Origin of the sequence: Pseudonocardia sp. CA-142604, assembly GCF_050948475.1 — a bacterium.
In the GTDB taxonomy this organism is placed as follows: Bacteria; Actinomycetota; Actinomycetes; order Mycobacteriales; family Pseudonocardiaceae; genus Pseudonocardia; species Pseudonocardia alaniniphila.
This window is the reverse complement of the sequence record NZ_CP192045.1, coordinates 3,341,980-3,398,717: the sequence shown is the minus strand read 5'-3', so window position 1 is coordinate 3,398,717 and position 56,738 is coordinate 3,341,980. Positions and strand designations below refer to the sequence as shown.

55 protein-coding genes and 2 pseudogenes (2 of these 57 only partly in view) are annotated in these 56,738 nt (G+C 68.9%); 28 read left to right on the top strand and 29 right to left on the bottom strand.

Annotated elements, in window-relative coordinates; translation table 11 throughout:
• From ACQPZQ_RS15565 to ACQPZQ_RS15535, 7 genes are all read left to right on the top strand, one after another.
• Positions 1-688 carry the 3' portion of an SDR family oxidoreductase gene (locus ACQPZQ_RS15565; RefSeq protein WP_433299726.1) on the top strand. The gene continues 167 nt to the left of window position 1, outside the view, so the window shows 688 of its 855 coding nt (coding positions 168-855); its start codon lies beyond the left edge, outside the window; the stop codon is at positions 686-688.
• A gap of 205 nt (positions 689-893) precedes the next feature.
• Positions 894-1,286, top strand: a complete 393-nt coding sequence (locus tag ACQPZQ_RS15560; protein WP_241042702.1) for an ester cyclase — start codon at positions 894-896, stop codon at positions 1,284-1,286.
• 54 nt (positions 1,287-1,340) lie between these two features.
• A complete protein-coding gene (locus ACQPZQ_RS15555) occupies positions 1,341-2,165 on the top strand; it encodes an SDR family NAD(P)-dependent oxidoreductase (RefSeq protein WP_433296239.1) in 825 nt (274 codons plus the stop codon).
• Between the two features lie 141 nt (positions 2,166-2,306).
• The gene (locus ACQPZQ_RS15550; RefSeq protein WP_433296237.1) at positions 2,307-2,492 is read left to right on the top strand and encodes a DUF4177 domain-containing protein; all 186 of its coding nucleotides are present in this window, start codon (positions 2,307-2,309) and stop codon (positions 2,490-2,492) included.
• Between the two features lie 72 nt (positions 2,493-2,564).
• Positions 2,565-3,791, top strand: coding sequence for a DUF418 domain-containing protein (locus ACQPZQ_RS15545; protein WP_433296235.1), 1,227 nt, complete (start codon positions 2,565-2,567; stop codon positions 3,789-3,791).
• Positions 3,792-3,793: 2 nt separating this feature from the next.
• Positions 3,794-4,099, top strand: coding sequence for a hypothetical protein (locus ACQPZQ_RS15540; protein ID WP_433296233.1), 306 nt, complete (start codon positions 3,794-3,796; stop codon positions 4,097-4,099).
• Positions 4,100-4,377: 278 nt separating this feature from the next.
• Positions 4,378-5,136, top strand: a complete 759-nt coding sequence (locus tag ACQPZQ_RS15535; protein ID WP_433296231.1) for a MerR family transcriptional regulator — start codon at positions 4,378-4,380, stop codon at positions 5,134-5,136.
• Positions 5,137-5,283: 147 nt separating this feature from the next.
• On the opposite strand, the gene ACQPZQ_RS15530 is transcribed toward ACQPZQ_RS15535, so the two are convergent.
• A complete protein-coding gene (locus tag ACQPZQ_RS15530) occupies positions 5,284-5,409 on the bottom strand; it encodes a hypothetical protein (protein ID WP_433296229.1) in 126 nt (41 codons plus the stop codon).
• 341 nt (positions 5,410-5,750) lie between these two features.
• Complete coding sequence (locus ACQPZQ_RS15525; protein ID WP_433296227.1) at positions 5,751-6,416, bottom strand: DUF3159 domain-containing protein; 666 nt, start codon at positions 6,414-6,416, stop codon at positions 5,751-5,753.
• A gap of 898 nt (positions 6,417-7,314) precedes the next feature.
• Between ACQPZQ_RS15525 and ACQPZQ_RS15520 the strand changes: the two genes are divergently transcribed.
• The 6 genes from ACQPZQ_RS15520 to ACQPZQ_RS15495 all read left to right on the top strand — a co-directional run bounded on the left by ACQPZQ_RS15520 (position 7,315) and on the right by ACQPZQ_RS15495 (position 14,603).
• Complete coding sequence (locus tag ACQPZQ_RS15520; protein ID WP_433296225.1) at positions 7,315-7,908, top strand: TetR/AcrR family transcriptional regulator; 594 nt, start codon at positions 7,315-7,317, stop codon at positions 7,906-7,908.
• Positions 7,909-8,586: 678 nt separating this feature from the next.
• Positions 8,587-9,999: an MFS transporter gene (locus ACQPZQ_RS15515; protein WP_433296223.1), complete on the top strand. Its 1,413-nt coding sequence runs from the start codon at positions 8,587-8,589 to the stop codon at positions 9,997-9,999.
• 33 nt (positions 10,000-10,032) lie between these two features.
• The gene (locus ACQPZQ_RS15510; protein WP_433296221.1) at positions 10,033-10,791 is read left to right on the top strand and encodes an SDR family NAD(P)-dependent oxidoreductase; all 759 of its coding nucleotides are present in this window, start codon (positions 10,033-10,035) and stop codon (positions 10,789-10,791) included.
• 166 nt (positions 10,792-10,957) lie between these two features.
• Positions 10,958-11,866: an alpha/beta fold hydrolase gene (locus tag ACQPZQ_RS15505; RefSeq protein WP_433296219.1), complete on the top strand. Its 909-nt coding sequence runs from the start codon at positions 10,958-10,960 to the stop codon at positions 11,864-11,866.
• Positions 11,867-12,215: 349 nt separating this feature from the next.
• Positions 12,216-13,682 carry an amidohydrolase family protein gene (locus tag ACQPZQ_RS15500; protein WP_433296217.1) on the top strand — a complete coding sequence of 489 codons (1,467 nt, stop codon included), beginning with the start codon at positions 12,216-12,218 and terminating at the stop codon, positions 13,680-13,682.
• An 81-nt stretch (positions 13,683-13,763) separates the two neighbouring features.
• Positions 13,764-14,603 (top strand): LuxR C-terminal-related transcriptional regulator, encoded by an 840-nt coding sequence (locus ACQPZQ_RS15495; protein ID WP_433296216.1) that lies wholly within the window; start codon positions 13,764-13,766, stop codon positions 14,601-14,603.
• A gap of 94 nt (positions 14,604-14,697) precedes the next feature.
• On the opposite strand, the gene ACQPZQ_RS15490 is transcribed toward ACQPZQ_RS15495, so the two are convergent.
• A complete protein-coding gene (locus ACQPZQ_RS15490; RefSeq protein WP_433296214.1) occupies positions 14,698-15,828 on the bottom strand; it encodes an LLM class flavin-dependent oxidoreductase in 1,131 nt (376 codons plus the stop codon).
• A gap of 255 nt (positions 15,829-16,083) precedes the next feature.
• Here ACQPZQ_RS15490 and ACQPZQ_RS15485 point away from each other — a divergent pair, with 255 nt between their 5' ends.
• From ACQPZQ_RS15485 to nbaC, 3 genes are all read left to right on the top strand, one after another.
• Entirely contained in the window at positions 16,084-16,602 is a 519-nt protein-coding gene (locus ACQPZQ_RS15485; protein ID WP_433296212.1) for an NADPH-dependent FMN reductase, read from the top strand.
• Positions 16,599-17,117 (top strand): flavin reductase family protein, encoded by a 519-nt coding sequence (locus ACQPZQ_RS15480; protein ID WP_433296210.1) that lies wholly within the window; start codon positions 16,599-16,601, stop codon positions 17,115-17,117. The genes ACQPZQ_RS15485 and ACQPZQ_RS15480 overlap by 4 nt, the downstream gene beginning before the upstream one ends.
• Positions 17,118-17,262: 145 nt before the next feature.
• A complete protein-coding gene (gene nbaC, locus ACQPZQ_RS15475) occupies positions 17,263-17,817 on the top strand; it encodes a 3-hydroxyanthranilate 3,4-dioxygenase (protein ID WP_433296208.1) in 555 nt (184 codons plus the stop codon).
• 1,080 nt (positions 17,818-18,897) lie between these two features.
• Here nbaC and ACQPZQ_RS15470 read toward each other — a convergent pair.
• On the bottom strand, positions 18,898-20,211 hold the full coding sequence (locus tag ACQPZQ_RS15470; protein WP_433296205.1) for an alpha/beta fold hydrolase: 1,314 nt from the start codon (positions 20,209-20,211) through the stop codon (positions 18,898-18,900).
• A gap of 113 nt (positions 20,212-20,324) precedes the next feature.
• Here ACQPZQ_RS15470 and ACQPZQ_RS15465 point away from each other — a divergent pair, with 113 nt between their 5' ends.
• On the top strand, positions 20,325-20,711 hold the full coding sequence (locus tag ACQPZQ_RS15465; protein WP_433296203.1) for a MerR family transcriptional regulator: 387 nt from the start codon (positions 20,325-20,327) through the stop codon (positions 20,709-20,711).
• A 740-nt stretch (positions 20,712-21,451) separates the two neighbouring features.
• Here the strand turns inward: ACQPZQ_RS15465 and ACQPZQ_RS15460 are convergent.
• Complete coding sequence (locus ACQPZQ_RS15460; protein ID WP_433296201.1) at positions 21,452-22,738, bottom strand: MFS transporter; 1,287 nt, start codon at positions 22,736-22,738, stop codon at positions 21,452-21,454.
• 223 nt (positions 22,739-22,961) lie between these two features.
• On the opposite strand from ACQPZQ_RS15460, the gene ACQPZQ_RS15455 reads away from it, so the two are divergent.
• Both ACQPZQ_RS15455 and ACQPZQ_RS15450 read left to right on the top strand, forming a co-directional pair.
• Positions 22,962-23,996, top strand: coding sequence for an amidohydrolase family protein (locus ACQPZQ_RS15455; protein WP_433296199.1), 1,035 nt, complete (start codon positions 22,962-22,964; stop codon positions 23,994-23,996).
• 20 nt (positions 23,997-24,016) lie between these two features.
• Positions 24,017-24,991, top strand: a complete 975-nt coding sequence (locus ACQPZQ_RS15450; protein ID WP_433296197.1) for a fumarylacetoacetate hydrolase family protein — start codon at positions 24,017-24,019, stop codon at positions 24,989-24,991.
• A gap of 406 nt (positions 24,992-25,397) precedes the next feature.
• Here the strand turns inward: ACQPZQ_RS15450 and ACQPZQ_RS15445 are convergent, their stop codons facing one another.
• The 6 genes from ACQPZQ_RS15445 to ACQPZQ_RS15420 are packed head-to-tail and all read right to left on the bottom strand — an operon-like array spanning position 25,398 to position 32,153.
• The gene (locus ACQPZQ_RS15445) at positions 25,398-26,480 is read right to left on the bottom strand and encodes an aminopeptidase (protein WP_433296195.1); all 1,083 of its coding nucleotides are present in this window, start codon (positions 26,478-26,480) and stop codon (positions 25,398-25,400) included.
• On the bottom strand, positions 26,477-27,358 hold the full coding sequence (locus ACQPZQ_RS15440; protein WP_433296193.1) for a BtpA/SgcQ family protein: 882 nt from the start codon (positions 27,356-27,358) through the stop codon (positions 26,477-26,479). Before ACQPZQ_RS15440 ends, ACQPZQ_RS15445 begins: the two co-directional genes overlap by 4 nt.
• A 46-nt stretch (positions 27,359-27,404) precedes the next feature.
• Positions 27,405-28,508: an ABC transporter permease gene (locus ACQPZQ_RS15435; RefSeq protein WP_433296191.1), complete on the bottom strand. Its 1,104-nt coding sequence runs from the start codon at positions 28,506-28,508 to the stop codon at positions 27,405-27,407.
• Positions 28,505-29,578 (bottom strand): ABC transporter permease, encoded by a 1,074-nt coding sequence (locus ACQPZQ_RS15430; RefSeq protein ID WP_433296189.1) that lies wholly within the window; start codon positions 29,576-29,578, stop codon positions 28,505-28,507. Before ACQPZQ_RS15430 ends, ACQPZQ_RS15435 begins: the two co-directional genes overlap by 4 nt.
• Entirely contained in the window at positions 29,575-31,068 is a 1,494-nt protein-coding gene (locus ACQPZQ_RS15425) for a sugar ABC transporter ATP-binding protein (protein ID WP_433299231.1), read from the bottom strand. Before ACQPZQ_RS15425 ends, ACQPZQ_RS15430 begins: the two co-directional genes overlap by 4 nt.
• A 50-nt stretch (positions 31,069-31,118) precedes the next feature.
• The gene (locus ACQPZQ_RS15420) at positions 31,119-32,153 is read right to left on the bottom strand and encodes an autoinducer 2 ABC transporter substrate-binding protein (protein WP_433296187.1); all 1,035 of its coding nucleotides are present in this window, start codon (positions 32,151-32,153) and stop codon (positions 31,119-31,121) included.
• 193 nt (positions 32,154-32,346) lie between these two features.
• On the opposite strand from ACQPZQ_RS15420, the gene ACQPZQ_RS15415 reads away from it, so the two are divergent.
• Together ACQPZQ_RS15415 and ACQPZQ_RS15410 are read left to right on the top strand one after the other, a co-directional pair.
• Positions 32,347-33,219, top strand: a complete 873-nt coding sequence (locus ACQPZQ_RS15415; RefSeq protein ID WP_433296185.1) for a DeoR/GlpR family DNA-binding transcription regulator — start codon at positions 32,347-32,349, stop codon at positions 33,217-33,219.
• A complete protein-coding gene (locus ACQPZQ_RS15410; RefSeq protein WP_433296183.1) occupies positions 33,216-34,676 on the top strand; it encodes an FGGY-family carbohydrate kinase in 1,461 nt (486 codons plus the stop codon). The genes ACQPZQ_RS15415 and ACQPZQ_RS15410 overlap by 4 nt, the downstream gene beginning before the upstream one ends.
• A gap of 506 nt (positions 34,677-35,182) precedes the next feature.
• Here the strand turns inward: ACQPZQ_RS15410 and ACQPZQ_RS15405 are convergent.
• Complete coding sequence (locus ACQPZQ_RS15405) at positions 35,183-35,605, bottom strand: transposase (RefSeq protein WP_433296181.1); 423 nt, start codon at positions 35,603-35,605, stop codon at positions 35,183-35,185.
• Positions 35,606-35,760: 155 nt separating this feature from the next.
• Here ACQPZQ_RS15405 and ACQPZQ_RS15400 point away from each other — a divergent pair, with 155 nt between their 5' ends.
• The 3 genes from ACQPZQ_RS15400 to ACQPZQ_RS15390 all read left to right on the top strand — a co-directional run bounded on the left by ACQPZQ_RS15400 (position 35,761) and on the right by ACQPZQ_RS15390 (position 39,052).
• Positions 35,761-36,801: a LacI family DNA-binding transcriptional regulator gene (locus ACQPZQ_RS15400; protein WP_433296179.1), complete on the top strand. Its 1,041-nt coding sequence runs from the start codon at positions 35,761-35,763 to the stop codon at positions 36,799-36,801.
• Between the two features lie 332 nt (positions 36,802-37,133).
• Positions 37,134-37,895, top strand: a complete 762-nt coding sequence (locus ACQPZQ_RS15395) for a ribonuclease activity regulator RraA (RefSeq protein ID WP_433296177.1) — start codon at positions 37,134-37,136, stop codon at positions 37,893-37,895.
• Positions 37,895-39,052, top strand: coding sequence for a mandelate racemase/muconate lactonizing enzyme family protein (locus ACQPZQ_RS15390; RefSeq protein ID WP_433296174.1), 1,158 nt, complete (start codon positions 37,895-37,897; stop codon positions 39,050-39,052). Before ACQPZQ_RS15395 ends, ACQPZQ_RS15390 begins: the two co-directional genes overlap by 1 nt.
• An 80-nt stretch (positions 39,053-39,132) precedes the next feature.
• On the opposite strand, the gene ACQPZQ_RS15385 is transcribed toward ACQPZQ_RS15390, so the two are convergent.
• The 6 genes and pseudogenes from ACQPZQ_RS15385 to ACQPZQ_RS15360 all read right to left on the bottom strand — a co-directional run.
• Positions 39,133-39,699, bottom strand: a complete 567-nt coding sequence (locus ACQPZQ_RS15385; RefSeq protein ID WP_433296171.1) for an RraA family protein — start codon at positions 39,697-39,699, stop codon at positions 39,133-39,135.
• A gap of 90 nt (positions 39,700-39,789) precedes the next feature.
• The gene (locus ACQPZQ_RS15380) at positions 39,790-40,260 is read right to left on the bottom strand and encodes an enolase C-terminal domain-like protein (RefSeq protein ID WP_433296169.1); all 471 of its coding nucleotides are present in this window, start codon (positions 40,258-40,260) and stop codon (positions 39,790-39,792) included.
• 169 nt (positions 40,261-40,429) lie between these two features.
• Positions 40,430-40,567, bottom strand: coding sequence for a hypothetical protein (locus tag ACQPZQ_RS15375; RefSeq protein WP_433296167.1), 138 nt, complete (start codon positions 40,565-40,567; stop codon positions 40,430-40,432).
• Positions 40,568-40,886: 319 nt separating this feature from the next.
• A complete protein-coding gene (locus ACQPZQ_RS15370) occupies positions 40,887-41,741 on the bottom strand; it encodes an NAD-dependent epimerase/dehydratase family protein (protein WP_433296165.1) in 855 nt (284 codons plus the stop codon).
• A 103-nt stretch (positions 41,742-41,844) separates the two neighbouring features.
• Positions 41,845-42,009 carry a hypothetical protein gene (locus ACQPZQ_RS15365; RefSeq protein ID WP_433296163.1) on the bottom strand — a complete coding sequence of 55 codons (165 nt, stop codon included), beginning with the start codon at positions 42,007-42,009 and terminating at the stop codon, positions 41,845-41,847.
• A 210-nt stretch (positions 42,010-42,219) separates the two neighbouring features.
• Positions 42,220-42,558: pseudogene (locus tag ACQPZQ_RS15360) on the bottom strand (transposase); the annotation flags it as partial.
• 265 nt (positions 42,559-42,823) lie between these two features.
• Between ACQPZQ_RS15360 and ACQPZQ_RS15355 the strand changes: the two are divergent.
• A complete protein-coding gene (locus ACQPZQ_RS15355; protein ID WP_433296161.1) occupies positions 42,824-43,546 on the top strand; it encodes an IS701 family transposase in 723 nt (240 codons plus the stop codon).
• Positions 43,547-43,619: 73 nt separating this feature from the next.
• On the opposite strand, the gene ACQPZQ_RS15350 is transcribed toward ACQPZQ_RS15355, so the two are convergent.
• Complete coding sequence (locus ACQPZQ_RS15350; protein WP_433296159.1) at positions 43,620-44,195, bottom strand: hypothetical protein; 576 nt, start codon at positions 44,193-44,195, stop codon at positions 43,620-43,622.
• Positions 44,196-44,391: 196 nt separating this feature from the next.
• On the opposite strand from ACQPZQ_RS15350, the gene ACQPZQ_RS15345 reads away from it, so the two are divergent.
• Positions 44,392-44,691, top strand: a complete 300-nt coding sequence (locus ACQPZQ_RS15345; protein ID WP_433296157.1) for a hypothetical protein — start codon at positions 44,392-44,394, stop codon at positions 44,689-44,691.
• Between the two features lie 161 nt (positions 44,692-44,852).
• Here ACQPZQ_RS15345 and ACQPZQ_RS15340 read toward each other — a convergent pair whose 3' ends face one another.
• The 7 genes from ACQPZQ_RS15340 to ACQPZQ_RS15310 all read right to left on the bottom strand — a co-directional run bounded on the left by ACQPZQ_RS15340 (position 44,853) and on the right by ACQPZQ_RS15310 (position 53,397).
• Entirely contained in the window at positions 44,853-45,845 is a 993-nt protein-coding gene (locus ACQPZQ_RS15340; protein WP_433296155.1) for an ABC transporter permease subunit, read from the bottom strand.
• A complete protein-coding gene (locus ACQPZQ_RS15335; RefSeq protein ID WP_433296153.1) occupies positions 45,842-47,374 on the bottom strand; it encodes a sugar ABC transporter ATP-binding protein in 1,533 nt (510 codons plus the stop codon). The genes ACQPZQ_RS15340 and ACQPZQ_RS15335 overlap by 4 nt, the downstream gene beginning before the upstream one ends.
• Positions 47,375-47,379: 5 nt before the next feature.
• A complete protein-coding gene (locus ACQPZQ_RS15330; RefSeq protein ID WP_433296151.1) occupies positions 47,380-48,345 on the bottom strand; it encodes an ABC transporter substrate-binding protein in 966 nt (321 codons plus the stop codon).
• A 502-nt stretch (positions 48,346-48,847) separates the two neighbouring features.
• Positions 48,848-49,843: a galactofuranose ABC transporter, permease protein YjfF gene (gene yjfF / locus ACQPZQ_RS15325; RefSeq protein WP_433296149.1), complete on the bottom strand. Its 996-nt coding sequence runs from the start codon at positions 49,841-49,843 to the stop codon at positions 48,848-48,850.
• The gene (locus ACQPZQ_RS15320; protein ID WP_433299229.1) at positions 49,840-50,877 is read right to left on the bottom strand and encodes an ABC transporter permease; all 1,038 of its coding nucleotides are present in this window, start codon (positions 50,875-50,877) and stop codon (positions 49,840-49,842) included. Before ACQPZQ_RS15320 ends, yjfF begins: the two co-directional genes overlap by 4 nt.
• Before the next feature lies 1 nt (position 50,878).
• Complete coding sequence (locus tag ACQPZQ_RS15315) at positions 50,879-52,399, bottom strand: sugar ABC transporter ATP-binding protein (protein WP_433296147.1); 1,521 nt, start codon at positions 52,397-52,399, stop codon at positions 50,879-50,881.
• Positions 52,399-53,397, bottom strand: a complete 999-nt coding sequence (locus ACQPZQ_RS15310) for an ABC transporter substrate-binding protein (protein ID WP_433299227.1) — start codon at positions 53,395-53,397, stop codon at positions 52,399-52,401. Before ACQPZQ_RS15310 ends, ACQPZQ_RS15315 begins: the two co-directional genes overlap by 1 nt.
• A gap of 203 nt (positions 53,398-53,600) precedes the next feature.
• Between ACQPZQ_RS15310 and ACQPZQ_RS15305 the strand changes: the two genes are divergently transcribed.
• Complete coding sequence (locus ACQPZQ_RS15305; protein WP_433296145.1) at positions 53,601-54,098, top strand: tyrosine-type recombinase/integrase; 498 nt, start codon at positions 53,601-53,603, stop codon at positions 54,096-54,098.
• A 976-nt stretch (positions 54,099-55,074) separates the two neighbouring features.
• Positions 55,075-55,311, top strand: coding sequence for a hypothetical protein (locus ACQPZQ_RS15300; protein ID WP_433296143.1), 237 nt, complete (start codon positions 55,075-55,077; stop codon positions 55,309-55,311).
• A 233-nt stretch (positions 55,312-55,544) separates the two neighbouring features.
• Here ACQPZQ_RS15300 and ACQPZQ_RS15295 read toward each other — a convergent pair.
• The 3 genes and pseudogenes from ACQPZQ_RS15295 to ACQPZQ_RS15285 form a co-directional block, all read right to left on the bottom strand.
• A pseudogene (locus tag ACQPZQ_RS15295) lies at positions 55,545-55,892 on the bottom strand (DDE-type integrase/transposase/recombinase); the annotation flags it as partial.
• A 21-nt stretch (positions 55,893-55,913) separates the two neighbouring features.
• Positions 55,914-56,381 (bottom strand): hypothetical protein, encoded by a 468-nt coding sequence (locus ACQPZQ_RS15290; RefSeq protein WP_433299225.1) that lies wholly within the window; start codon positions 56,379-56,381, stop codon positions 55,914-55,916.
• 179 nt (positions 56,382-56,560) lie between these two features.
• Positions 56,561-56,738 carry the 3' portion of an IS5 family transposase gene (locus tag ACQPZQ_RS15285; RefSeq protein WP_433296141.1) on the bottom strand. It continues 659 nt past the right edge of the window, so 178 of the gene's 837 nt are visible here — the last part of the coding sequence; its start codon lies off the right edge, out of view; it ends in the stop codon at positions 56,561-56,563.

The window sequence follows — 56,738 nt, the reverse complement described above, 5'->3', positions numbered from 1 at the left end:
CGGGCGCTCCGGTGGCGTGCTCGACGGCGCCGTCCTCGCCGCCGGGATCGGCCCCTCCCCCGGACCCTACCGCCCACGGAAGATCGCGCAGGTCAACCAGCTGGGCACGGTCGAGCTGCTGACCGCCCTGCGACCGGCGTTCGCGGCGAGCGGCGACGCCCGGGCCGTGGTTCTCGGCAGCAACTCGGCAACCGTCACCCCTGGAGTGCCGCGGCGGGTGCTCCGCGCCCTGCGCACGGGTGAGGTCGACCGCGGTGCGGACGCTGCGACTGTTCGGGCCGGTCGCCCCGAACATCGCCTACGCGGCGTCGAAGATCGCGGTGACCGACTGGGCGCGCCGAGCGGCCGTGCCCCGGCGTGGGCCGGCGCCGGGATCCGCCTCAACGTGCTCGCCCCGGGACCGGTGCAGACCCCGCTGCTCGACGAGGACCTCGCGAACCCGGTCGCGGCGAGAGCGGTCCGCGCGTTCCCCGTCCCGGTCGGTGGCGTGGGCGGATCCCGGGCACCTCGGCGACTGGGTGATGATGCTGCTCTCGCCTGCGGCGGCGTTCCTGCGTGGCAGCGTCATCGTCGTCGACGGCGGCTCCGAGGCGTGGCTCCGCCCCGGCGAGTGGCCCCGGCCCGTCGCCCTCCGGCAGGTGCCCCGCTACCTGTCGCGCTGCCGCGCCTTCGCCCCGTCCTCTCGTAGCCCGCTGTCACAAGCCCTGCTGACACTGCTGCGGCGCCGCACCCCCGCAGCGCGACATGCCAACTTCTGTACCCATCGGGATAGAAGTCGCGGACCCGAGGCTCTCCCGCGATCGACGGTGGCCGCCACGACGAGAGCGTGGAAGGGCACCGCCATTCATGAACACACGAGTACAGCCCCGACACGGGGCGACAAGGAGGTCATCATGTCCGACTCCGACGTGCGCGAGGTCTTCGAGCGCTACATCGACGCGCTCAACGATCATGATTTCGACCGCATGACCGAGTTCATCCACGACGAGCTCGTCGAGAACGGCCGGCCGGTCACGCGTGACGACGTCATCGCCGAGCTCAAGGGCCACGGCGCTGCGGTGCCGGACTTCACCTGGCGGGTCCAGGACATCGCCATCGACGGTGACCGCGTGGCAGCCCGCCTGTTCAACAAGGGCACGCACACGAAGGAGTGGCTCGGTGTCGCCCCCACCGGCGCCACGCTGGAGTTCGCCGAGTACGCCTTCCACAAGGTCCGCGACGGACGCTTCTACGAGATGAACTACCTGATCGACGCCCAGGCGGTGCAGCGACAGCTGGGCTCCTGACGCCCGGGGTCGGCCCTCGTCGGCATCTCAGGACATCAACTCGAGGAGGACGTCTTGGAGAACACGACATCTCTGCAGGGCCGCGTCGCTCTCGTCACCGGCGCTGGTCAGGAACGAGGTATCGGCGCTGCGGCTGCGGAGCACCTGGCCCGTGCCGGCGCCTCGGTGGTGGTGAGCGATCTCGTACCGACCGGGGCGGGCGGCGAGGAGGCGCAGGCCGGCCTCGAGGCGACCGTCGCGCGGGTCCGCGCGGCCGGTGGCCGCGCCACGGAAGTAGCGCTCGACGTCACCGATACCGCCCAGATCGAGGCGGCGGTCGAGGCCGCCGTGAGCACGTTCGGCGGCCTCGACGTGCTGGTCAACAACGCGGGAACAGGCATCGGTGTGGGTGAGTTCACCGAGGTCACCGACGACCGGTGGGAACTGTCCTGGCTGATCAACGTGATGGGCCCGATGCGACTGAGCCGGGCCGCGCTCCCGCACCTGGAGAAACAAGGCGGCAGCATCGTCAACGTCGCCTCCACGGCGGGGGTGGCCGCCGAAGCCGGTTACGGGGCCTACACCGTGACCAAGCATGCGGCCGTCGGGCTCACCCGGCTCCTGGCAGCCGAGCTCGGGCCACGCGGGATCCGCGTGAACGCCGTTGCACCAGGGATGATCCACACCGACCTGGGCGCGGCCGAGCTGGAGCTGGTCGCCGCCTCGACCGGGGCGACCATCGAGGACGCCACCCGGTCGGTCGTGGAGAGCATCCCAGTCCGACGGCTCGGCACGCCCGACGACGTCGCCACCGCGATCACCTGGCTCGCGCAGCCGGGCTCCTACGTGTCCGGCGCGGTCGTGCCAGTCACCGGAGCCATGGTCGCCGGACTCAACTGAGCCGCGCCTGGTCCTGGTCGCAGGCCTCAGTGGCCGGATCCCGTCGCCGGAAGCACTCCCTGATCAGCCGCCCGACGCTGAGCGGCAGGACACGCGGGTCGAGCTTGAGCATGCCGCAGCGGCACGGTGTCGACTGAGGACATGACCAAGGTTGTCGAGCACAAGATCGTCAAGTTCGGGCTCGGCTGGAAGGGGTTCGACCACGACGAGATGGAGCGTCAGCTCAACGACCTGGGCCGCCAGGGGTGGGAGGCCGTGAGCAGCCTGCAGCCCAGCGTCGGCGCGGCGGCCACCGACATCCTGGTGCTCCTCAAGCGAGCCCGGTGACGGGCGCGATCCCCCGCCCGATCCGACGGTGGCGAGCCGCTGGCCATCATCACCTGTGCCAGGAGGCATGCCGTGTCCACTCCCATCCGAAACGCCCCGCCAGCAGGCCGCGATCCAGCCCTCACCGCGGCGCCGACGCCAGTGGCCGAACGGGCCCTGGCCCCCGACCTGGCCCGCGGGATGATGCTGCTGCTCATCGCGCTCGCCCACGTCCCGTGGTTCCTCTGGACCTCCGAGACCGGCTCCACCCTGCTGCACCCGGCCGAGGGTGGCATCGCCGACCGGATCGCGCAGGCCGTGACGATCGTGTTCGTCGACGGGCGGGCCTGGACCCTGTTCGGGTTGCTGTTCGCCTACGGCATCGGCCAGCTCCACGCCCGGCGGATCGCCGCCGGGAGCCCGGAGCGCGACGTCCACCGTCTCCTGCGCATCCGCCACTGGTGGCTGCTCGCGATCGGCTTCGTCCACGCCGCGCTGCTGTGGCAGGGCGACATACTCGGCACCTACGGAGTTCTCGGGCTGCTGCTCGTCCCGCTGTTCCTGCACCGCAGCGACCGCACCCTGAGGATCTGGATCGGGGGTCTGCTCGGCGTCGCCGCGCTCGGCAACCTCGCCCTCGCCGCCCTCGGCCAGCTCGTTCCTGCGGGGGCTGGGGCGATGGCCCTGCAGCAGCAGGCGGCCGCCGAGCCGAGCTACCTCGTCTCGGTCCTGCTCCGGCTGGCGCTGTGGGTGCCCACCCCGATCTCCTCGCTGACCGGGCTCGTCATGCCCGCCGCGTTCCTCATCGGGATCCTCGCCGCCCGCCACCGCGTCCTCGACGAACCCGGCCGGCACCTGCCGCTGCTGCGCCGCACCGCCGTGCTCGGCCTCGCGGTCGGCTGGGGCGCCGGCACGGTCCAGGCGCTGCTCCACCTCGGCGTGCTCGTCGTGCCCAACCCGTCGGCGTTCGTGTCCCTGCACCTGTTCACCGGCATCTTCGCCGGCGTTGGCGTCGCCGCGGTGTTCGGGCTGATCACGCACCGGATCAGCGGCGCGACCCCGCCGCTCCCCGCCCGCGCGCTCGTCGCACTGGGCCGCCGGTCGCTGTCGGGTTACCTGGCGCAGTCGCTGATCTTCGTACCCGTGCTGGCGGCGTGGGGCCTCGGGCTCGGCGCGCACCTGTCGAGCGCCACCGCGATGCTCGTCGGGATCGGGGTGTGGCTGCTGACCGTCGTCGTCGCCCACCGGCTCGACGTCGCGGGCATCCGCGGCCCGGCGGAGGTGCTGCTGCGGCGCCTCACCTACCGGCCCCGGGCCTGACCGTGCCCGAGGCGGCGCTGGTCGTCGACGACCTCCTGCTCGTGCTGCTCGACGGGGACGAGGTCCCGGCCGGGGTCGGCACCCTCTACCACCCCCTGGGCGGCGCGCTCCTCGTCGACCTCGCCCTGGCCGGCCGGATCGCGCCGAAGCGTGGGGCGGCTGCGCCACGAGACCGGTTGTCGTCGCCCGCGGCGACGGCCCGCTGCCCGACCCGCTCCGGCAGGAGGCGTTCGATACCAACGCCCAGCAGCCCGGCTCGCGCGCGGACCCTGATGCTGCGGATCGGATCCACGCTGTGGGCCCAGTGACCGACCGGCTCGTGCGCCGCGGACTGGTGCCACGCGACCGGACGCACCGATTCGGGCCCGTGCGCACGACCCGCTACCCGCCGAACGCCGCGTACTTGCTCGTGCGGGTGATGCCCATGGCTGCGGCCAGGTCCGACAGGCTGGGCGCTCGTCGCCGTGCTCCCGGAACACCCGCATCGCGCGCTCCAGCACGACGTCCGCGCCGAACCCCGCGGCCGCCCGATCGTCGCCCTTCCGGTGCCCGTCACCGCCCTGAGCATGATCGCGTACCGTTCGGTATGGGAGCAGTGTCGGTGGAGGAAGGTGCGGTCGTGGGCTGGAGCACCCGGGAGATCGCCGAACTCGCCGGGACCAGCCTCCGGGCAGTGCGGCACTACCACGACGTCGGGCTGCTGCCCGAGCCGGAGCGACGCTCCAACGGATACAAGCAGTACGGGGTCGCCCACCTGGTCCGGCTGCTGCGGATCAAGCGCCTGGTCGATCTCGGGTTGTCGCTCCCGCAGATCGCCGAGCTGGGTGAGTCCGACGACCACCCCGCCGAGGCCCTCCGCGCCCTCGACGCCGACCTGGCCGCCGCCATCGACCGGCTGCAACGAGCCCGCGCCGAGCTCCGCGACATCCTCGAGCAGGCCGCGCCGACCGATCTGCCTCCCGAGTTCGTGCCCGCCGCCCGCGTCGAGCTGTCCGACGCCGACCGCTCGTTCGTCACGGTGCTCGGCCGCGTGCTCGGCCCGGAGCGTCGGCAGGTCTGGGCGGACATGCTGCAGGACCTCCCCGACGACCCCGTGGCCGCGGAGTTCGACGGCCTTTCCGACGACGCCGACGAGGCGACCCGGCGGGGCGTGGCCGAGCGGATGGTCCCCTACATCCGCGCGCTGCGCGCCCGGCACCCGAACATGGAGGGACCGTTCTCCGACGCCCCCCGCGGCCCGCGCTTCGTCCAACGGACCGTGAGCAAGGCCCTGCAGGACCTCTACAACCCCGCCCAGCTCGACGTGCTGCAGCGCGCCGAGGCCCTGATCCACGAGGGGCGCTGATCCGCGGAGGCCCGCTGATCCGCGAGGATGCCGGCTCGAGCGGCCGCCCTCGCGACGACGGCCGCCTCCCCATCGCCGTTCACCGGCTCCCGCTCGCCGGTACGCCACGCAGGGCCGGGAGCGCGCCGCTCGCCCAGAGCAGCGCGATCACCGCCACGGTGCGGGCGTCGGGCCGGTCACGTGCTCCAGCACGGCGCGGAGGTGGGCCCACAGCGCGGCCTCGTGGTGAAGGTCGACAGCCGACCGGGTGGTGACGGGGCGCGGGCCCAGCATGCGCCCGCGCTCGCGGCGGGGCGCACGCGCTCGACGAGGCGGTCGACGCCGGCGCCCACAAGGTCGGCCCCCAGATCGGGGACGGGCGAGCGGATCCTGCGGAGCCGACGCGCGACCCTCGCACGGGCGGAACGCGGCAAGGGATCGGCCGGCCGGGCCGCCGCCGAGAGCGACGAGCGTGGGCCCGTCGACGCCGACCCAGCCCTGGCGGCGAGGTCGACGGGCACCGCACCGCCGAGGCTGTGGAGCAGGGTGGCGGTGGTCGCCGGCGGGGCGGACCTCGTTGTGCAGGAGCAGCAGCATGACGTCCTCCACGATCAGCCGGGGTGCGGTGCGGCCCGTCAGGCCGGCGTGAGCAGCCGCGTGCTGCGCCGGAACGCCCAGACGACGACCAGCGCGGCCAGGATGGTCAGCGGCCAACCCATCGCGATCCGGGCGATGCCCAGCCAGCCGGTTTCGTCGCTGACGTAGAGCCACTGCTGCACGCCGAAGCGAGCTCCGAACACCGCCGCCGCGGCCAGCGTGGCGACGTCGTGGGCGCGCAGCAGCCGACGGTCGGCCCGCCAGGCATGCGTGCCCCCGTGCACGAGGTTCCACACCACGCCGCTCAGCGGCCGCCGGGCCAGGACCGAGCCGAGCGTGACCACGAACCCGGCCAGGTAGGCCCAGATCCCGATGACGAAGAAGTCGCGCGCCGACCCGGTCAGAGTGACGATGCCGATCGCGACGGCGAGTCCGAGCAGCCCGCCGGCCGCCAGGCTGAGGCGCTCCCCGCGCATCAGTCGGTAGCCGGTGACGGCCAGCCCCACGGCGATCGACACGATGATCGTCGCCGGCAAGGACAGAAAGGAGTTGGCCGCCACGAAGACGACGACGGGGACGGCGGAGTAGACGAACCCCATCGGGCCACCCATCTGGTCGAGCAGCGTCGGCTGCCGCTCGGTGACGGGCGCCGGGACGACCGGCTCCTCGCCAGCCGGGCCGCGGTTGCGCACGGTCGTGTTCATGTGTCCTCCTAGGTCACGTTCGTCGGGTACATCCAGGAAAGACCGTGCCGTAGCGGCACACTCAACCCGCTGTGGCGGGGACCACGTCGGGCCCGTCAGCCGGTGTGATCGAGGTCCGCGTCATGCACGAGCACGGCGACCTGCACCCGGTCGTTGAGGCCGAGTTTCGTGAGGATCGCCGAGACATGGGTCTTGACCGTGGGCCAGGCTGATGTGGTGAGCCGGCGGCGATCTCGGCGTTGGAGGAAGCGGCGCCGACGGCGAACGCGACGGTGAGCTCGCGGTCGGCGAGCAGGCCGAGCCGGCGGCGGGCGGTGTCGCAGCGCGTGTCCTGCCCGGACTCAGTGACCCGGTCGATGAGACGGCGCGTCGCCTCCGGTGAGAGGACCGGCCGTCCATAGGCGGCGAGACGGATCGCGCCCACGAGCGCGTCGGGCGGGGTGTCCTTGAGCAGAAGCCCGGCGGGTCCGGCCCGCACAGCCCGCAGCACATGTACATCGGCGTCGAAGGTCGTGAGCACGACCACCTGCGGTGGTGACGGGCTATCCCTCGCAGCATCAGCCTCGGCCATCACATCCGGGCCCCACCGATATCGCAGCCGAACACCGCCCCCAGCTCTTCCGCCGGGCGCGGCGACTCCGAGCATCCGCCTCCCGCAGCGGCGCCCGTCGTCTCCTCTAGCGGCGGGCGGGCGTGAACGTTTGTCCTGCGGGTTGCGCATTCGCCGAGCGACGGCATACCGTAACGCTCGTTTCCGAAAGCTACGGTGCGGCAAGAAGGGCGACCACGACGTACATCAACGTTCGACTTGGCCGTCCTCACTGGTGGCCACGACCGGAAAACCAACCCGACTACGCGAGTTGAAATGATCGTTTCCATTACTGGTAGCGTTCCCCTCGTGGCGCGGACCAAGGCCTTCGACCCGGACGACGTACTCGAACGGGCGATGCAGACCTTTTGGTCATATGGATACGAAAGAGCCACCACGCCCATCCTCGAACGGGAGCTGGGCATCAACAGGTCCAGCCTGTACGGCACATTCGGCAGCAAGGCAGGGCTCTACCGACGGGCTCTGGAACGCTACTCCCGAACGTTGCCCGGCCCCGGCGGCTTCGGCGAGCCGGAGTCCGGTACGTCCAACGTGCGGCCCCTGCGCGAGCAGGTGATGGAGCTGCTGTGGCAAGTGGCCGAGCCGGACCTCGATGCGGACCGGCCTCGTGGATGCTTCGCCGGCAATGCCACCGTTGAGGTGGCGGCGCACGACGTGGAGGTGCAGCGGCTCGTCTCGGGTTCGTTCGGCGGAGTCAGGAAGCGGCTACGGGATCTCTTGCTGATGGCCCAGACGCAGGGTGCGCTCGACGCCGATGCGGACACGGATGCCCTGGCGAGCATGTTACTGGTGGTCACCGAGGGGTTGTCCCTCGTGGCTCGCGCGACCCGGGACCGCGAGCTGGTCGGTCAGGCCATCCGGGGTGCCGTCGCCGCCCTGTGAAGCGGCCGATCTTCGAGACCCGAATCGACAGTCCGCCTGACGTGACGGTGAGCCCGCGTGGGGAACCGGATGACTTCTGACTCATGAACGACATGACGGGGAGTGAACCTTCGTCCAGTCGGCAATCCGACGGGTTCTCACCTGCTCCGATCGCGTCCAAGAGATCGACCGATCACGACGGCAGGATCGGGAGAACGGGAAGAAATAAGACAAAGCACTGACTCGTTGAGATATGTCATCTCGAGTTGATGTCCGCAGGTCTACGAAATGTTTGGCCCGTGTATTGCGCCCTCGCGGGCGGCCGCATACTGTAACGGCCGTTTCCGAAAGATCCCGGTACGACGAAAAGGCGGAGGACGACGTTGATCGACGTTCGACCTGGCCGCCGCGGTTACGGGGAGGAACCCGGCGCGGTGGTGTCGATGCGACCGATGGCGCTGCACCAGCGAGGGCCAGTCGCTGCTCGAGGCTCGTCCGGCATTCCGGCCACCGCGGTCAGGGTGAGTAGCTGGGAGGTGGAGGGGGGAACGGGCGGCCGGGACGAATCCACGCCGGCTCGCGCGATTCCGCGTCGTGCTCCGTCAGAGGATGCGCATTATGGGTGAGGACCGCCGCGCCGACGCCGTTCGACCCTATTCCGCTATTCACCGTCCGATTCTCCGATCACGAGGGTCAGCCTTGATCGGTCAGTCCCGAAAGGGAGCCTTCCCGCTTCTCGGTGTCGTCCAGATCACGCTGATTGCGGCGATCACCATGCTCGCGGTGGCGTCGCCGTCCCTCCAACGCGACTTCGCCCTGTCGGCCGGAGACCTGGCACTGCTCAATTGTGCGTATGGCCTGTCCTTCAGCGGGTTGTTGTTACTCGGGGGCAGTCTCGCCGACCAACTCCCGCGACGACGTTGCTTGCTGATCGCCCTGGGCGTGTTCATCGTCGGCAGCCTGGTGGTAGCCGCGTCGCCCAATCTGGTTGTGCTGTTGGTCGGCCGGCTGGTCGAGGGTGCCGGTGCGGCGCTGGCGGCGCCGACCGCGCTCGCCCTCGTCGAAACGATCTTCCCGCAGCCGGCGCGCCGTTCGGCCGCGGTGGCGCTCTGGGGCACTCTCGCGGCCTTCGGCGCCACCGCCGGCACGCTGGTCGGTGGCCTGACGTCTGGTTTCGGGTCGTGGCGGTGGATGTTCGTGGGATCGGCTCTCGTCATGGCAGGTGTGGCGGCGTTGGTTCCGAGGCTTCTGCCGAACGATGTCCCGCCGACCCAGGCCGCAAGGCTGGGCCTGCCCGGCACGGTGCCGGCACTCGTCGGCACCGGCGGGCTGACCTACGGTCTCGTACAGGCCCCCGAGCATTCCTGGACGGCACCGCAGGTTCTCCTCGCGCTGGCGGTCGGCGTCATTGCGCTGGTCGGATTCTCGGCTCACGAGATCTGGTCGCCGCGGCCGTTGGTGCGATGGCCGCTGTTCTCGTCGCCGGCGCAGATGGCCGGCCTGGTGCTGATTCTCGCCACCTCCGCCTCTACGACTGCGGTGTTCTACTTCTTCTCGCTGTATCTGCAACAGTTGCGTGGGTACTCCCCGCTGAGCACCACGGCAGCGTTCCTCCCGGTCGGCGTCGTCCTCGTCCTGGTCGGAACGCGCGTGGGCCGGCTGCTCGACCGGTGGGGCCCGGGGAAGGTTCTGCCGGCCGGCGCCGCGTTCACCGGACTCGGACTACTCGTGCTCGGTCGAGTGGATCTCGACACCCCGTACATCGGGTTGCCGTTGATCGGGCTCGTGCTGGTGCCCGCCGGTGCCAGCCTCTCGTTCGCCGGTGCCACGGTCGCCGCCGTGCGGGGCGTGGACACATCCGACGCAGGTCTGGCCGGAGGGGTGGTCAACCTGGCCATGGAGACGGGCCCGGTGATCGGCCTCGCCGTTCTCGTCTCGATCTCTGGTGCCCGCAGCACCGCGCTCCTGGGCCACACCAACCCCGCAGAGGCCGCCGTGGCCGGTCAGGGCTTGGCCTTCGCCGTGTGGGGAGCAGTCATGGTGATCGGCGCCATGATCGCCGCCGTGGCGCTGTCACGTGCAGCCCCCGTGGCCGCCCCGTTTCATGAATGACTTCTTCTCGGCAACCGCAATAGGAGGATTTACATGTCGCATCGCTTCACCGGCAAGGTCGCGCTCATCACCGGCGGCAGCTCCGGAATCGGGCGGGCCACTGCCCAGGCGCTGGCGCGGGAAGGCGCCGCGGTATACGTGACCGGGCGCGACCTCGCAGCACTCGAGCAGACGGCCAAGTCGATCGCAGAAGAGGGCGGGACGGTCGCAGCAATGGCTGGCGACGTGACTGTCGAGGACGACGTGCGAGCCGTGGTAACCGCGGCGGTCCGCCGTTTCGGCGCGCTGGACGTCGCGGTCAACGCGGCCGGTGTCCTCGGTGCCGTCGCGCCGCTGGCAGACGTCGACGAGCCGAGTTGGCAACGCATCATCGGCACCAACCTCACCGGCGTCTTTCTCTCGATGAAGCATGAGATCGAGCGGATGCGCGGCCGGGGCGGATCAATTGTCAACGTAGCCTCGAACATTGGTGCGCATCGCCGCGCGCCCGGCGTCGGTGCCTATGTCGCAGCCAAGGCGGCGGTGAGCGCCCTGTCCCGTAACACCGCCCGGGAGTACATCGGCGGCGGTATCCGTATCAACGCGGTCAGCCCGGGAGCGTCCGACACCACCATGTCCCTTTCTCCGGGCGAGACGCCCGACGATCGGGCGGCCCGGCTTGCGGACTCGGTACCGCTCGGGCGGGTCGGCTCGCTCGACGAGGTGGTTTCTGCGGTGCTCTGGCTCGCCTCCGACGAGTCCGGTTTCGCCGTGGGCCACGACCTGGTCGTCGACGGAGGAGTGACGGCCTGAATCACGGACCACGACATCCCGTACCGAATCGAGCTGAGGGAGCCGAATGAAGAGAATTCCAGTAGTGAAGTCCTACAGGATCGTCGCTCTCATCCTCGCGTCGACGGCGCTTCTGGTGGGCACGGCCACGAGCGCAGGCGCTTGGAGTGGAAGTCGCGATCACAGTGTGGCCGCGGCACCGTCGCAATCGCCGTCTCCGAACTCACAGGTCGAACCGCCGCCGGGCTTCGCTTCGAAGTACGCGAACGTCAACGGGTTCCGGATGCACTACGTACAGGGCGGCGCCGGCCCACCCGTCGTGTTGATTCATGGTTTCCCGGAGACCTGGAGTGAATGGAGAGATCAGCTCGGCCCACTGTCCGAGGAGCACACCGTGATCGCCGTCGATCTGCGTGGAGTCGGCAACTCAGAGGTCACCCAGGATGGCTACCAGACCGCGCAGCTGGCACAGGACGTACGCGAGCTGCTGAAGCAGCTCGAGCTGCACAATGGTGTCCAGGTCGTAGGGCATGACATCGGCCTGTGGGTGGCCTATGCCTATGGCGCCCAGTGGCCCTCGGAGGTCAGCCGCATGGCAGTCATGGAAGCTCCGATTCCCGACAACAGCCTGTACAACTTCCCCGCCATCGAGGCCGACCCGAGCACACCCTCGGTGTGGCACTTCGGAATGTTCCAGGAGCCGCTGGCGGAGCACCTCATTGCAGGCCGCGAGCGACCCTTCGTCGAAGACTTCATCGGGCAGTTCCTCGGCAACAAGTCGGCTTTCAGCGCAGCCGACTACGACTTCTACGCTCAGTACCTGAGGCAACCGGGCCGTACGGCCGCCTGGCTGAGCATGTACCGCGAGCTTCGTGAGGACGTCCGGCAGAACGAGAAGTTCCGGGCGGAGGGAAAGTTGCCAATGCCCATCCTCGCGATCGGCGGGGAGGCCTCGCTGGGAACGAAGATCGCCGATCAGTGGCGTCAGTACGCGGTGAACGTCGACGGCCAAGTGCTTCGAGGGTCGGGCCACTGGGTAACGAAGGAGAAGCCTCAGGAGCTGACCGCGATGCTGCGTTCGTTCTTGCAGCCGTAGATGCGGTGCAGGGCAAGAGCAGGCGGATAGGCAACGTGGTGACCGCACGCGCGGGCATCGGCGCCCGGCGGCGTGCGTTCGTCCACGGCTGCCGGCAAGACCACCCCGCGGATCGCCGCTACCCATGCTGCTCGTCCGTGTGCGAGGACGACCTCGAGCACCCGCCGGTCCGGGTGTGGATACCGCGCCGTACGCACCCCACCTCGTCCCCACCGGAAGATGACCCTGAGAGGTTATGGCTGCCGCGGACCGTGGAGATCATCGTGGGGGGAGTCCTGGCCGGTGGCGCGGTCGCGACGGGTCCGAGCTCGCGCCACCTCCGCTCAGCGTCCAGAAGGGTTCACCGATCGTGCACATCGAGGTGCGGAACCGTCCTGCTGACGGTTCCGAGGACCACACCGAGGAAACGGGAGAGCGCGGACCCGCGGCCGGCGGAGCGCGGGACCGCTCGGTCGAGCATGTCGACCTCATGGTCGCCGCGGGCGCGGTCGCGACGATGGACGAGCGCAGGCGCATCATCCGCGACGGGGCGGTCGCCGTCCGCGGCACCGACATCGTCGCCGTCGGGAAGCGGGCCGACCTTCTCGCGCGCTACCGCCCGGGTGAGCTGATCGACGCCCCGGGTGCGCTGCTCACCCCTGGTCTCATCGACGCGCACCACCACCCGGCGAGCGGCTACCTCCTGCGCGGTCAGGTCGACGAGCGACCGCGCCAATACCGGCTGACCGAACTGGTGGTCCCGCACGAGAGCACCGTGACCGCGGACGAGGCACGCGTCGCGTCACTGGCGAGCCTCACTGAGCTGCTCCGCCACGGCACCACGACCTTCGTCGACGCCGGTGGTCCCTTCCCTGTGGACACCGCGCAGGCCGCCGCCGAGGTCGGCATCCGTGGCGTGCTCGCCCAGCAGACGAGCGACCTAGCCGGGTCGTTCGCCCGCGACGTGCCTGACGCCGCCGCGATGCTCGCCGCAGCCGACGCGGCGTTCGACCAGGTCGACGGCATGGCGGGCGGGCGGCTTCGCGCGTTCTACTGCCTCGATGAGCCGAGCTCGGTGAGCGACGAGCTCGTCCGCGGCGTCGTCGCGCGTGTTCGCGAGCGCGACACCGGCCTCGTCGGTCACTTCATCGCGCCGCCGAGCGGCAGTCCCAACGCTCAGCTCAGCAGGTATGCCGACCTGGGTGTGCTCGATCTCCACCCGCTGCTCGCCCACATCGGTTGGCTTTCATCGGAGGACGTCGAGCTCTTCGCCCGCTCCGGCGCCGCCGCCGTGCACTGTCCGTCTGCAAGTGTGCTCGGCGGCAGCGGCTTCGTCAGCCACGGTGTGATCCCCGAGCTGGTCGAGGCCGGCGCGGAAGTGCTCATCGGTACCGACAGTGCCGCTATCGGCCGGTTCCTCGACCTCGTCCGCGTCATGTACCTGGCGGCCTGCACGCACAAGGACGTGCGGCGAGACCCGTTGCTGCTGCCCGCGACATCGGTGTTCGAAATGGCCACGGTCTCTGCGGCCAGAGCGCTGGGCTGGGCGGACCGCATCGGCTCGCTCGAGCCGGGCAAGGCAGCAGACCTCGTGGTCTTCGACATCTCGGGGCTGGCGTACACCCCCAACCCGTTCATCGACCCGGTGCCCGCTCTCGTCTACGGCGGCAGCGGCACGGACGTGACGACAGTCGTCGTGGACGGTGCGGTGGTGGTGCGCGACGGGGTGCCGACCACGATCGACGTCGCGAAGCTGGTCGAGCAGGTCGACGCCGTCGCGGGCCCTGCCTTGGCCCGGATCGGCGCCCGTCGGGAGAGTAGGTGGCCGGTCGAATGACGTCGTCGTCGGCTCAGACGAGCGTGCGGCGAGATCCTCGGCACGCCCGATTCGTGCCCTGCGCAGTGAGGTGAGGAACGCGTGGTCCACGTGGCGGGCACGGAGATCGATTGGCAGGCCGTGGCGCGGTTCGGCGGTCTCGTGTGCGGCTCGCTGCGGCTGGTCGACGTGATGCAGCGTTCGCTGCCCGAGATGGTGCGCCTGCTCGAATCGGACGCCGGCGCGATCCGCTACTTCGACCGCCACGACAACGCCGCCGTGGCCACACTGATGGGTTCGCCCGCTCCGATGCTCTTCGAGTTCGAACGGCTGGCCCACGGTGTGAATGCCTATCGGCAGCGGTCCGTCGCCTCCCGCTTCCCCGTGCACGACGCGTTGATCCACCAGTACGGATCGGACCACCGACGCTCGCCGGAGGGACAGGTGCTTGGCCGCTACGGCTTCGAGCACTGCCTGTACATCCCGCTCATTCGCAGCGGCCGCTCGATCGCCGTCGCCACGGTCTCCCGACGGCGGGGCCGGGTCCGGTTCTCGGTCCGCGAGCAGCGCACGGGCGCCGAACTGGCGTCCTTCCTCGCGATGGCGCTCGGCAACGCCGCGATCCACGAGTCGGCGGGCCTCGACGGCACACCCCTGATCGAGCGTCCCGTGGAGGGCGTCGAGACGATCGACCTGAGCGGCGGGGGCACGGCGATCGCGGCGCCTACTCGCCTGCGGGAGACCGGGCTGACCGATCGCGAACTGGAGGTCGTCGGCTTGGCGACGGACGGTCTGACCAACGCCGAGATCGCCGCCGAGCTGTCCATCGCCACGAACACCGTGAAGCAGCACCTGCTGCATGTGTACCGCAAGCTCGGAGCACGATCGCGGGTCGAAGCGCTGCACCGGTTGCGTGCCTTCGGCACGGCGCGCCGGGAATGAGGACGTCGACCTGAGCACGTTGACACGGCGCCGTTCTCACGAAGCCGGGTCGGGCGGCCCGTGCCCACCGCACGGACGGCCCGACCCAGCCCGTTCACGCGGGCGTAGCGGGAGCTCGCAGCTCGGCCGCCTCGATCGTGGGAAGCACGTCGGCGGCGAATTTCTTGAGGCCGTCCTCGTAGTCCAGCCAGATCAGCATGAGGCCGTCGACCCCGGCCTCGGACAGCTCGATCATGCGCTGAGCGATGCCGTCGGCCGTTCCCACCAGCGGGTACGCCCCGTAGCCTGCCTTGAACGAGTAGCCCATCGTCGCCATCTTCTCCGGCGGTAAGGTCTTCGCGTTCGGGATGTTGGTCTCGATCAGCTCGGCGACGGCTACGTCGTCGCCGTGCGTCACGATGAAGTCATGGGCGTAGGCATCGGCCTCGGCGGTGGTGTCCTTCTGGACAACGTACGCGGAGAGCCAGATCTGGATCTCCTTGCCGTAGCGCCTCCGCGCCTCCTCCCGGTAGTCCGCGACGCGCGCCTTCACCGCCTGCGGATCCGGATCGTCGTGGATGGTGAAGGCCACCTCGGCGTGCTGAGCCGCGAACTGCCTGCCGCGTGGAGACCCGCCCGCGTTCATCAGCAGCGGCCGCGACTGCACGGGACGAGGCTGCGAGACCGCGTCCTTCAGATGGAAGTAGTCGTTCGTCAAGGAGAAGGCGTCGGACGACTCCCACAGCTTGTCGAACACCTCCATCCACTGGTCTGCGTAGTCGTAGCGGTCGCCGTGCTCCTGCATCTCGACGCCGAAGAGGTCGAACTCCGGGAGGAACCACCCGCAGACCAGGTTCATGCCCGCGCGGCCGTCCGAGATCAGGTCCACGGTCGCCTCCGCCTTGGCGACGAACGCCGGGTTCAGCAGAGCCATCGGGAATGTGCTGATGATGCTGATCCGCTTCGTGATCGCGGCGACCGCACCAGCCCATGTGAAGGTCTCCATGGCGTCGCCGGAGTAGTGACCCGGGCCGCCGAACGCACGCCACCTCGACGCCGAGACGAACCCTTCGATGCCCATGTCGTCGGCCATCACGGCCAGCTTCGCGATGTCCGGCCACTTTCCGGAGAACCGGTCGGGGTGGTAGGTGAAGGAGCCACCCTTCGCATTGACGGCGAAGACGCTCAACTTCAGCTTGTTCGTCGAGTCCCGGATGGGATTCGGCTTGACGATGTCGTCGCTCACAGCCATCTCTTCCTCTCCAGGGAGCATTCAGCGCCCTGACTGTCTCCATCGTGGGTGCGGCGAGGCTGCGCGCCAATAACACCGCAGTGCTATCGGACCGGAGCGGCGACCCGGATAGCGTTCTCGATATCGCGCAAAGACGCGGACCGCACCAAGAGCCGGCGCGGGGCTGTACGAGCCGAAGAACCTCGTACCAGCTGCAGGCAGATCGCGGCGGTCGTCGATCCCGACGCCGTGAAGCCGAACGGAGCAGCTATGAGAACAACCGTTGTCGTCGGAAACCCGAAACCCGCTTCGCGCACCCGCCAGGTTGCCGAGGCGCTGCTCGACCGCTTGGCGGATGCCAATGCGGACCGGCAGGTCATCGACCTGGCCGAACACGCGAGCGAGGTCTTCACCTGGCCCTCGGACACGATGCTCGCGATGAACGACCGTGTAGCGAGCAGCGATCTCGTCGTGATCGCCACTCCGACCTACAAGGCGACCTACACCGGGCTGGTCAAAGCCTTCTTGGACCGCTTCGCGGCAGGCGGGTTGACCGGCGTGACCGCCATCCCCGTGATGACCGGCGGTGATCCCGCGCACGCGATGGGCGTCGACGCGCACCTCACGCCGCTGCTGACCGAGCTCGGCGCCGTCGTGCCGGGAGCAGGCTGGTACTTCCCGACTTCGTCGATGGACCGGTTGGACGCGCTCGCCGACCAAGCCGCAGCCCGCTACACCCGAGCGATGCGCCAGGTCGCACGTCTGTGCGAGACGGTGCGAGCGTCATGACCGCGGACACGTCCATCGCACCGGAGTCGCGCGCGTACCGCGACACCCTGGGCCGGTACGCCTCCGGCGTCGTGGTCGTCGGCGCTCGTGCCGACGACGGAACGCTGTTGGGGTTCACATGCCAGTCGTTCCACAGCGCGTCCCTCGACCCCCCGCTCGTGCTGATCAGTGTCGACCACAGCTCCAGCACCTTCCCTCTGATCCGAGCAACCGGCAGGTTCTCCGTGTCCGTGCTGGGTCACCGACACCGCGACGTCGCTTCGGTGTTCGCCCGCAAAGGCGTCGACCGGTGGAGCACGGTTCCGCGCACCGACACCGCGTCAGGAAACCCGGTGCTCACCGACAGCCTCATGTGGCTCGACTGCCGCATCGACACCGAGTTCGCCGTAGGTGATCACGACCTCGTGATCGGGCGAGTGCTGGAGATGAGCCCGCCGGAACAGGACGCCGACGAACCGCTGCTGTTCTACCGAGGCGGATTCCATCGCATCACGCCGCCGCACGCCACCGACTAACCAACTGTTCGGTCGCGTTGTGCGTCGAACAGGACCGGCATCGAGCACTGGACGCACCGATGGCGACGCTGCCGCCGCACACGACACCGAAGAGCTACCACAAACCACAGAAGACGCGTCGACAGATCGACCAGGAAGAGTACCGATGACTGACAACGAGCCCACTCCCCCATTCGTGCAGGAACCGACTCCGCAGGTCCTGAACTTCACCGAATGGCTGACCGAGAACGCTCCCCTGTTGCGACCTCCAGTGAACAACAAGGTCATCTGGACGGCGGCCGAGGATTTCGTCGTCCAGGTCGTGGGCGGGCCCAACGAACGGACCGAGTTCCATGTGGATCCATACGAGGAGTGGTTCTACCAGATCAAGGGCGACATGCACATCGAGATCATGACCGCCCACGGGCGGGAACGTGTCGACGTCCTCGAAGGGAAGATGTTCCTCCTTCCGCGCAACGTCAGGCACTCACCGCAGCGCCCGAAAGGCACCCTCGGCATCGTCATCGAGCACGTCCGTCCCCCGGGAACGTGGGAGAAGTGCGAGTGGTACTGCCGGAGCTGTGACAACCTGATCCACGAGCTCGATTTCATGGTGACCCAACTGGACCAGGACTTCGCAGCCGGAATCAAGGCGTTCGCCGAGTCCGTGGATGCGCGCACGTGCAAGCGCTGCGGCGATGTGTACGAGCTGCCGTCATGAGTCCCGAACGATTCCCAAACGTTCGACGACCACCGGCTCGGGCTGAAGGGACACCGAGCCGAGGTGTGGCTGGCGCTCAACTGTGAGGGCATCGAGGTGGCCCGGTGCAAGACCACATCGGACAGTTGCCGCTTCAGCCACCGCGCATCCTTACCGGTCTCGGCGATCCGGCCACCTCGGTCCGGGAGCCGCACCCACGCAGCCAGCTTGGCCGGCACGTCCAGCACAGCCAGTCCATCGGCCGGCAACCGCGTCGCCAGCGGCGCACCCAACCCGGCCCGCACCCTCGATCGCCCACCGCGACTCCGCCCAGCCCCGGGCGAACCGATGCAACTCCCGATACCCGTCCCGGTCAGCCTCAACCCGGACCGAGGTCTCTACCTGCAGCGACCGGTTCACCGCCACCGCGGTCCACGACCGCTTATGCGGATCAACCGCGATCACGACCGGACCAGCGAACGCAGCTCGACGCGACACCCGATCTCCTCCACCACAACCACCGGGTTCGAAGAGACGGCACACCGACTTCAACAGTCAGCCAACACGGCGGCAGGTGTGAACCGAGCGACCCCGACCATCACCTCAGAGATCGTGGCTGCAGACCCGATCTCCTGCCGGCATTGAACAAGTCGGTGCGAACAAGCCCGACCACGTTGCGCGCGTTTCGCCCAGTTCGGCCAGACGGCGGGTGACCAGCGCCGATACCTGAAGAGATCTCGATCGTCGCGTTGATGCCCATCCGCCCCCACAGGTTTCATACGTAGTTGGCTACCGATTCGGCTACCACGGCCACCAGCCTCGCCGACGCGGCCGCTGGTCTTTCTCCAGCCTCGGTTGACGCGTGGGTGATGGCCCTGGGCGAGCAGGCGCAGCTTGAGGCATGCGGATCCATCCGGCTGAGACACCAGGCAAGGCGGTCGAGGCCATGACCATCTGGCAGACCACTGCGCAGGTCGCAGCCGCGATCCGGCGTCACCCGGAGACGATCCTCGCGCCGCAGCGGTTGAGGGTCGACTCCATGGGATATCAGCCCTGCCGTAAGGAGCGGGGACACGTCGATGCCACTGGCGCCCGGCGTGCTCACGGGAGCACATCCGTGCGCAGGCAGGTCTGGACGAACTTCTCTATCCGCCAGGAACCATCGACCTTGGCGAACTCGCCGTGATAGTGGCCGTAGCCGCGCGCCTTGAGGGTGCTGCCGTCGATCCAGTCCTCCATGTTGATGGTCGAGGACGCAGCCACCGGCGAGTGGACCTCGGTGGTGAAGGAGAACAGGTGGTGGATCGCGGTGGCGTCGCCGACACTGGTGGTGATGACGTCCTCGATCTCCTTCGGGCCGGTCATCTGCATAACCTGGACGCCTTGCGGGTCATAGATCGTGAAGGTCGCCTCCGGTGCGAACAGCCGCGCGAGCTGGTCGAACTGTTTGTGGTCGGCGTAGTAGGCGTACCGGGCCACGAACTGGCGGATCTCGTCGACGATGACCAGCCGCTCAGTATCGGACACCGCGAAGAATCGGTGGAATCGCTCGGCGGTGGCCTGCGGGTTGTCGAACGCGTACGCGTGGGAAGCCTGCGCGATGACATCGGTTTCGATGTTCTCGGCGACCTGCCGGGCGCCGGCCAGCAGCTGGTCGCGGTAGTAGCCGTGGTCGCCGTTGAGCACCAGGACCGGCATCGGGAGCCGGGTCGTGAACTCGGCCCGGTTGGCCTTGCCGTCCTCGATCATGGCGCCGTAGTGCTGGAAGCCGCCACGGATGCCGTTCGGGCCGGTGAAATGCGGCAGATAGTGGGCTACGCCGTATTCCTCGGCGTCCGGGCGCACTGAGGCCAGCCGATAGAACGGTGTGAGGTATTCGGTTTCCTTGCCCTGGGTGAGGAACGTGGCGAGGTCGACCTGGCCGCTGAACCCGAAGGCGTAGGTACCGCCCTCGACGGAAGGGTTCATCATCTCCTCGAGGCCGAAGCCGGGGATCAGCGTCTCGGAGAGCACCAGCCGGCGGACCTCGTCAGGGTGCCGTGACGCGTACGCGTAGACCACCATGCCGCCCACGTCCATGCCGACCAGGTTGATCGGTCCGAGACCCAGCCCGAGCACGATCTGCCGGATGTCCTCGGCGACGTTGGTCTTGGCGAAGGTGTCGCTCTCGGCTGGGTCGGAATCGCCCATGCCGCGCAGGTCGGGGGCTAGCACGGTGTAGCCCTGGGCCGCCAGCATCGGCATCAGCTCACGCCATACCGCCCAGGTGAACGGGAAGCCGTGCACCAGCACGACCGCCGGGCCGGCGCCGCCGATCACGTAGTGGATGCGGGTGCCGTTCCCTTCGGCGTAGCGGTGGTGGAAGCCGTGCAGGCCGTCTACCGCAGTTCCGGGTTTGGGATGAGTCACAGTCATCGGAGCCTCCTTGATTGTCGGTCGACTCGAACGTAAACCTTGGAGTGTGGTCCAAGGTCCAGGTGATCCGCGCCTCACTCCACTCCGCTCGGATCGACAAGGAGGCTCAGCGCATGTTGATCGGCGAATTCGCTAAACGCGTCGGCGTCAGCACCGACACGATCCGCTTCTACGAGAAGATGGGCTTCTTCTCCAGCAGCCGCAGCGAGAACGGCTATCGGCACTACACCGAGAAGGACATCGAAACGGCCGACGTCATCGCCTCTGGGAAATCGATAGGATTCTCCCTGCGTGAAATCCTGGCCTTCTGCCAGGAGATGATCGACGGCGCGCTAGATCACGCGCGAGCACAAGAGAGCCTACAGTCCAAGATCAACCTCATCGACGAGCGGATCGCATCACTCAAACGAGTCCGGAAGCTGGCGCAGCAGCAACTCGACTACTGCCGGGCGGTGGAGGCGCAAGAGCTCGCTGTGTCAGACGGCGCGCTGGACAGATAACGAAGTCCATCACCAGGAAGGTCGTCGACCGCGCGGCGGGATCGGCGGCGTACGCGTCAAGCATCCCGGAGGGGTGTCTCTATGTGTCGGGATGTTGCTGCCCGGCAGGGCGCAGAAGGGCACCCAGGGCCCGTCTGGTGTCGTGTGGGAGCGGTCGGCAACGCCCTGAGTGCCTACCTCAGGACGCCGCGGTCCCCCAGTGGTCCCCAACAAGCACACGCACTCTAGATCGTGACCGGCCTCGCGGTCCCAACGCGACGATCAGCGGTTCCGCAGGTAGAAACGCTGATGGGCGGCTCCCCCGACGTAGGGAACCGCCCATCGTGCCGTCGGGACGACAGGATTTGAACCTGCGACCCCTTGACCCCCAGTACGGTCGAAGCGCCGCCCCGACCAGCGGAAACAGAAAATCCGCTGCTAATCGCGGTGCAGTACGACGCAGCCCGGCGTTCTTCAGGCCAGCTCGGCGCGACGCCGTGCTCCACATTCGCTCCACCCGCGCCAGTCAATGCCGTCGCAGCAACGGAGCACCTGGCGGCCGAGCTGGGGTTGAGTGTCTCCGTCCGGGACGTGGCCCTGCCCGTAGCGCGACGAGCTCGTCGGCGACCTACTGCATGTTCTCGACGAGCACGGCCGCGGTCGGCCAGATCTCCTACCTCCGCGACTGGCGCTTGATCCACTGCCCAACAGACAGAACAGCTCGTCCACCTGGCGGCGCCGGCACAGCCCTGCGAGAGCGCTCAGAGGGCGCTCCGCACCCGCATCGCCGCGATCGCGGCGATCATCGACCACACCGCACCGGCCACGAACAACGCCGTGTAGTTCCGGGTGCCACCCCCAATGGCCAGGAAGAGCGGCGCGATGGCCGGAGCGAGGGTGTGGGTGAGGGCGCTGGAGACGTTGACCAGCCCCATGTCCCTGGCCGCGTCGAACTCCTTGTCGGGCAGCACATCGGTGATCAGCGCCAGGTCGACCGCGACGTAGGTGCCCTGGCCGAACCCGAGCACGACCATAGCCACCAGGTAGAACGGCACGGTGGTGACGAAGGCCAGTACCAGCAAGCCGATCGAGAAGACGGCGGCCGCGACGGCGACGAAGATCCGCCGGCGCCCCCACCGGTCCGACAGGCGCCCGGTCACGAACGCGCTGACCGCGATCGTCGCGGTCTGGGCCAGCACACCGAAGAACACCATCTGCGAGGCCGCGGCCTCGTCCAGGCCCAGCCGGGCGCGCAGGAAGAACAGCTGGTAGCCCAGCACCAGTGAGATGGACATCCACAAGGCGAAGCGGCTGAGTAGGGCCCAGGAGAAGTCGGGGAACCGCCGCGGGCTCAGCCGGTAGCTGCGCAGCAGCTCACCCAGGTCCACGGGCGGCCGGTCGGCCGGGGCGAGCCGGCGGTCGGGCAGCAGGAGGGCCAGCACGACCGTCCCCGCCAACATCAGCAGAGCGGGCACCAGGAACATCGCGACGTTGCTCGACGACAGTGCCATGGCCAGCGCGATGCCGACCACGGTCGCCACTGCCTGGGCAAACCCGAGCAGGCCGGACACCGACCCGCGCTGGTGCACCGGGACGTGGTCGGCCAGCAGCGCGATGAGCACCGCCAGGTTGGCCGCGAAGCCGAGCTGGGCGACGACCCAGCCGGCGGTCATCACCGCGACGCTCGGCGCCACGGCCACCACCAGCAGCCCGACCAGGGCCACCAGCATGCCGCCGACCAGCCAGGGCCGGCGCATGCCCCACCGGCTCGTCGTGCGGTCGGAGAGCCGGCCGAACACCGGGTTCGCCACGATTGACGCGAGCGCGCCGACCCCCAGCACCAGCGACAGCGCGATCTCCGGTGCGGACGCGGTCAGCTGCGCGACCTTGAGCTGCAGGGTGAGGATGGCCGGCGCCAGCGTGGCCGCCAGCGCCCCGAAGTAGGCGAAGGCGTAGCCGAGGAGGAATCGGGGCCTGACCCGCGGCTCACCGGTCGGCGGGACCTCGGTGCGGGGCGTGGCCGGGCGTTCGGCGCCAGTGGTGGACATGGTGCTCCTGACGGACGAGTCGGCGTTGGCTGTCCTGCCATTCCTGCCGACGAACTATCCCCAGCGCTCCTTCCCGCGGGAAATCGGTTGTCCGGATAGGGGCATAGCGGTCATCGATCGCCGGAGCCATCGGTCGTCGTGATCACGGCATCACCGTTTCCGATTTCCGGACCCCCGCGGCGGCTGCGAGGGTGGACAGGTTCCCAGCGCAGGGAGGAAACGCATGGCCGCAGCACCCCCGGCGCCGACCGTGGACGTGCACGCGCACCTGTTGATCCCGGCGGTCGAGCAGGCGGTGGCCGAGCACCCCGACCTCGCCGCCCATCAGGAGGCCGAGCGGCGGCGCACCGGCGCCGGGGCCGATCCGGCGGCGGCGCGCGCGTTCCTGGCCCCGATCATCGGCAAGCTCACCGACGTGCGGGTGCGGCTGCGGACGATGGACGACACCGGCGTCGACGTCCAGGTGGTCAGCCCGTCCCCGAACCACTACCACCCGTGGGCGGACCCCGGGACCGCGACGACGGTCTTCCGGACCGCGCACGCCGCGATCGCCGAGCACTGCGCCGCGGCGCCGCGGCGGCTGGTCGGGCTCGGCCTGGCCCCGTTGCAGCACCCGCACCTGGCCGTCGAGGCGCTGCAGGACGCGCTGGACGCCGGCCTGCGCGGGGTGGAGATCTCCAGCTACGCGGGGGCCGTCGAGCTGTCCGACCCCGGGCTGGAGGACTTCTGGGCGCTGGCCGCGGACCGCGGCGCCGTCGTATTCCTGCACCCCTTCGGCTGCAGCCTCGACCAGCGCCTCGGCGACTGGTACCTGGCCAACATCGTCGGCCAACCCGTCGAGCACGCCGTCGCGCTCTCGCACGTGATCTTCTCCGGCGTGCTCGACCGCCACCCCGGACTCCGCCTGCTGGCCGCGCACGGCGGTGGGTACCTGCCCACCCACCTGGGCCGGGCCGACCGCGGCTGGCGGGTCCGCCCGGAGAGCCGCACCTGCGCCGAGCCGCCGAGCAGCTACGCGTCCAAGCTCTGGTACGACACGGTCGTGCACAGCCCCGCGGTGCTGCGCCACCTGGTCGAGGTGGTCGGGCCCGACCGGGTGCTGCTGGGCTCGGACTTCCCGTTCGACATGGGCAGCGACGACCCGGTCGCGGAGCTCGCTGCCGCCGGCTTCGACGAGGACACCGCCACCGCGATCCGCGGCGGGACCGCCGTGGACCTGTTCGGGCTCGCCGCCGTCGCCGCGCGACCCCGTTCCTGATCACCCCCCTCGGAGGACGGATGCGATTCGCGGCCTGGACCGATGGCCCCCTCAACCGGGCCGGCGCCACCCGGGTGGGCCTGCTCGAAGGCGGGACGCTGCACGCGCTGCCGCCCGGCACCGACCTCGTCGACCTGCTCGCGGACGCCCCGACGTCGCTGGCGGCCGCCGCCGAGCGGGCCCGTAGCGGCGGCGAGACCGTGGCGCTGGCCGATGTGGCGCTCACCGCGCCCCTGCGACCGCCCGCGGTGCGCGACTTCATCGCCTTCGAGCAGCACATCGAGGGGATGGCGCTGGGCCGCGGACCCGGCGCCACCGGCAACCCCGGCCTCTACGAGGTGCCGGTGTTCTACTTCTCCAACCCGAACGGGGTCGTCGGCCCGCGCGACGACGTGGCGGTGCCACCCGGGTGCGAGCTGTTCGACTTCGAGCTCGAGGTGGCCGCCGTGATCGGGCGCGCGGGCCGCGACCTGACCCCCGAGCAGGCCCGAGAGCACATCGCCGGGTACCTCATCCTCAACGACTGGAGCGCGCGCGACACCCAGCTCGCCGAGATGGCGCTGGGCTTCGGCCCGGTGAAGGGCAAGGACAGCGCCACCACCCTGGGGCCGTGGCTGGTCACCGCCGACGAGCTGGAGCCCCACCGCCGCGGCGACCGGTTCGACCTGGCGATGTCGGTGTCGGTCAACGACGTGGAGCTCGGCTCGGACACCCTGGCCAACATGGCCTGGCGGTTCGAGGACCTGGTCGCCTACGCCTCGCGCGGTGCCTGGGTCCGTCCCGGCGACGTCCTCGGCTCCGGCACCTGCGGCAACGGCTGCCTGATGGAGCTGTGGAACCGCCGCGGCAGCCGGGCCGACCCGCCGCCGCTGCGGGTCGGTGACGTGGTGTCGATGACCGTGCAGGGCATCGGCACCATCCGCAACCGGGTCGTAGCCGGCGCCGATCCCCTGCCCATCCCGGTAGCGCGGCGGGCGAGCGGGACCCGGGCGTGACCGCCGTGCTCGGTCCGCCGCGGCCGCGGGGTGGTCGCCGGCTGCGCACGCTCGTGGACGGGAAGATCGCCCGCCGGACGTGACCCACCGGCCAGCGGCGATCGATCTCTTTGAGCATCAAGGACACCGGCTCAACGGCTGACTCGACCGCGGCCAACGGTGCGGACGCTAGCCGATCGCGCGAGCTGGCGGGACTGCGGCAGCGGAGCGCTTGGAAGGGAAGCTCGCCGACGGCACAGTCATTTTTGCCGCCCTCCACAGCAGCGCACATTGGAATGGCGCGTCGAAGCAACTACTAAAGATTAGGGTGAATTATTCCCGAAGCCACACATCCTATTACATTACGAGGGAATCGAAGAATCATTTCGACTCGATCGCCTCGGCTCACCTCAGCGCCGTTGCGGTACTAGAGGACCAGTCCGCGACCGTTGACGACAGGCCGCCCGTCGAGCAGGACCTCTCCCCCGTCCCGAAGGTCCTTGACGATGTCCCAGTGGATGGCCGACTGGTTCACCCCACCGCACTCGGGGTAGGCGCGACCCAACGCGATGTGGACTGTCCCGTTGATCTTCTCGTCGATCAGGATGTCGTCGCACACGAGGTCGATGAACGGGTTGGTGCCGATGCCGAACTCGCCGATCAGGGTCGCCCCGGCGTCCGTTGCGAGTACCGAGCGGAGATAGTCCTCGTGTGTGGATGCCGTCGCTTCGACCAGCACCCCCTTCTCCCAGCGCAACCGGAGATCATGCATCCGGCGCCCACCGAGCACCGCCGGGTTCTCGAAAGAGATCCAGCCGTCGACGGTCTCGGTGAGCGGAGCGGTCATGAGCTCGCCATCAGGCATGTTCGTCCGACCGTCGGCAACGATCCAGTTCCGACCTTCGATCGAGAACCGCAGATCCACTCCCGGACCCTGAACCTCGATCACTCGGCCCCCGGCCACTCGGCTCGCCCACTCGCGCCACTGCGCGGAGGCGGCACTCCAGTCGATCAGGCACCCGGCGAAGAACATTTCGGTGACCTTCTCGAGGGGAACACCGGCCTGGTCCGCGAAGGCTTGGTTCGGCACACGGGCCAGCGACCATCGCGTGTTCTGCCACCGCAGCGTAGATATCCGTCCCTGAGCGGCCTGGTTGACGGCGAGCCGGTCCGATGGGATATCCGCGTGGACGTCGAGGTCGAACCCGCCTCGCAGGGCGATGTAGACGTCGGCCCATGTCATCCCGTATGCCTCGATCTCGGGCACCCAGGCGAGCTGTTCGGGGTTGCCGCGATCGAGGATGATGTGGCGAAGCTCCTCCGACAGGAACTGCACCTGCGGTAAGGCCCCGGCCTCGATGACCGCCTGGAACACTCCCCGCGCGAGGGGGTAGGAGTCCACCTCAGCCATCGCGATCATCACGCGCTCCCCGGGCCGGACCTGCGTCGAGTGCTCGACGAGGACACGCCCGACGTCACCCCAACGTGGGTCGGTGTCGTAGCCGCTCATGGCAGGGCCACCGCCGGCTTCCGGAAGGTGCGCGCCGCCGTCATGAGCTCCGCGACTCTGGCTTCGTCGACCTCGTTCCAGATGTAGCCCTCGCGCTTGAACGCGGTCCCGACGATCGCGCCGTCGGCCACCTCGAGCTGGGCGGCCACCGTCTCGGCTCGCACTCCTGTGTTGGCGAACACCGGCGTTCCCGGGACCGCGCCCTTCACTGCGCGCAGTGTGTCGGCCGAAGTGTCCGCGCCGGCAGTCAGCCCAGACACACACAGCCCGTCCGGCCGGCAGTTGAAGACCGTGGACTTGGCAACGGAAGCCACGTCCCGATCGTTCAGGTAGACCGCCGCCTCGGGAACGATGTTGTAGAGCAGCTTGACGTCCTGTCCACCCACTGCCCTCCGGTGCCGCGCGGTCTTGCCTGCGTTGGTGTTCCACAAGCCGAAGTCGCTGGCGTACACGCCGCTGAACACCTCGCGCACGAATCGGGCGCCAGTGGCGACGGCGAGGTCGACGGTGGCTGTGGGGTCCCACAGCACGTTCACCCCGAACGGAATAGTGATCTGCGAACGGAGCTCGCCGATGATGCGAGCCATGGTGGCGGTGATGATTGGCTCGACCTCGGTCACGTACGGCAGGCTCGCCTCGTTCGAGAACATGACTCCGTCGACGCCACCGTTCTGCAGCGCTCGCAGGTCGCGTCGCGCCGCCTCGATCACCGCTTCCACCCCCGCATCGATGTCATAGTCCGGATCACTCGGCAGTGGCTTGAGATGACACATCGCGACAATCGGCTTCTCCGCGGCGAAGACGTCGCGCATCCAGTTCATTTGCATTCTCTCTCTTTCTCGGCCCGTGTCCCACGGGATTCGTGCGAAGGCGCTCACAAGGCCACCCCGCTGTAAAGCCCCTGCGACGGTGCAGCGCTCTCGCTCAGCGGACCGGAGCGGAACCGGCGGCGCTAGACTCCGTCGGGTCCTGCGGATCGGGGGAAATCGTTCCTGTTCGACGGCGTGGTCGGGCCGCCCGCCCCCGACGCCGGGTGTGCACTGCGTCCAGCACCATGACCGAAATGAGGATCAGGCCCTGCGCGATCGTGTATTCGAACGGGCTCAACCGCATGATGTTGAATCCGCTTGAGACCATCTCGAGGGTCAGCGTGGCGAGGACCACGCCGAGCACCGTTCCATACCCCCCGAATGGGTTCGTCCCGCCCAGGATCGCGACAACGATCGCCAGCAGGAGGTAGGACGAGCCGTAGTCGGCGCTCGCACTCGCCGATCGCGAGGCGATGATCACACCGGCGATCCCGGCGAGCAGGCCGGTCACCATGTACGTGGCGAACAGGACGCGGCGATTACGGATGCCGGAGAACCTGGCCGCGGTGGGGTTAGCGCCGACGAGCCGCAGCTTCGTTCCGAGGGGCGTCCGGTTGACCAGGACGGCGAGCGCGACGGCAATGAGGATGAACGCGATGAACGAGATCGGGATCCACGCCACCGTGTTATTGCCGATGACGAGGAACGCCTCCGGCATCCCGTACAGGGCCTCCCCACCTGTCCACGCAATTGCGATGCCGTTGTAGAGCTGCATGGTGCCGAGGGTCGCGAGGATCGGCGTCACTCCGACGACGGCGACGAGGAAGCCGTTGAAGAGCCCCGCGAGCAGTGCCACCAGAAGCCCCGCCACAACGAGTAGCACGGTGAGCATCGCGGCTTGCCCACCGGCCATCTCTGCGCCGCCGACCGCTGCGAACAGCGCGGCGGTGGTGAGCGCCGTCAGGTTCGCGATCGAGACGATCGACAGATCGATGCCGCCGGTCAGCATCGCGACCATGACAGCCAGGCTGAGCAGCCCGATCTCCGGGACGGTAAACGCGATGGTCTGGAAGTTGATGACCGAGAAGAAGATCTCGGGGCTCAGGACCGAGAAGACGACGAGCACCGCAAGCGCCAGTGCCAGCAGCCGGGCCAGGCTGCGCTGCCCCTGCAGCATGCCCACGACTCGCCTTGTCGCGGCATCGAGGCTTGAGATCATGCCCGGGCCTCCTGGAGTTCGACGGCTCGCCGCCGGGCCTTGCGTCGGGCTCCGACGGCCTGGATGGATACCCCGGCAACAAGCAGGACGCCGACGGCCGTCCGCTGCCAGGTGCCCGGCACTCCCATGAGGATGAGGCTGTTCTTGATCACAGAGATCAGCACAACGCCCAGGACGGCGCCCAACACCGATCCGCGGCCGCCCAGGATCGAGGCACCACCCAGCACGACGGCGGCGATGATGTCGAGCTCCGTTCCGGCGAGCTCGTAGGGATTGGCGTTGCGGGACAAGATGACGTGCATGATGCCGGCGATCCCGGCCAGCAACCCGACCAGCGTGTAGATCGTCAGCTGGAGTCGGACAACGGGAAATCCGACCCGTCGCGCGGACTCGGTGTCACCCCCCAGGGCGTACACACCGCGGCCGAACATCGTCCGCTGCAGGAGCCAATGCACGAGAAGGCATAACAACACGACGGGCACGATGAACACGTGCAGGCGTGCCGCCAGCGGGCCCTGCTGGTGGACGAGCAGATCCGTGGTGGACAGCTGGGCGAGGCTCTCGGGCAGCTCCGCGATGTACTTCGAGCCGACGTAGGCCAGCAGGACGCCGCGGAATACCCCCTGCGTGCCCAGGGTGACGATGAGGGTGGGCAGCTTGAAGCGTGCAATCAGGCCGCCGTTGATGAGACCGAGCAACGAGCCGACCACGAGAGCGATGAGGAAGGCTCCCAGGACGCCCGGATCGAAGCTGCCGTTCTGGGCCAGGACTATTGCCGTGTAGCCCGCGAATATGCCGATCACAGGAAAGGACACATCGATCCCGCCCGAGATGATCACGATGAGTACGCCGAGGGCGAAGACGATCTCGACCAGCGAGTTCCGTAGGATCGCGAATAGGGTCGACACGGTGAAGAAGTCGGGATTGACCAGCGCCATTGCACTGACGACCACGAGGATCGTCAGGGCGAGCACTCCCTCGTTGTTCCTGCCCCGCAGCCGGTTCGCCCAGCTGCGGGAGCCGTTCGAGTGCGGTCGAGGCGGCGACGAGGGCGCGACCACGGTGTTCATGCGTTCAGCCCTTCGAGGATCGAACCCTCGGTCAGGTGCTCCCCATCGATCACCTGGCGGATGCGGCCCTGCCGGACGACGAGAACGCGATGGCAGACGGAGACCAGCTCCGGAATGTCGTCGGAGATGACGATTACACCCTTCCCCTTGCCCGCCTCCTTGCGCAGGATGTCGAGGATCTCCTCCTTCGAACCCACATCCACACCGACGGTCGGGCTGTTGAGGATGAGCACCCGCGGTCCCCGCGCCAGCCATTTCGCCAGCACTACGCGCTGTTGGTTGCCCCCAGAAAGGCTGCGTATGGGCGCCGCGACGGAGGGGGCCTTGATCCTCAGCGCGGAGAAGAAGGCGTCGATGGTGCGCCGGAGGTGAGCCCCGTCCAGCAGGCCGAAGCGTGCCCGGTGCAGGTCCAGGCTGCCGGCGACGACGTTGTCGGCGATCGACTGATCGAGGAAGAGTCCCTCCGTGAGCCGGTCGCTCGGCACATATCCGATACCCGCAGCGACTGCGTCAGCGACTCCGCGGATCTTGACCTCCGCGTCACCGACCTTCACCCGTCCTCGCTGGGCGGGCGTGGTCCCGAAAAGGGCCTCGGCGATTTCGGAGCGCCCGGAACCGAGCAGCCCCGTGATGCCCAGGATCTCCCCCGGCTTGAGGTCGAACGTGACATCCTCGAACGCCCCGTCCAGGCCCAGTGCCTCGACGCTGAGTACTGGCTGTGCGCCTTGGTCGAAATGCGGCACATCCCGCAGGTCCCGCACGTCCCGGCCCGTCATCGCGCGTCCCAGCGAGACCCGGTCGAACTCCCCGACCGGGCCCGAGGCGACGACGGCGCCGTTGCGCATGACCGTGACGTGCTGGGAGATCTCCAGCACCTCGTCCAGTTTGTGGCTCACGAAGATCGTCGCCACGCCCCGCTCCTGCAAGGTCTGGACCACACGGAAGAGGGCTTGGACCTCATGTCGCGTGAGTGCGGTCGTCGGCTCATCCATGAAGATCACCCGCGCCTCCTCAGCGAGGGTGCGACAGATCGCCGTCAGCTGGCGGTCCGCGACGGTCAACTCCTCCACGGGGGCGTCAATGTCCAGCTGCACCCCGAGCTCGGCAACCACTGCAGCCGCTCGTGTTCGGACATCCCGCGGATTGACCAGTTTCCGGCGGTGCGCGATCAGGGGTGTCAGCGCGATGTTCTCCGCAACCGAGAGGTTCGGAAAAAGGGAGAAGTCCTGGTAGATGACCTGGATACCGGCGCGGAGCGCGTCGACGGGGGTCATTCGGGAACGCGTCCGGCCCCCGATCTCGATCTCGCCGGCGTCAGGCGACTCCACACCAGAAATGATCTTGATCAGGGTCGACTTGCCGCATCCGTTCTCCCCGGCGACGCAATGCACGTCCCCAGCCCGGACCTCGAGGGTGACGGCATCGAGAGCCCGTACCCCGCCGAAACGCTTCGAGATGTTGCGGGCGGCGAGCACGGTGCTGCTGGTCATAGTTTCCACGCAGGGCTCCTCCCGGCCGGACGGCTACCTCCAAGCAGAGATCAGAACGGGTACTGGTCGACGTTCGACCGGTCCACCTCGATGGCCGCGTTCCCGTAGAGGACCTTCGGGTTATCGGGAGACACGGTGAGCGACTCGTAACCGGGAATCCCTAGGTCAGTCCCGTTCGCGACCTGCTGACCGCTGGCCAGGTGCTGCGCGATCGTCATCATCGCCTTGCCCGCCATAGCCGGATCCCAGAAGAAAATCTTGTCGATCGAGCCGTCCGCGAGGTACTTCTTCGCCACCGAGGGGATCGACGTACCCATGACGCAGACCTTGTCGGTCAGGCCCGCCTCCTGCACAGCCCGGGCGATACCGGCCACATCGGTGCCGGCAGAGCCCTGGAAGCCCTTGATGTCAGGGTAGGTTGCAAGGATCTCTTTCGCCCGCTCGTATGCGACCGATTCATCTTCTTTGGACTCGATCGGGTCGACAACGCGCTCGATCCCGCTGTAGTTCTGCTGCGCGTACTCGAGCCCGCCCTCGACCCACTCCATGTGGGTCTTCGCGGTGAGATTGCCGACGAACGCCGCGTACTGCCCCGTGCCGCCCATGCAGTCAGCGAGGCTCTTGACGATCTGGGCACCGTAGGACTTGTTGTCGAACGCCTCGATGTCGACGTCCACGTTCTGCTGGTTGCTCGCCTCGTGGGTGACGACGATGATCCCCTGATCCTTGGCGCGTTTGAGGGTCGCTTCGAGGGACTCCGGCGAGTTGGGCACGACACCGATGGCTGTGGGCCGCTGCGCGATCAGGTCCTGGATGACCTTGACCTGCTTCTCGGGGCTCGCGTCGTCGGCGCCGGTCTGCGAAGCGTCGATGCCGGTGCCGTCGGCGAACTCCTGGATGCCCAGCTCCATGCGGTCGAACCAGCCGACCCCGACCAGCTTCACCACGTTCACGAAGCGCATGTCTTCGGGCGCAACGTTGCGGCCGCCGCCGGCCTGCCCAGCCCCGCCGGCCGGACCACTACCGCATGCGGCGAGCATCAGGGCCGCCCCCATGGCGCCAGCGACTACAGCGATCTTTCGCATCGATACTCCTTGTCAGAGCCCCGGGCGGCACCGTCGACGGCATCGCGCACGCGCGAGTTCAGTCGAAGAGTGCACGGTTCCGTGCAGTCGGAAGGAGAGATTGCACGGTATCGTGCAATCGGTCAAGCACTAAAGGCATCGCCGGTGCCACGCTGCCGTCACGCCGGGCAGATGGACGAGGAGGAGGGGACTGGTGGGGAAGAAGCGCCGTGAGGAGATCCTCAGCCGGGTGCAACGGCATGGCTACGTGAGCGTGCGTCAACTGGCGCAGGACTATCAGGTCGACACCTCGACGATCCGACGTGATCTGGACACGATGGCGGAACGGGGTCTGATCGTGCGCAGTCATGGCGGCGCCACGCTGCCTGCCGAGCCCGCGGAGATCCCGTACAGCGTCAAAGTGGGCAAGAACGTGGCACAGAAACGTGCCATCGCCCGTGTCGTCGCCGAGATCATCCCGCACGGAAGTTCCCTTCTGATCGACAGCGGGTCCACCACGCTCGGGGTGGCCCAGGCGCTGCGTGGCCACCGGGAGATGACGGTCATCACCAACGACCTACGGGTGGCAGCCGAGGTCGCCAATCAGGGCGATGTTCGTCTGTTCGTTCCCGGCGGCGAGGTGCTGCCCGCCGTCTACAGCCTCGCGAGTGAGCGCGCCGTCGACATGATCAAGGAGTTCCACGTCGACTACGCCGTGATGGGCGCAGACGCCGTGGATCCTCAGGGCATCACGAACACGAACAGCAACGAGGTCTCGATGAAGCGGGCGATGCTGGGCGCAGCGGACAAGGTCCTCGTCGTGGCCGACAGTTCGAAGTTCGGCCACACAGCGCTCGTGCGCATCGCAAGTTTCGACGACGTCGACCTGATCGTGACCGACGAGGGCCTTACTGAGGAGAGCGCCTCGGCGTACCCGGTCCAGATCCGGCGCGTACGTCCGGAGCCCGCGCTCCTCCCCCCGCCGACCGTCCTGATGCCCGAAGAGGCTCCTCGAACGGCGCTGGAGCCCGCCCTCGTTCCAACTGGCGAGCGGGTGGCCGGGAACCCGGCGGCGGCGACCAAGTGAGGTTCATCGGCGTCGACATCGGAACCAGCAGCAGCAAGGGCGTCGTCGTCGATGCCTCCGGCGCAGTCCTCGCCTCCCACACCCGTCCCTACACGACGTCCTCGCCTCACCCAGGATGGTTCGAGCACGATGCGGACGACGTTTGGTGGGCATCTGTCACCTCTATCCTCCAGGAGCTCCTCAAAAAGTCACCCGGCCCGGTCGACGGTGTGGCCGTCAGCGGTATCGGGCCCGCCGTTCTACTCACCGACGCCCGTGACCAACCCCTGCGCCCGGCGATCCTCTACGGCATCGACACCCGTGCGGAGCGACAAGTCGCCGCGCAGAACGAACGATTCGGGCCCGACACGCTGCTCGCCGCAGTGGGGAATCTGCTGACCAGCCAAGCAGTGGGTCCCAAACTGGCCTGGGTGGCCGAACACGAGCCGGAGACCTTCTCACGCACCCGTCGCTTCTACTCCGCGCCCGGATGGGTCGTGCGCCGACTGACCGGCGCTTACACACTCGACCACTACTCGGCCAGTGGATCCGATCCCCTCTACGAGCTGCGCGCCCAGGCATGGTGGGAGCCAGGATGGGCGGGCCTCGAGCAACTCGAACGACCCCAGCTGGCCTGGCCCGGCGAGGTGATAGGGACGGTCACCCCGGAAGCCGCCGACGCGACGGGTCTGCCTGCTGGCACGCCGGTGCTCGCCGGGACCGTCGACGCCCTCGCCGAGGCCTACAGCGTCGGGTGCCGGGCACCGGGCGACACCATGCTGATGTACGGCTCCACGATGTTCATCATCCAGACTGTCTCGGCGCCGACGGTCCACTCTGGACTCTGGGCAGCGGTGGGTCGGACGTGCGAGACGTTCTCGTCAGCAGCGGGCATGTCCACGTCCGGACTGATCACCAGCTGGCTCTCCGAGGTCACCGGGACAGCCTTCGCCGAGCTCCTGGAGGAGGCTCGGCGGGTACCGGCGGGCTGCGAGGGGCTCCTTCTCCTTCCCTACTTCGCGGGTGAGCGCACCCCCATCTTCGACCCGCGTGCTCGAGGCGCGTGGGTGGGACTCTCCCTGCGTCACGGACGAGGTCACCTCTACCGCTCCGCTCTGGAGGCTGTGGCGTTCGGCGTGAGACACAACCTCGCCACGATGGCTGACGCGGGGGCACGGCCCAGGCGGCTCGTCGCGGTTGGCGGGGGCACCCGGGACCACCTGTGGACGCAGATCGTCTCGGACGTCACCGGGCTGCCCCAGGACATCCCCTCAGTGACCATAGGCGCGTCCTACGGTGACGCACGGCTGGCGGCCGATGCCGCCGGCGTCAACACCACCGGCTGGAACCCCGTCGCCCAACACGCACGTCCCGACCCCACCGACCGCGAGGTCTACGACCTGCTGTACGCCGAGTACCTGCGGGTGTATCCCGCCCTGGCCGACACGATGCACGCGCTGGCGGACCTCAACCGCTAGTCGAGGAGAGCAGCTGCGAAGTCGCACTGACGACGACGGGTGCCAGTCGCTGATCGACAGCCTCAGGGTGGACACCGCGGACTGCCGCGGGGCTGACACCGGCCGGTGCTCGACCCAGGCCCGCGAGGGTGTGCGCCTCGGGAATCGCGGGCGGACTGGCGACAGCCTGCTCGATGCTGTCGTGCGAAATCGAGGCGCAGCTGCCAAATCCGATCGAACAACACTGGCCGGCTCGTGTTGCACGCCCACCTGACCAGACGGACCAGCACGGCCACATCGAGGCACTGCCGCCCACGTTGTTGTCCGCTATCCCAGAGCATCGCCCCGACCAGCGAGGATCGAGTGACCTCGCGACGGCGCACCGAAACGGTCGCGCTGCCGTCACAACTGTTGTCAACGGCCCTCCCCGAAAATCGGGAAGGACCGTTTTGGCTGGTGGGCGATACTGGGATCGAACCAGTGACCTCTTCGGCGCCTCTCCTGTCAACACCGCTACTTGCCCGCAGTCATAGGCCGAGTGCGGTGGGTCCGGGAAGTGACTTGTCCGAAGAGTCGGGCGTCGGGGACGAGCCGGCCGCGCTGGACTGCAGAGTCGCCCCCGGATGTCCTCCCGGGCCCGCCGCCCGCGCGTCGCGTACCAACGTCCGGTAGACCACGTCGGACAGCCGCCGCTTCAGACACCGCAGCGCCTCCTTGTGGCTCTTGCCCGCTGCGCGTTTCCGCCGGTAGCAGGCCCGGCCCGGGGTGTCGTGACGGATCTGAGTGGTGGCCATGACATGCAGGGCATAGTTGAGCTGTCGGTCCCCCACCCGGGACAACCGGTGCCGAACGACGTCTCCGGAGAAGGCTCGCTGCGCAGCCTTCGCGTCGCCCGCGAGCACGAGGTCGCGCACCTCGTCGAGCCGGTCGGCCACGGCGGGGGGCGCCATCGCGCGTGACCCGTTCGGCAGCACCAGCCGGTGGTGGTTGACGATCAGCCGCTCGGCAGCGGGGTCGCCGAGCGCGCGAAAGGTGGGGGCCTGAATGCCGGTCGCGGCTGTGCCATAGTGGCCGCCGTACCTGGTCCCCGGCGATGGAGCGAGTGGTGACGTCCGAGTCGGTCCAGCGGCGCGTCACGGTGGCCGACGTCGCTGCGGAGGCCGGTGTGTCGGCCGCGACCGTGTCGAAGGTGCTCAACGGCCGGGCCGACGTCTCGGCGTCCACCCGGGCACAGGTCGAGACGATCCTGTCCGAGCGTGGGTACGTCCCGACCAAGCGGACCAGGAGGGCCACGGCGGCGGCCGAAGGCCGCGGCGGGCTCATCGAGATGGTCTTCAACGACCCCAGCACCCCCTGGGCGGCGGAGATGATCCGGGGCGCCGAGGAAGCGGCCCGCGCGGCCCGCGCGGCGATCGTCGTCTCGGTGCTGGAAAGAGGCCCGAAACGCGTGCAGCAATGGCTGGAGGACGTCGCCGGGCGCGGTTCCCGCGGAATCGTGCTTGCGCTGTCGGACTTCTCCCCGGCCGACCAGAAACGTGTCGCCAAGCTCGGTCTGCCGACCGTACTCGTCGACCCGGTCGGCGATTTCGACACCGACGTGCCCTCGATCGGCGCCGGGAACTGGGGCGGCGGCATGGCCGCCACGAAGCACCTCATCGAACTCGGGCACCGGCGCATCGCCGTGATCACCGGCCCGATGCGCTTCCTCTGCAGCCAGGCCCGCCTGGCCGGCTACCGGGCTGCGCTCGAACGCGCGGGCGCCGGGTCGGATCCGGAGCTCATCGCCCACGGCGACTTCCACTACGCCTCGGGGGTGGCGTCCACCCTGGAGCTGCTCGACCGGCCCGACCCACCGACCGCGATCTTCGCCGCCAACGACGAGCAGGCCATGGGCGTCTACGCCGCGATCCAGCGGCGCGGCCTGCGCGTCCCGCACGACATCAGCGTGGTCGGCTTCGACGACGTCCCGATGTCGCAGTGGATCTCCCCACCACTCACGACCGTGCGCCAGCCCATCGCCGAGCTGGCCGCGCTGGCCGTCCGCACGGTGCTCGCCCAGCCGCACCGCGCCGAACTCCCGCAGACCCGCGTCGAGCTGGCCACCGCACTCGTGGTTCGCGATAGCACCGCACCCCCGCCCGCCTGACACCGCGGGCTCTCGCGGAGCCGGTGGCGGCCGCTGCCGCTGAGCAGGCCGTCCCTTCGCAGCGGCGGAGACTCGGACCTCCACCGGCGACCCCGCCCTCTCCCCGCGTTTTGCGTTGCCTCTAGTTTCGAACAACCAGGGTTGAGTTTCGATGCGGGTCGGGGTTAAATCACTACGGCATCGATCCCCGTCAAGGTCCGCTTTTCAGCGTGTTCGAGTAGGCCGCTGCCCGCACCGATCCAACGTCCACCGTGGCGAATTCTCGAAACTAGGCCGAAATTTAATGTGAAGCGGCCGCAGGTACGAACGAGGATGGAAAGAGAGACAACAACGTGGTTGAGACTCAGGACGTCGTTCGCCCACCGAAGGATCTGGTCGACGGCCTCGCCGCGATCGGGAGCGCCACCGCCAGCAGCGAGCTCAGCAAGCTCGGCGTCCGCAGCGCCCACATCCGCGGTCCCGTCTCGTTCACGCCCGGCATCGCAGTGGCCGGTCCTGCGCTCACGCTGCAGTTCATGCCCAAGCGCGAGGACCTCCACCAGGTCGAGGAGTACGCCGAGCCGGAGAAGCAGCTGCACCGCCACGTCATGTACCACACCCAGCCGGGGGACATGATCGTCGTGGACGCCCGCGGCGACATGGCGAGCGGCGTGTTCGGCGAGATGATGCTGACCTACTTCAAGGGCCGCGGCGGCGCCGGCGTGATCGTCGACGGGTGCATCCGCGACATCGGCAAGGCCCGCACGCTCGGTGTGGGCCTGTGGCTGCGCGGGGTCACCCCCAACTACCACGCGCAGACCGGCATCTTCCCGACCGCGGTGAACGTGCCGGTCGCGTGCGGCGGCACCGTGGTCGAGCCGGGGGACATCGTGGTGGCCGACGACGACGGCGCCGTGGTCGTCCCCATCAAGCTCGCGCGGAAGCTGCTGGCGGTGGCGAGCGAGCACGCGGAATGGGAGGAGTTCTCCCGCATGCGCCTGGCGCAGGGCGGAGACATGCGCCTCTACTACCCGCTGTCGGACGAGGCACGGCCCGAGTACGAGGAGTGGCGCGCGGCGCAGTCCGGGCGCGGAGCAGACGGGAGTGCGACCTGATGAGGATCACCGAGATCGTTCCGTGGCTGGTCCGCTCCGGGGGCTCCTTCTGGGGGGAGTTCCTCTTCGTGGAGGTCCGCACGGACGAGGGGATCAGCGGCTGGGGCGAGATCACCACCACCACCCCCACGGCCAACCGCGGGATCGCGGCGATGGTGCGGCAGGTGAACGACCTGCTGGTCGGCGACGACCCGGCCAGGATCGAGGACACCTGGAACAAGGTGTTCCGCGCGTTCACCTACATGGGCAGCCGCGGTGCGGGCACCAACGTCACGAGCGCCGTCGACATCGCGCTGTGGGACATCCGCGGCAAGGCGCTCGGCCTGCGGGTCTGCGACCTGCTCGGCGGCCCGGTACGCGACGACCTGCTCATCTACACCCATCCCGACCAGCGCCGCTTCGGCACGCGGGAAGGGGTGGTCGAGGAGATCCGCGGCATCGTCGAATCCGGCCACACGGGCATCAAGTTCGACCCGTACCCGCACGCACCGGGGCTGCCGCAGTCGAACGACCGCTACCTCGACGGCCGGCTGAGCCGGGCCGAGGAGCGGCAGGCGATGGAGCTGACGGCCCTGGTCCAGGAGGCCGCGGGACCCGACGTCGAGCTGATGATCGACGCGCACGGCCGCTTCGACGTGCCGACCGCGATCCGGCTGGGCCAGGCCTTGGACGAGCTGGGGGGCATCCACTGGTACGAGGAGCCGGTACCGCCGGAGAGCTACCACGCGCTCCGGCAGGTACGTGAAGGCGTGCGGACGCCGATCTCGGTGGGCGAGCGCCTGCACACCCGGTGGGACTTCGTCCCGGTGTTCGAGCAGGGGCTGGCCGACTTCGCGATGCCCGACGTCACGTGGACCGGCGGGATCTCGGAGCTGAAGAAGATCTCGACGATGGCCGAGGCGTACTACGTGCCGATGTCGCCGCACGACGCGGCCGGTCCGGTCAATCTGGTGGCAGGCGGCCAGGTGATGATCACCGTGCCGAACTTCTACCGCATCGAGTCGAGCCGCCACGACCTGAGCTCCTACAACCGGTTCCTGACCGCGCCGCTGGACAACAGCGGCGGGAGCCTCAAGCTCCCGCCGGGACCCGGGCTCGGGCTGGACTTCGACCTGGACTACCTGCGCGCCCACGCGCTGGACGGATTCGGCGGCTGACGCCCCGTCCCGAACGCAAGGAACGCCACTTCCACTGCGGCTCGTGCGGTGGAAGTGGCTTTCCCGGCGTCTGGTCGACCTCAGAGGCGGCCGTACTTGTTGAAGACGTCGATCACCGGGACGCCAGCCTGCACCTCCTCGCGGACCTTGTCCTCGATGTCCTTGGCCTCCTCCGACTTCGCGAGCACCTCGTCGAGCGCCCCGGCCGGGATCACCAGCACCCCGTCCTCGTCACCGAAGATCCAGTCGCCCGGATCGACCCGGACCTGGCTGGTGAGGGTGCCGGTCATCGAGACCGGCACCTCGATGTCGTGGATGCGCGAGCGGCGCAGCGACTCGATCGGAGAGGTGTAGCGGGCGAACGCCGAGAAGCCCTCGATCTCGCGCACCAGCCTGCCGTCGCGGATGCCCCCGTCGATGACGACGCCGGTCGCCCCCACGACGACGCAGCCCTCGTACATGTGCGTGAAGACGCCGAAGTCCGCGAGCTTGGTGTCGGGCGGCATCTCGCTGCGCTCGCGCACGTCCGGCGAAGCCACCACCGTGTAGGCAGGGCCCGCGACCTGCATCGAGCGCTCCAGCGGAGCGATCGCGAGGTCGAGGCACTGATGGGGCAGCCCCATCTCGTCCATGATGTCGTACACCACGGCCCGTGTAGAGCGCCTTCAGCCGTTTCGCCGTCTGCGCGACGGCGGCCGGGTCGGACGCGGTTGCACCGGTCATGTCCTACCCCCCGCCTATCCGAAGATCCCGTAGCCGGGCACCGCGTGCGCGCGCACCCCGTCCATGTCGAGCTCGACCCCGATGCCGGGTGTGTCGGCCAGCGTGATGTAGCCGTCCTTCACTATGGACCCGCTGCCGTCGGGGGCGTGGACGTAGCTGTCCCAGACCTCGCGCTCCTCCAGCGCGTGCCACCCCTGCCCCAGGAAGTTGGGGATCGCCCCGCACTGGTGGGCGGTGGCCATCGTGCCGAGCGGTGTGGACACCAGGTGCGGCGCGAACGGCGCGTAGTGCATCTCGGCGAGGTTGGCAATCTTCTTGGCCTCGGCGAGGACGCCGCACTTCGGCACGTCGGGCTCGATGACGTCGACCGCGCCGCGCTCCAGCAGCTCCCGGAAGCCCCAGCGGAGGTAGAGGTTCTCCCCCACGCAGATCGGGGTGCGGGTCTGTGCCGGACCCGCACGAGCGCGCCGGAACCGGGCCAGCACGTACGCGCACGGCAGGCCGAGGCCGCGAGCCGCTACTGGCCACGGTGGCGCTGGTGACGGAACCGGCTCCGCGGGGGGAACCAGCAGGTCGGTGCGACAGGCACCAGCTCCCGCAGCAGCGGCTCGTCCACCAGGCCCGATCCTTCCGGCGCGAGCCACCCCGCGCCGCTCAGCCGTGCTGACCCTCCTCCCGCTGCCGCATCAGTTCTTCGACCGCGCTCGGCAGGGTCGTCTCGAAGTCGATCAGCTTCGCCCAGCCCGGCGTCACGACGATCCGGACCATGCCGTCGTGGTAGAGCGAACCCACCCCGCCTCAAGATCTTGGCTGAGCCCATCTCGGTGTCGGTCGTCAGGGCAACGGTCGGGTTGTCGCGCAGGGCCGGGAGCCTCGGCGCCTTCCTGGGATGTACGTACGAAGGTCAGGACGGGGAGCGCACCAACCATCGCACCCAGGAGGGTCCAGCGGCTCGGGTGCGGGATCAGGACCAGCGCCGAAGGGTGAAGGTGGCCTTCCTGCGATGCGGCCACTGTGTCGTGACGACCTCCGACCGGTCGGCTTCAGGCACCATGTAAGCGCTCACACGGCGCCTACGCGACGAAGGACTACTGCGCTGTCGGCTGCCGTGTCAGCGCTCCCGCTCCGAGATCGCCGGGTGCTCCTCCCGGGCGTCCCAGCCCAGTTCGGCAAGCGCCTTCGCCGACGACTGGAACGCCGCACAGTCCGGCAGCGGGGCGCGCAGCGCCACCTGCGGGTACCAGCGGCGGGCGAGTTCCTCCGACGGCGTGGTGCTCGTCGTGCGTGCCGCGACGACGGTGTACACGGCGTGGCCGGGGGTGCGCCGGTGCAGGGCGAGCAGCACGGCCGAGGCCGCGGAGTCGAAGGACGTCCAGCCCCAGAGATCGGGAGCGCGCTTCTCGTCGCCGCCGAGCGCGGCCGCGGCCGCCCAGTCGTCCTGGAGGGTGTTCAGGCGCAGGGACGAGAACGTCGCGTCCGGGCGCCGCCGGGCAAACGCCGCCCCCTGCTGCTCGACGAGCCACTTCGACTGGCTGTAGCTGTCCTCGCAGTAGGGCGGGTGCTCCTCGTCGACCGGGAAGTAGTCGAACCGGGGCCGCGCGCTGAACACGCCGCCGATGGCGTTGACGCTGGAGGCGAGGCACACGGCCGACACCCCGTGTTCCTCGGCGGCGATCAGCACGTTGTGGGTGCCGCCGACGTTGATCCGGTGGACCTCGGGCTCCGGGTACCGCGGGTGCGGGAGCGCGGCGAGGTGTGCCACCCCCTGCACCCCGGCGAGCGCGGCGCGCACCTCGTCGAGCACGGTGACGTCGGCGGGGCGCCATTCGAGCGCAGGCCGGCCCCCGTCTCCCTGCGCGGGCGATCCCGGCAGGTCGATCGCGACCACCTCGTGTCCGGCCCGCAGGGCCCGGTCGACGACCTCGCGTCCGAGCCTGCCCGCCGCACCCGTCACGGCTATCCGCATCTCTCATCCCTCTCCGTCTGCTCCGCGGTCGGGCTCGCTCCCCCGCCCGCGGTCAGCTCCAAGATGTCGACGACCATCATGTCGCCGCTCTCCAGCGTCTCGATCACCCAGAGTTCTGGCGGTCGCCCTCCAGGTGCCCCTCCCGCGCCCTGGCGGCGACGACCGCGTCGTAGTCCGGGCGGTGCGGCAGGAGCTGGGCGGTCACGGCGCGGCCGACGATCACCGTCCCCGGGTGCGTTTCGCGCCACTCCCCCGCGAACTGGCGCACTCACCACCCTCGCCGCACTCGCGGCCGAAGTAGTCCCGGGCGTAGCCCAGTTACTCGCCCCACCCACCGCCATCACGGCCGCTGATCTCGCCGAACTCGTCGCCGGCGCCATCGTCCGTGTCGCTGGGGAGCGTTTTTGTCGCAGCATCCAGAGCGGCCCGGCTCTGCCGCCCGCACCACCACGTCTGCGACCCGCGGAACTTCAGCCACACGAGCGCGTATCCGAGGCCACCGGCCTGAGGCGTTCGCCGATGCCCGGACGTGCGAGCCATCGGCCGCTGCCCGCGACCAGTCGATCAGACCAGCGGCGTTGAGCTTGGCCAGTAGCAGCTCGTGCAGCCGCTGCCACACCCCAGCCTCGGTCCAGTCCCGCAGCCGCCGCCAGCAGGTCATTCCGGAGCTGTACCCCATCTCCTGCGGCAGGAACTCCCCCAGGAGTCCCGTGTACAGCACGAACAAGATGCCGCACAGCGCCTTCCGGTCGTCCAGCCGTTTGCGCCCGGGATTGCGGAAGCGACGCTCGACCTTGGGTAGCAGAGGCTCGATCAACGCTCACAGTTCGTCCTCGACTTCCCACGGCCTGCGCTGGGCCACGCCAACCCCCTGCCACCTGATCAACAACTGGCAAGATCAAACTCAGACCAAAATCAATCTGTTAGGACCTCTTAGTACTCCAGCCGGACTTCGTGATCTTGGCTGGTGAGGGGCGCTGGAGGTTGGTGTGGCCGCCAGTTGATCATGGTCGGTTGTGTGGACTTCGCAAGATCGGCTGACGGCCGCGGGCGCCAGCATAGACCCTGCCCGGTGGCGGGCGATGTTCGATGAGCTGGCGGGGCGGATCGGGCGCCGTTTCGGTCGGATCGAGCCCCGCCGCCGGGCGGAGAAGTTGTTGCTGGGCTTGGTGTCTGAGCTGCCACGGAAGAATTGCTGGACCATCGCCGAGCATGTCGGGGACACGACACCAGACGGTCTGCAACACCTGCTCGCTCGGGCGGTGTGGGATGCCGACGCGGTGCGTGGCGACCTGCGTGACTATGTCTGCGATCGCCTCGGCGGCCAAGACGCGGTCCTGATTGTGGATGAGACCGGGGACCTGAAGAAGGGCACGCACACCGTCGGGGTGCAACGCCAGTACACCGGAACCGCCGGTCGGATCGAGAACTCGCAGGTCACTGTGTATTTGGCGTATGCCACGACGATGGGGCACGCGTTTATCGACCGGGCTTTGTATCTGCCGAAATCTTGGACTACCGACCGCGACCGCTGCGCCGCGGCCGGGATCAGTGAGAACGTGCAGTTCGCGACCAAACCCGCCCTGGCCACCACGATGATCGCCCGCGCCCTTGACGCCGGAGTTGACGCGTGGTGGGTGACCGGAGACGAGGTCTACGGCGCCGACCCCCGATTACGCGCGGAACTGGAGGGCCGCGGCGTGGCTACGTGCTGGCCATCGGATACGACCGCCGCGTCACGACCGCAGCCGGCGTGTTTGCTCGAGATCCCGCGGCGTACCGGGGCCGGGCGCCGGAGTTCCTGACCTGCGCGGCGATCCTCGTCACTGTCGCTGGGCGCGTGCCGTCGTCCCGGTCCGCTGCTATCAGGAGTGGCTGTCAAGTCCCGACTACACGTCCGCCTGCCAGCTGCCCAGCTCTGCCGGGCCAGTCGATCGCGTCCAGGAACCTTTCCATCTCGACGAGCACTCGGCCGAGTACGGCGACCGAGTCGGCGAGCGGACCAGGAATCTGCAAGCCGTGGTCAGCTCCTTCGATCTCCAGCACATACCGCGACAGCCGGCGCGCCTGAGCGCCGTCCCACATCGCGTCCGCGGTGCCACCCACGACCAAGAAAGGTGCGGTCGCACGACTCAAGGCGCGGGCTATCCACGGCAAGGTCAAGACCGGCGTGAGCCACACCGCCGGTATGTGACGCTCGGCAGCGAGCGTCGCGGCGTTGGAACCGAGAGATTTCCCGATCAGGAGCGGGCTGCCGCCGACCGCGTCGAGCCGAGGACCGACTTCTGCCCGTACCCAACCCTCGATCTCTGGCTGGAACGGATCCGGCGGTTCCTGGGACCACGCCAGTCTGTGGACCGTCGCTCCCCGCCTCTCGGCGACAACACCGGCGTACATGAGGAGCCCAGCCGCCGGCCCGTACCTTCTGCCCGGTACCACGACGGCGTCGGTCACGTCAGCGACCTTACGACCATGCGAACTGACGAGGCCAGCTCGTCCACGCGACCGCTTCGGTGTGTGAAGCAATGCAAGGGGCCAGTTCATGAGGGCATTTCCGCAGTTCAGGGACGCAGCTCGTCCGTGGACGGTCGCCGCTGACAGTGTGCGTGTGCGCCGGTTGTCACGCAGTTAGTCACTCACGTCGGACGCCATGCCAGGCTGCCCCCCGTCCACCGTGCGCGCGCTGGTCGGGAAGCGCGAGCTGCCGGTGCGAGCGACCGACGGCGAGATCGTGGTGACGGTACCCGTCGTCGAGAGTCCTGGCCGTGACGACGCTCTGACGGGATCGGGGCCCGGTCCGACCGGTGAGCGCATCGCCTCACCGACCGGCGGTGCCGGCCTGCGCAGCAGCTGCGCCGCCGGCTCGAGCAGCACCACCAAACCAGCTGTAGGGCGAGCACCCCTGCTGCGAGCAGCCACGCCACACGCCGCGAACGTCCCGCAGTGCTGATGATCGAGGTGCGACACGTTCCCCGGCTCTCGGGTTCAGCGGGATGGAACACGCACGGGCGCGCGGGGCGCTGGAGGAACAACCTTCCATCGCCGGCCGGCTGCTGCGCCCGCCCTACCGGGCGACCATCCCGCTGATCGCCTGCTCCGCTCCGCTGCGTTCTAGCGGCGCCAGTTCTTCAGGCTGTCCAGGGCGACGGCGACGATGATCACGGCGCCCTTGATGATGAGCTGGGTGAAGAACGGCACGTTCATCAGGATGAGCCCGTTGCTGAGAACGCCGATGATGAGCGCGCCCACGAACGTGCCGTGGATCCGGCCGCGGCCGCCGAAGAGCGAGGTGCCGCCGAGAACGACCGCGGCGATCGCGTCGAGCTCGTAGCCCTCGCCTGCGCGGGGTTGCCCGGACTCGACGCGGGCGGCAAACATGACGCCGGCGAGACCGGCCGTGAGCCCGGCGAGCAGGTAGACCTTGAGCAGCACGCGCTTGACCTTGATGCCCGCGAGGCGAGCAGCCTCGACGTTGCCCCCCACGGCGTAGACGTGCCGGCCGAACGTGGTGCGTTCGAGGATGAACCACACGGCCAGGTAGGTGATCACCATGACCACCACCGGCGAAGGGATCGCGGCGATATTGCCGTTGCCGAGGAGGCGGAAGCCCAGCTGGCCCTCGGCGATCAACGGCTGGCCGTCGGTGAGGGCGTAGGCGGTGCCGCGTAGGTAGGTGAGCGCCCCGAGCGTCACGATGAACGCGGGCAGCGCAAGGTAGGCCACGAGCACGCCGTTGAGCAGCCCGGCGGCGGCACCGACCAGGATGCCGCCGAGCACGGCGATGAGTGCGGGCGTGCCGGCGTTCCACAGCAGCACGGACGTCACCCCGGCAACGCCGATGATCGACCCGACCGACAGGTCGATGCCGCCGGTGAGGATCACGAGCGTCATGCCTGCGGCCAGCACGGCGTTGATCGAGACGGCACGGGCGACATTGAAGCCGTTGCTGAGGTTCCAGAAGTTGGGCGCGATCACCGCCATGAGGGCGACCATTGCGAGCAGCACGATGAGGATGCCGTAGCGATCCCACACCTGACCGAAGCCGGGCCGGGTGCGCTCGGACTTCTCGAGCGCGGACGTGCCCGCCGGGACGGTCCGGGTCATGCGGGGGTGCCTCCGTTCTGGTCGCTGGTCGCCGCTGTGTCGGACCCGGCCACCCCGGTGGCGTGCAGCATCACGGCCTCCTCGGTGGCCTCCGACCGGTCGAGCTCGGCCACGATCCGGCCGCCTCGCACCACCAGCACCCGGTCGCTGATGCCGAGCGCCTCGGGAAGGTCGGAAGAGACCACGAGCACGGCGACGCCGCGCCCGAGCTGCTCATTGATGATCCGGTAGATCTCGTACTTGGCGCCAATGTCGACGCCGCGGGTGGGCTCGTCCAGGATCAGCACGCGCGGGCCGACAGTGAGCCAGCGGCCGAGCACCACCTTCTGCTGGTTGCCGCCCGACAGGTGTCCCGCGTCCTGCGACAGCGCGGTGCGGATGCGCAGAGCGTCGATCTGGTGGCGGGCCGCGTCCCCGATGGCGCGGCGGCGCAGCACCCCGAGCCGGGAGAGCCCGCCGAGCGCGGAGACCACGAGGTTGTCGCGGGTCGACATCAGCGGGAACAGCGCCTGTTCCTTGCGGCTCTCGGGGAGCAGCCCGATGCCGTGGCGGATGCTGGTGGCCGGGGAGCGGTTGTCGAGGAGCTTGCCGTCGAGCTCGACGGTGCCGCCTCGGGCGCGGTCGGCACCGTAGATCATCCGGGCGATCTCGGTGCGGCCCGCACCGATCAGGCCGACCATCCCGACCACCTCGCCGGCCCGCAGCTGCAGGTCGACGGGCCCGATCCCGGCGCCGTCGGTGAGGCCCTCGACGCGGAGCACGACCTCCCCGGGCGTGCGGTGGTCGTGGACGTAGAGCTCTTCGACGTTGCGCCCGATCATCTGGGTGACCACCCGCTCGGGGGTGATGTCGGCCTTCTCGCTGGTGCCGATCGAGCGGCCGTCGCGGAACACGGTGACCCGGTCGGCGAGCTGCCAGACCTCCTCCATCCGGTGGCTGATGTAGACCAGCCCCATCCCGGCGGCCCGCATCTCATCGATCAGGCCGAAGAGCTGCCGCGCCTCGCGGTCCGACAGCGCCGCGGTGGGCTCGTCGAGCACGAGGATCCGAGCTTCCTCGGCGAGGGCGCGGGCGATCTCGACCATCTGCTGGCGGCCGACGGACAGCCGGCGCATCGGCAGCCAGGGGTCGATATCGGCACGGACGCGGGCCAGCTTGTCGGTGGCGTCGCGCAGCACCCGCCTGCGGTCGAGGCCGCCCCAGCGCGTGCGCGGTTCGGCGCCCAGCGCCAGGTTCTCGGCCACCGTCATGTCCGGGACGGTGTTGAGCTCCTGGTGGATGATCGCGATCCCCAGCCCGGCGGCCTCGATCGGGGACGAGACCGTGACCGGCTCCCCGTCGATCCGGATCGTGCCGGCGTCCGGGGCGTGGACGCCGGCGAGCACCTTCATCAGCGTCGACTTTCCGGCGCCGTTCTCCCCCATGAGGGCGTGGACCTCACCGGCGCGCAGGTCGAAGTCGACGCCGCGTAGGGCGAGGGCGCCACCGAAGGACTTGGTGACGCCCTCCATGGCGACCAGGGCGGTCATCGGATCTACTGCCAACCCTTGTACTGCGCCAGGCTTTCCCGGGTGATCATCTCGGTGGGCACGAGCACGGACTGCTTCTCCAGGGCCTCGCCCGCGAACAGCTTCTGGGCCATCTCCAGCGCGATCGCGCCCTGGGTGTTGGGGTCCTGGGCCGCAGTGGCACGGAACATCGAGTCGGGCTTCTGCAGCTCGGCGACCGCCTCCGGGGATGCGTCGACGCCGACGATCACCAGGCCACCAATGCCGGCCTGCTGCGCGGCGAGGGTGGCACCCAACGCCGTCGGGTCGTTGATCCCGAAGACGCCCTTCACCTCCGGGTGCGCGGTGAGCATGTCGGTGGCGATCGTCAACGCCTCCGCACGCCCGTTGTCGCCGTTCTGCTCGGCGACGATCGTGATCTGCGGGTAGCCCTGCAGCGCCTGCTTGCAGCCGGTGACCCGGTCCTGCACCGACGAGATCGGCGTGCCGTTGATCAGCAGGATGTCGCCTGCGCCGCCGATCTGGTCGGCCAGGTAGGTGCAGGCAAGGTTGCCGGCCTCAGTGTTGTCCAGGGTGACCTGCGCCTGGGCGCCACGCGCGGCGACATCGACCGCCACCACCGTGATCCCGGCCGCCTTGGCCCGCTCGACCGCGGGCCCGATGCCGTCGGAGTCGACGGCGTTGATCAGTAGAACGTCGATCTGCTGCTGGATGAACGCGTCGATCTGCTCGTTCTGGGCGCCGAGGTCCTGCCGCCCGTCCTGCACGTTGACGGTGGCGCCGATCTTCTCCGCCCCGGCCTGCACGCCGTTGGCCATCGACTGGAAGAACGGGTTGGACAGATCCTGGACCATCAGCCCGATGGTCTCGACGCGGGCGCCGGGCTCGCTACCACGGTCGGTGCCGACGGGGTCACCCTCGCTACAGGCGGTGGCCACCGCGCATGCCAGCACCAATCCGCTCGCCACAAGCAGCCGCTGCCGCAGCCTCATCGCTCATACCCCCTGCTCGCGCCGTTGCGAAAGGCGATGTTAACGCACACATCGGACAAGATCGACCGCTCGGAGCACGGCTACGAGCGGTCGACGTCGGCCTCCGACGTGGCCGCGTTCGAGACGGCGATGCGCATGTAGCGACGCCCGGTGGTGCCGCGCACCCAGTGCGTGCCGTCGCGCTACACGGCCACGAGCACCGCGTCGGTGCCATCGTCGAGCCGAAGCCGACGAGGACCGGGGTGCTGGCGTAGCCGGTGCTGCGGTTGCGCTTGCGCTGACTCTCGGCGGGCCATCCCGGGATCCCCGATGAGAAGAAACCTGCGCATCGATTGCTCGTCGGTCGCCGGGGCCGTTGCGCGGAGCCAGGCCGGGCAGCGCACGTCGATCACGTTTCCGCTGGTAGCCAACGTTCCCACCTGTTGCGAACCCTGCCGAGGATTCGAACCTGCGCCCATTCCCCCTGTCGCAGCATCGGCGATCCCTGCACTCGTGGCAGCCGTCAGTCGACGCCGCGTCTCGCCAGCACCCGCTGCAGGACCACGAACACCAGCAGCAAGAGACCAATGACGATCCGCGACCACCAGGAGCTGAGGGTCCCCTCGAACGAGAGGATCGTCTGAATCGTGCCGAGCACCAGCACGCCGAGCACCGAGCCGAGCACGAACCCGGAACCTCCGGTGAGCAGAGTGCCCCCGATGACGACGGCGGCGATCGCATCGAGCTCCATTCCCACGGCGTGCAGGCTGTAGCCCGAGAGCATGTAGAAGGTGAACAGCAGCCCGGCGAGCGCCGAGCAGGCCCCGCTGATCACGTACACGCCGACGCGTGCCTGCGCCACCCGCAACCCCATCAGCATCGCCGACTGCAGGTTGCCGCCGACGGCGTAGACGGTCCGGCCGAACCGGGTCAGGTGCAACACGTACACCGCGATCGCGACCACGACGAGCGCGACGAGCACGCTCGGGCTGATGAACAGCTCCTCACCCAGCGGCACCGCGGTCTGGGCGACCGTGCGGAACAGCGGGTCGTCGATCGGGATCGACTCAAGGTCGATCACGTAGCACAGGCCGCGGGCCAGGAACATCCCGGCGAGCGTGACAATGAAGGGCTGGATCTCCAGGTAGTGGATCACCGCGCCCATCGCGAGCCCGAAGACGGCCCCGCCGGCCAGCACCAGGAGCATGACGAGGGCCGGCGACCAGCCGGCGCGCAGCAGCGCGGCGACCACCATCGTCGAGAGAGCGACGACCGACCCGACCGACAGGTCGATGCCCCCGGTGAGGATCACGAACGTCATCCCGACGGCGAGCACCACCAGGAACGAGTTGTCGATCAGCAGGTTGAGCAGCACCTGCCCGGACGCGAAGGACTCGTAGCGCAGCCCTCCCCCGGCGAACATCAGCACGAACAGCGCGAACGTCACCATTACGGGCAGGAAGCGGGTGGGCACCCGGCGCCCGGCCGCTTGCCGCACACGCTCGGCGAGCGCGGTCACCGCCCGCTCCCCGCGGTCTCCGCCGGGACAGCGGGCGCCGCTGGCGGCGGGGCGTCGTCGCGGCGGCGCCGCCGTCGCAGCAGCGCGCGAACCTTCGGTGCCTGCGCCAGGAACACGACGATCACGACGAGCGCCTTGAACACCAGCGACACCTCCGGCGGGATGCCGACCGAGTAGATCGTGGTGGTCAGCGTCTGGATCGTGAGCGCGCCGAGCAGCGTGCCGGCGATCGAGTACCGCCCGCCGGCGAGCGACGTGCCGCCGATGACGACGGCGAGGATCGCGTCGAGCTCCAGCCACAGGCCGGCGTTGTTGGCGTCGGCGGCGTTGACGTTCGAGCTGATCATCAGGCCGGCCACGGCCGCGCACAGCGCCGCGAAGACATAGACCGTCCAGACGATGCTGCGCGAGCGCACGCCGGCCAGGCGGCTGGCCTCGGGGTTGATCCCGACGGCCTCGACGAGCGTCCCCAGTGCCGTGCGCCGGGTCACGAGCGCCACCAGTGCGTACACCACGGCGGCGACGACCACGGTCAGCGGCACGGCGAGCAGCGCGCTGCCGCTGATCCCCGCGAAGAACCCGTTGTTCACGGTGACGATCTGCCCGTCCGTGACGAGCTGGGCCAGCCCGCGGCCGGCCGTCATGAGCACGAGCGTCGAGATGATCGGTTGGATGCCGATCCTGGCGACGAGGAACCCGTTCCACGCGCCGAGGGCCGCCGCCAGGGCGAGGGCCAGCCCGATCCCGGCGAGCGCGGCGCCGGGGCTCGCCGGGTCCGGGCTGCTCGCGATCCATGTGCAGGCCACGGCCCCGGAGATCGCCACGACCGTGCCGACGGACAGGTCGATGCCGCGCGTCGCGATCACCAACGTCATGCCCAGCGCGGTCAGCGCCAGCGGGGCGCCGTTGTGCAGGATGTCGACCAGGCTGCCGTAGAGCCGGCCGTCCTGCAGGCGCACGGCGAAGAAGCTCGGCGTCAACGCCAGGTTGAGCAGCAGCAGCGCGACGAGCGGCCATATCGGTCTGCGCAGCAGGTCACGCACGGGCGCCTCCGCCGGTGGCGATCAGCTCCATGACGCGATCCAGTTCGACGTCCTCCCCTGCCAGCTGCGCGACGGGACGGCGATCGCGCAGCACCAGCACCCGGTCGGACAGGCGCACCACCTCGTCGAGCTCGGCGGAGATGAACACGACGGCGGTGCCCTGGCGCGCCTGCTCGGCCACGAGGGCCTGGATCTGGGCCTTCGCGCCGACGTCGATGCCCCGGGTGGGCTCGTCGAGGATGAGCAGCCGGGGCTGCGTGATCAGCCACCGCGCCAGCAGCACCTTCTGCTGGTTGCCGCCCGACAGGTTGCCCAGGAGGGCGTCGGGGTCGGCGGGGCGGATGTCGAGCAGCTCGATCCAGCGCCGCGCGAGCTCGTCCTGCTTGCGCCGCGGGATGCGGCGCATCCAGCCTCGGGAGGCCTGCATAGCGAGCACGATGTTCGCCCGAACCGACAGGTCCGCCACCACGCCCTCGGCCTTGCGGTCCTCCGGGCTGAAGGCGATCCCGGCGTCGATGGCGGCCCGTGGCGTGCGCAGCCGCACCGGGCGCCCGCCGACCCTGAGCTCACCGCTGTCGGCACGGTCGGCGCCGAACAGCAGCCGGGCGAGCTCGGTGCGTCCCGAGCCGAGCAGCCCGGCCAGGCCGACGACCTCCCCTGGGCGCACCGCAAGGTCGACCGGCTCGATGGCGCCCCGGCGCCCGAGCCCCGCGGCCGCGAGGACCGGGGGCTCGGCGTCGGCGGCCGGTTCGGCGGGGGCGCGGTCCAGCTGCTCGAGCACCTCCAACTCGCGCCCCACCATCGCCGAGACCAGCTGCCTCCGCGAGATGTCCGCCGTGGCGTACTCGCCGACCAACCGGCCGTTGCGCAGCACGGTCATCCGGTCGGAGATCTCGAAGACCTGCTCGATGAAGTGCGACACGAACAGGATCGCGACGCCCGACTCGCGCAGCCGACGGACCACTCGGAAGAGCTCCGCCACCTCGGTGGCGTCCAGGCTCGAGGTGGGCTCGTCGAGCACCAGCACCTGGGCCTCCACCTCGACAGCCCGGGCGATCGCGACGAGCTGCTGCAGCGCGATGGAGTGCGCTCCGAGCGGCGAGGACGGGTCGACGTCCAGGTGCAGCCTGCCCAGAACCTCGGCGGACCGCCGCCGCACCCCGCGCCAGTCGATGCGACCGGCGCGGCGCGGCTCGCGTCCCAGCAACAGGTTCTCGCCCACCGAGAGGTTCGGGCAGAGGTTCACCTCCTGGTAGACCGTGCTGATCCCGGCCGCCTGGGCCGCGGCGGGCCCGGCGAACGCCACCGGCTCGCCCTGTACCCGGATCTCCCCGGCGTCGACCGGGTGCACGCCGGTGAGGGTCTTGATCAGCGTCGACTTTCCGGCGCCGTTCTCACCCATCAGGGCGTGCACCTCTCCCGGGTGCAGCCGCAGGTCCACCGACTGCAGCGCCTGCACCGGCCCGAACGCCACGGAGATGCCGGTCATCTCCACCAGGGGACTGCGCTCCATCAGTACTGCCGGCTCGGCAGCGCAGCCTTCGCGGCCTCGGCGTCGAAGGTGGTCTCCTCGGTGACGACGCGCTGCGGCACCTCCTCGCCTGCGGCGACCTTCTTCACCAGGTCCATCAGTTGCGGGCCGAGCAGCGGGTTGCACTCGACGATGTAATTGATCTTCCCGCCGGCCAGCGCCTGCATACCGTCCTTGACGGCATCCACCGTGATGATCTTGATGTCGGTGCCCGGCACCTTACCTGCGGCCTCGATCGCCTCGATCGCCCCCAGGCCCATGTCGTCGTTGTGGGCGTAGAGGACGTCGATGTCCGGGTGCGTCTTGAGGAACGCCTCCATCACCTGCCGCCCACCGGACCGCGTGAAGTCGCCAGTCTGCGACGCGATCACCTTCAGGTTCGGGTTCTGCGCGATCGTCTCGGCGAAGCCCTGCTGGCGGTCGATCGCCGGCGCCGACCCCGTGGTGCCCTGCAGCTCCACGATGTTGACCGGCCCGCTCGTACCCGCGGTGTCCTCGAGCAGCCACTGCCCGGCCTTGCGGCCCTCCTCCACGAAGTCCGAGCCGAGGAAGGTCTTGTAGAGCGTGGTGTCGGTCGAGTCGACGGACCGGTCGGTGAGGATCACCGGGATGTTCGCGCGCTTCGCCTCCATCAGCACGGTGTCCCATCCCGACTCGACGACCGGGCTGAAGGCGATAACGTCGACACGCTGCTGGATGAACGAGCGAATCGCCTTGATCTGGTTCTCCTGCTTCTGTTGGGCGTCGGAGAACTGCAGCTCGATCCCGGCTGCCGCCGAGGCATCCTGGATCGACTTCGTGTTCGCCGTCCGCCAGCCGCTCTCGGCCCCCACTTGCGAGAAGCCCAGCGTGAGGGCCTCCCCGCTGTCGCCGGGGGCGGTACCGCCTCCACCGCCACCCCCGCCGCCGCAGGCGGCGAGTACGAGCGTGGCTGCCGCAAGGGCGGCCAACTTCCCGAGTACGGGCAAGGTAGTCCGCAGGCGCACGGTGCCTCCTAGGCGTCGTCTTCGGTGTGACGTACATCCCATCGGCGGCAACTGTGAGCGCTAACATTGCTCGGCGTCAAGGCTCCGTCGGTCACGAGCCGACAACCCTTGTTCACGCTCCGACGTGCTCGCAGCCGTTCCGGTGCGACGGCGAACTCGAGCGAAGCGACGGCGACGTGCGGGCGTCCGGTGAGCGGGTGCGGCCCGACGTGAGCGCGCACCCCGAACACGGTCTCGATCAACAACGCTGTGTCGACGCCCTCCGCCGCCGCGACCACTCGCCACACCCACCACCTGCAGACGCGCTGGTGTTCGCCACCGCCAACGGCACCGCGCTCGACGCCCACAACGTCCGCCGATCATTCCGCCACGTGAACGCCGCCGCCGGCCTCAACCCCGCCGCATGGACCCCGCGCGAACTCCGCCACAGCTTCGTATCCCTGCTCTCAGCGTCGGGAGTCCGCATCCAGGACACCTCCCGCCTCGTCGGCCACAGCGGCACCGCAGTAACCGAACGGGTCTACCGCCACCAACTGCAGGCCGTGCTCGACGAAGGCACCACAGCAATGGACGACCTCTTCCCACGCGACTCACCAGACAGTCACTCAGCACGAAACCATGATCGAGAACCTGCGTCCCACGGCTTCAGGCTCAGGCGAGGTACCAACCCTCAAGCCCAGACTTTCCGCAGGTAGAAACGCTGATGGGCGGCTCCCCCGACGTAGGGAACCGCCCATCGTGCCGTCGGGACGACAGGATTTGAACCTGCGACCCCTTGACCCCCAGGACGTGCGGGTAGCCATCTGCGCAGGTCACAAGCGCTCACCCCAGCGCGAGAAGCCCACTCCTGCTCCGTATGAGCAGCCGCGCGCACAGCGTGCGGTCCCCGGCTGGTCCCCTCGCGACCCAGGCCGATCCCAGACACCTCATCAACGACGACCCCGGCGACTCGGCGAGAGAATCAGCTGTGACAACCCTGCCCGGCACGACCTCGCTCTATCACCTGGGCCCAGACGAGGGGCCCGAGCAAGGCGACCACTGACGCCACAGACGGGCAGCCGCGGCTACGCCTCGCCCCTGCACCGCCATACCCGCGAAGACAAAGCATTCTACGTTCTCGACAGTGAGCCGTTTTCTCGCTTTCTCCACAAACGGTGGACTTGAGCAATTCTATGTCCCGAAGATCTTGATCACGATCCGGGTCCGCTTGCCGAGAAGCAGGCTGAAGATCTGGATCATGCGTGCGGGATCGCCTTACCGCAACGTCCCCTCGCCCGGGGGGAGCGAGAGCAGTGTCGCGAGTCGGTCTCGTAGCGGCAGCTGCGGAGTCGTCGGTAGGGGCAAGTGCGGGGGTCTGCTGTCGTCATCGACGCCAGCTTTCGCAACCTCGCTGTGCAGGATCAGGGCTCGCCGAGCTTGATGCGACGCCGTTCGTCGCCGTCTCGTGCTCTCACTCGCACCCGGCCTCACCGATGCCAAGGTCCGGCGTCCACGGAGGACTCACTCGGCTCGGCGAGGTGGCACCGGTTCATCGGCTCGGGCGGCTCAACACCTTGCCGGCGCTGCGCGCCGCCGTCCGCCTACAGCCCGCTGATGAGCACCTGCTACTAGGCAACTGGCGAGAAGCTGCCGCTCGAGGACGACGCACGCATTGCCGTCAACGTCGAGATCATGGCCCCCACCCACGGGCTGCTGGACATGACCGTCTACGGACGCCAGGAGACGTGGGAGGACTCCCCCGACGGTTGGCCCCAACCCTGGAGTGAAGAGCACGGCCAGCACCACTGGCGTACGAACGGACGCCCCATCGCCCAATGGTCCCGCATCGAAGCCGGCCGCTCCGACGAGCTGACCCAAGGATCAGCCGAGCAGCAACGGAGCGTCGTCGGCCGGGAACGCAGCACGTAGGAACGTGGGCGACGATTGTGCGCGCGGCCTGCAGCGAGTGGGGAGGGAGAGCAACCCTCGGTCGATCGTCACGGCCCGTTGGCCAAGCCGCAACTGCCCGGCGCTCCAGCCCGGGAGATCGACAAGATCTTCTCGGAGACCAAGTCGGCTGCCTGGTACAGGCGCTGAGAGCGACGCTGACCAGCGGGACACCTTTCGCCGGTCACCGTCGCTTCTCGTTGTTGAGCGACTTTCCACGGCCCACAGACGGACCGGACGTCCTCGACGGTCTTCCACGGCCCGCTTGTGGCGGGCTCGCGAATCAGCTCGGCCTTGTAGTAGCCGTTGACCGTTTCGGCGAGGGCGTTATCGAACGAGTCACCGACGGAGCCGATCGACGGGACGGCGCCGATCTCGGCGAGCCGCTTGCCATAGCGCACCGAGGTGAACTGCGACCCGGCGTCGGAGTGACATCGCAGCCGGGCGAGCTTGGTGCCGCGAGACCAGCGGGCCATCTCCAGCGCGTCGAGGATCATGGTGGTGCGCATGTGCGCCGCGACGCGCCAGCCGACGATCATCCTCGAGAAAGCGTCGACGATGAAATCCCATGAGCCGGGCCTCTATCAGACCCAGGGCGACTCACTCGAGGCGGTGGATCTGGGTTGTGAGCGGGGCCTGTCTGAGGCCCAGTGCCGCAGCGGCGGCTCTGACGGTCGGGTAGGTCGATACTTCGGCGAATCGGCGAAGCCGTTCCCATCCATGGCTGCCGTTCCTGCCAGGTGTAGGAGGGTGGGCGCCGCGTCGGCGGTCTCAGCTGCCAGAAGGCTCGCCTGATGGCTCGGTCCACGGCGACCGCGTAGTGGGATGTGGTGGGTCGGGGCCCAGCGAGCCAGGGTGGCTTCGCTCGTGCCCGCCTCCTGGGCCAGGTCTGGCAGGGTTCTGTGTTTGACGACGTACTGCTCGTGCAGCCAGTCGGGATCGATCGTGAAGGTGCGGCGTCGGCCCTTTGGGCGCAACGTGATGCCGTAGTCCTCGGCGAGCCGCCGGATCGTTTGCCGGCTCACGCCGACATTTTCCGCGATCTCTTGCAGGGAGAGCCGGTGCTCTTGGTAGAGCTCGATCAGCTCGTCTCGACTTTAGCCAGCTACCCGAGCCTGCGGTGATCCACCCACCGCCTACCCGACACGGTGTCCGATCGGGCAACAACGGCTCCATTCGTCGGTCAAGTCGTGATGATCAAGCACACTCAGAACGTGTTTGAGAAGATCAACTAACTGGGTTGGAAGACCCGTCGTTGTTGGCGGGTAGCCGGCCGGCCGCGGGCCAGTCGGCGGGTCATGGTGTTGATCGCGGCCCAGCGGATCATCGCCTCGGACACCGCGGTGTGGCGTTCGTAGTCGCGGGCCAGGCGGCGGTGGGCGGTCAGCCAGGCCAGTGTGCGTTCGACT

Bases quoted from the DNA above. Each gene is read 5' to 3' on its own strand.
- ACQPZQ_RS15460 (WP_433296201.1), bottom strand. From the start codon at position 22,738: ATGTCCACCACTGGCGCCGAACGCCCGGCCACGCCCCGCACCGAGGTC.
- ACQPZQ_RS15530 (WP_433296229.1), bottom strand. From the start codon at position 5,409: ATGCTGGGCCCGCGCCCCGTCACCACCCGGTCGGCTGTCGACCTTCAC.
- ACQPZQ_RS15330 (WP_433296151.1), bottom strand. From the start codon at position 48,345: ATGAGGCTGCGGCAGCGGCTGCTTGTGGCGAGCGGATTGGTGCTGGCA.
- ACQPZQ_RS15355 (WP_433296161.1), top strand. From the start codon at position 42,824: ATGTTCGATGAGCTGGCGGGGCGGATCGGGCGCCGTTTCGGTCGGATC.
- ACQPZQ_RS15435 (WP_433296191.1), bottom strand. From the start codon at position 28,508: ATGATCTCAAGCCTCGATGCCGCGACAAGGCGAGTCGTGGGCATGCTG.
- ACQPZQ_RS15335 (WP_433296153.1), bottom strand. From the start codon at position 47,374: ATGACCGCCCTGGTCGCCATGGAGGGCGTCACCAAGTCCTTCGGTGGC.
- ACQPZQ_RS15445 (WP_433296195.1), bottom strand. From the start codon at position 26,480: ATGAGCGGCTACGACACCGACCCACGTTGGGGTGACGTCGGGCGTGTC.
- ACQPZQ_RS15465 (WP_433296203.1), top strand. From the start codon at position 20,325: ATGTTGATCGGCGAATTCGCTAAACGCGTCGGCGTCAGCACCGACACG.
- ACQPZQ_RS15340 (WP_433296155.1), bottom strand. From the start codon at position 45,845: ATGACCCGGACCGTCCCGGCGGGCACGTCCGCGCTCGAGAAGTCCGAG.
- ACQPZQ_RS15550 (WP_433296237.1), top strand. From the start codon at position 2,307: ATGACCAAGGTTGTCGAGCACAAGATCGTCAAGTTCGGGCTCGGCTGG.
- ACQPZQ_RS15450 (WP_433296197.1), top strand. From the start codon at position 24,017: ATGCGATTCGCGGCCTGGACCGATGGCCCCCTCAACCGGGCCGGCGCC.
- ACQPZQ_RS15315 (WP_433296147.1), bottom strand. From the start codon at position 52,399: ATGGAGCGCAGTCCCCTGGTGGAGATGACCGGCATCTCCGTGGCGTTC.
- ACQPZQ_RS15510 (WP_433296221.1), top strand. From the start codon at position 10,033: ATGTCGCATCGCTTCACCGGCAAGGTCGCGCTCATCACCGGCGGCAGC.
- ACQPZQ_RS15300 (WP_433296143.1), top strand. From the start codon at position 55,075: ATGGCCCCCACCCACGGGCTGCTGGACATGACCGTCTACGGACGCCAG.
- ACQPZQ_RS15425 (WP_433299231.1), bottom strand. From the start codon at position 31,068: ATGACCAGCAGCACCGTGCTCGCCGCCCGCAACATCTCGAAGCGTTTC.
- ACQPZQ_RS15390 (WP_433296174.1), top strand. From the start codon at position 37,895: ATGAGGATCACCGAGATCGTTCCGTGGCTGGTCCGCTCCGGGGGCTCC.
- ACQPZQ_RS15480 (WP_433296210.1), top strand. From the start codon at position 16,599: ATGACCGCGGACACGTCCATCGCACCGGAGTCGCGCGCGTACCGCGAC.
- ACQPZQ_RS15455 (WP_433296199.1), top strand. From the start codon at position 22,962: ATGGCCGCAGCACCCCCGGCGCCGACCGTGGACGTGCACGCGCACCTG.
- ACQPZQ_RS15430 (WP_433296189.1), bottom strand. From the start codon at position 29,578: ATGAACACCGTGGTCGCGCCCTCGTCGCCGCCTCGACCGCACTCGAAC.
- ACQPZQ_RS15370 (WP_433296165.1), bottom strand. From the start codon at position 41,741: ATGCGGATAGCCGTGACGGGTGCGGCGGGCAGGCTCGGACGCGAGGTC.
- nbaC (WP_433296208.1), top strand. From the start codon at position 17,263: ATGACTGACAACGAGCCCACTCCCCCATTCGTGCAGGAACCGACTCCG.
- ACQPZQ_RS15535 (WP_433296231.1), top strand. From the start codon at position 4,378: ATGGGAGCAGTGTCGGTGGAGGAAGGTGCGGTCGTGGGCTGGAGCACC.
- ACQPZQ_RS15345 (WP_433296157.1), top strand. From the start codon at position 44,392: ATGCCAGGCTGCCCCCCGTCCACCGTGCGCGCGCTGGTCGGGAAGCGC.
- ACQPZQ_RS15560 (WP_241042702.1), top strand. From the start codon at position 894: ATGTCCGACTCCGACGTGCGCGAGGTCTTCGAGCGCTACATCGACGCG.
- ACQPZQ_RS15525 (WP_433296227.1), bottom strand. From the start codon at position 6,416: ATGAACACGACCGTGCGCAACCGCGGCCCGGCTGGCGAGGAGCCGGTC.
- ACQPZQ_RS15485 (WP_433296212.1), top strand. From the start codon at position 16,084: ATGAGAACAACCGTTGTCGTCGGAAACCCGAAACCCGCTTCGCGCACC.
- ACQPZQ_RS15470 (WP_433296205.1), bottom strand. From the start codon at position 20,211: ATGACTGTGACTCATCCCAAACCCGGAACTGCGGTAGACGGCCTGCAC.
- ACQPZQ_RS15405 (WP_433296181.1), bottom strand. From the start codon at position 35,605: ATGGCGCCCCCCGCCGTGGCCGACCGGCTCGACGAGGTGCGCGACCTC.
- ACQPZQ_RS15420 (WP_433296187.1), bottom strand. From the start codon at position 32,153: ATGCGAAAGATCGCTGTAGTCGCTGGCGCCATGGGGGCGGCCCTGATG.